This window comes from Rhodosalinus sp. K401 (assembly GCF_041365735.1).
In the GTDB taxonomy this organism is placed as follows: domain Bacteria; phylum Pseudomonadota; class Alphaproteobacteria; order Rhodobacterales; family Rhodobacteraceae; genus Rhodosalinus.
In genome coordinates this window covers 275899-329325 of the sequence record NZ_JBGFSI010000003.1, presented here as the reverse complement: position 1 = coordinate 329325, position 53427 = coordinate 275899, and the positions used below count along the sequence as shown (strand labels likewise).

At 66.9% G+C, this 53427-nt stretch carries 51 protein-coding genes, 1 tRNA gene and 1 pseudogene; 20 read left to right on the top strand and 33 right to left on the bottom strand.

All coding sequences use genetic code 11. The features are described from left to right. Positions 1-659: pseudogene (locus tag AB6A66_RS05880) on the top strand (hypothetical protein); the annotation flags it as partial. A 9-nt stretch (positions 660-668) separates the two neighbouring features. Here AB6A66_RS05880 and AB6A66_RS05875 read toward each other — a convergent pair. Next, positions 669-884 carry a SlyX family protein gene (locus AB6A66_RS05875; protein WP_371055152.1) on the bottom strand — a complete coding sequence of 72 codons (216 nt, stop codon included), beginning with the start codon at positions 882-884 and terminating at the stop codon, positions 669-671. A gap of 124 nt (positions 885-1008) precedes the next feature. Here AB6A66_RS05875 and hisS point away from each other — a divergent pair, with 124 nt between their 5' ends. From hisS to hisG, 3 genes are read left to right on the top strand one after another with little or no spacing between them, the layout of a single operon-like run. Further along, a complete protein-coding gene (hisS, locus tag AB6A66_RS05870) occupies positions 1009-2631 on the top strand; it encodes a histidine--tRNA ligase (protein ID WP_371055151.1) in 1623 nt (540 codons plus the stop codon). Continuing rightward, on the top strand, positions 2628-3716 hold the full coding sequence (locus tag AB6A66_RS05865) for an ATP phosphoribosyltransferase regulatory subunit (RefSeq protein ID WP_371037543.1): 1089 nt from the start codon (positions 2628-2630) through the stop codon (positions 3714-3716). The genes hisS and AB6A66_RS05865 overlap by 4 nt, the downstream gene beginning before the upstream one ends. Next, positions 3713-4411 (top strand): ATP phosphoribosyltransferase, encoded by a 699-nt coding sequence (gene hisG, locus AB6A66_RS05860; RefSeq protein WP_371055150.1) that lies wholly within the window; start codon positions 3713-3715, stop codon positions 4409-4411. Before AB6A66_RS05865 ends, hisG begins: the two co-directional genes overlap by 4 nt. Positions 4412-4420: 9 nt before the next feature. Here the strand turns inward: hisG and AB6A66_RS05855 are convergent, their stop codons facing one another. Continuing rightward, positions 4421-4849: a DUF1489 family protein gene (locus AB6A66_RS05855; protein ID WP_371037541.1), complete on the bottom strand. Its 429-nt coding sequence runs from the start codon at positions 4847-4849 to the stop codon at positions 4421-4423. 82 nt (positions 4850-4931) lie between these two features. Between AB6A66_RS05855 and AB6A66_RS05850 the strand changes: the two genes are divergently transcribed. Beyond that, a complete protein-coding gene (locus AB6A66_RS05850) occupies positions 4932-7223 on the top strand; it encodes an adenosylcobalamin-dependent ribonucleoside-diphosphate reductase (protein ID WP_371055149.1) in 2292 nt (763 codons plus the stop codon). Between the two features lie 10 nt (positions 7224-7233). Here AB6A66_RS05850 and AB6A66_RS05845 read toward each other — a convergent pair whose 3' ends face one another. The 6 genes from AB6A66_RS05845 to AB6A66_RS05820 all read right to left on the bottom strand — a co-directional run bounded on the left by AB6A66_RS05845 (position 7234) and on the right by AB6A66_RS05820 (position 13303). Then, positions 7234-7539 (bottom strand): ATP-dependent Clp protease adaptor ClpS, encoded by a 306-nt coding sequence (locus tag AB6A66_RS05845; protein ID WP_371055148.1) that lies wholly within the window; start codon positions 7537-7539, stop codon positions 7234-7236. A 100-nt stretch (positions 7540-7639) separates the two neighbouring features. Further along, positions 7640-9304, bottom strand: coding sequence for an amidohydrolase (locus AB6A66_RS05840; RefSeq protein WP_371055147.1), 1665 nt, complete (start codon positions 9302-9304; stop codon positions 7640-7642). A 59-nt stretch (positions 9305-9363) separates the two neighbouring features. Beyond that, positions 9364-10383, bottom strand: a complete 1020-nt coding sequence (locus AB6A66_RS05835) for an extracellular solute-binding protein (RefSeq protein WP_371037538.1) — start codon at positions 10381-10383, stop codon at positions 9364-9366. 17 nt (positions 10384-10400) lie between these two features. Beyond that, positions 10401-11318: an ABC transporter permease gene (locus tag AB6A66_RS05830; RefSeq protein ID WP_371055146.1), complete on the bottom strand. Its 918-nt coding sequence runs from the start codon at positions 11316-11318 to the stop codon at positions 10401-10403. After that, complete coding sequence (locus tag AB6A66_RS05825; protein ID WP_371055145.1) at positions 11311-12225, bottom strand: ABC transporter permease; 915 nt, start codon at positions 12223-12225, stop codon at positions 11311-11313. Before AB6A66_RS05825 ends, AB6A66_RS05830 begins: the two co-directional genes overlap by 8 nt. A 4-nt stretch (positions 12226-12229) precedes the next feature. Beyond that, positions 12230-13303, bottom strand: a complete 1074-nt coding sequence (locus tag AB6A66_RS05820) for an ABC transporter ATP-binding protein (protein ID WP_371055144.1) — start codon at positions 13301-13303, stop codon at positions 12230-12232. A gap of 241 nt (positions 13304-13544) precedes the next feature. Between AB6A66_RS05820 and AB6A66_RS05815 the strand changes: the two genes are divergently transcribed. Next, entirely contained in the window at positions 13545-14882 is a 1338-nt protein-coding gene (locus tag AB6A66_RS05815; RefSeq protein ID WP_371055143.1) for a mechanosensitive ion channel family protein, read from the top strand. 67 nt (positions 14883-14949) lie between these two features. Continuing rightward, positions 14950-15024: transfer RNA gene (locus AB6A66_RS05810), tRNA-Gln, on the top strand. Here the strand turns inward: AB6A66_RS05810 and AB6A66_RS05805 are convergent. The 8 genes from AB6A66_RS05805 to AB6A66_RS05770 are packed head-to-tail and all read right to left on the bottom strand — an operon-like array spanning position 15010 to position 23741. Next, on the bottom strand, positions 15010-16587 hold the full coding sequence (locus tag AB6A66_RS05805; RefSeq protein ID WP_371055142.1) for a recombinase family protein: 1578 nt from the start codon (positions 16585-16587) through the stop codon (positions 15010-15012). The genes AB6A66_RS05810 and AB6A66_RS05805 overlap by 15 nt on opposite strands. Before the next feature lie 45 nt (positions 16588-16632). After that, positions 16633-17103, bottom strand: coding sequence for a hypothetical protein (locus AB6A66_RS05800; RefSeq protein ID WP_371055141.1), 471 nt, complete (start codon positions 17101-17103; stop codon positions 16633-16635). Then, a complete protein-coding gene (locus AB6A66_RS05795; protein ID WP_371055140.1) occupies positions 17100-18809 on the bottom strand; it encodes a restriction endonuclease subunit S in 1710 nt (569 codons plus the stop codon). Before AB6A66_RS05795 ends, AB6A66_RS05800 begins: the two co-directional genes overlap by 4 nt. Beyond that, positions 18806-20254: an N-6 DNA methylase gene (locus AB6A66_RS05790; RefSeq protein ID WP_371055139.1), complete on the bottom strand. Its 1449-nt coding sequence runs from the start codon at positions 20252-20254 to the stop codon at positions 18806-18808. Before AB6A66_RS05790 ends, AB6A66_RS05795 begins: the two co-directional genes overlap by 4 nt. Positions 20255-20264: 10 nt before the next feature. Continuing rightward, positions 20265-20570 (bottom strand): hypothetical protein, encoded by a 306-nt coding sequence (locus AB6A66_RS05785; RefSeq protein WP_371055138.1) that lies wholly within the window; start codon positions 20568-20570, stop codon positions 20265-20267. 36 nt (positions 20571-20606) lie between these two features. Continuing rightward, positions 20607-23051, bottom strand: coding sequence for an EcoAI/FtnUII family type I restriction enzme subunit R (gene hsdR, locus AB6A66_RS05780; protein WP_371055137.1), 2445 nt, complete (start codon positions 23049-23051; stop codon positions 20607-20609). Between the two features lie 5 nt (positions 23052-23056). Beyond that, a complete protein-coding gene (locus AB6A66_RS05775; protein WP_371055136.1) occupies positions 23057-23488 on the bottom strand; it encodes a type II toxin-antitoxin system VapC family toxin in 432 nt (143 codons plus the stop codon). Positions 23489-23498: 10 nt separating this feature from the next. Next, complete coding sequence (locus AB6A66_RS05770; protein WP_371055135.1) at positions 23499-23741, bottom strand: plasmid stabilization protein; 243 nt, start codon at positions 23739-23741, stop codon at positions 23499-23501. 284 nt (positions 23742-24025) lie between these two features. Here AB6A66_RS05770 and AB6A66_RS05765 point away from each other — a divergent pair, with 284 nt between their 5' ends. Continuing rightward, positions 24026-24529: a hypothetical protein gene (locus tag AB6A66_RS05765; RefSeq protein ID WP_371055134.1), complete on the top strand. Its 504-nt coding sequence runs from the start codon at positions 24026-24028 to the stop codon at positions 24527-24529. A 35-nt stretch (positions 24530-24564) separates the two neighbouring features. On the opposite strand, the gene AB6A66_RS05760 is transcribed toward AB6A66_RS05765, so the two are convergent. The 9 genes from AB6A66_RS05760 to AB6A66_RS05720 form a co-directional block, all read right to left on the bottom strand. Continuing rightward, positions 24565-24798, bottom strand: coding sequence for an HGGxSTG domain-containing protein (locus tag AB6A66_RS05760; protein WP_371055133.1), 234 nt, complete (start codon positions 24796-24798; stop codon positions 24565-24567). 468 nt (positions 24799-25266) lie between these two features. Next, positions 25267-25851: a hypothetical protein gene (locus tag AB6A66_RS05755; RefSeq protein ID WP_371055132.1), complete on the bottom strand. Its 585-nt coding sequence runs from the start codon at positions 25849-25851 to the stop codon at positions 25267-25269. Between the two features lie 129 nt (positions 25852-25980). Further along, positions 25981-27342: a hypothetical protein gene (locus AB6A66_RS05750; protein ID WP_371055131.1), complete on the bottom strand. Its 1362-nt coding sequence runs from the start codon at positions 27340-27342 to the stop codon at positions 25981-25983. Between the two features lie 77 nt (positions 27343-27419). Beyond that, positions 27420-28181, bottom strand: a complete 762-nt coding sequence (locus tag AB6A66_RS05745; protein WP_371055130.1) for a hypothetical protein — start codon at positions 28179-28181, stop codon at positions 27420-27422. After that, the gene (locus AB6A66_RS05740) at positions 28178-28759 is read right to left on the bottom strand and encodes a hypothetical protein (protein WP_371055129.1); all 582 of its coding nucleotides are present in this window, start codon (positions 28757-28759) and stop codon (positions 28178-28180) included. Before AB6A66_RS05740 ends, AB6A66_RS05745 begins: the two co-directional genes overlap by 4 nt. A gap of 354 nt (positions 28760-29113) precedes the next feature. Beyond that, complete coding sequence (locus tag AB6A66_RS05735; protein ID WP_371055128.1) at positions 29114-29335, bottom strand: hypothetical protein; 222 nt, start codon at positions 29333-29335, stop codon at positions 29114-29116. Then, positions 29328-29594 (bottom strand): DUF5659 domain-containing protein, encoded by a 267-nt coding sequence (locus AB6A66_RS05730; RefSeq protein WP_371055127.1) that lies wholly within the window; start codon positions 29592-29594, stop codon positions 29328-29330. The genes AB6A66_RS05735 and AB6A66_RS05730 overlap by 8 nt, the downstream gene beginning before the upstream one ends. Positions 29595-29618: 24 nt before the next feature. Beyond that, a complete protein-coding gene (locus tag AB6A66_RS05725; protein WP_371055126.1) occupies positions 29619-30389 on the bottom strand; it encodes an ImmA/IrrE family metallo-endopeptidase in 771 nt (256 codons plus the stop codon). 43 nt (positions 30390-30432) lie between these two features. Then, complete coding sequence (locus tag AB6A66_RS05720) at positions 30433-30786, bottom strand: helix-turn-helix domain-containing protein (protein ID WP_371055125.1); 354 nt, start codon at positions 30784-30786, stop codon at positions 30433-30435. Positions 30787-30966: 180 nt separating this feature from the next. On the opposite strand from AB6A66_RS05720, the gene AB6A66_RS05715 reads away from it, so the two are divergent. Both AB6A66_RS05715 and AB6A66_RS05710 read left to right on the top strand, forming a co-directional pair. Beyond that, positions 30967-31572: a hypothetical protein gene (locus AB6A66_RS05715; protein WP_371055124.1), complete on the top strand. Its 606-nt coding sequence runs from the start codon at positions 30967-30969 to the stop codon at positions 31570-31572. A 337-nt stretch (positions 31573-31909) separates the two neighbouring features. Then, on the top strand, positions 31910-32383 hold the full coding sequence (locus tag AB6A66_RS05710; RefSeq protein WP_371055123.1) for a pyridoxamine 5'-phosphate oxidase family protein: 474 nt from the start codon (positions 31910-31912) through the stop codon (positions 32381-32383). 294 nt (positions 32384-32677) lie between these two features. Here AB6A66_RS05710 and AB6A66_RS05705 read toward each other — a convergent pair whose 3' ends face one another. Further along, a complete protein-coding gene (locus AB6A66_RS05705) occupies positions 32678-33487 on the bottom strand; it encodes a helix-turn-helix domain-containing protein (protein WP_371055122.1) in 810 nt (269 codons plus the stop codon). Between the two features lie 117 nt (positions 33488-33604). Between AB6A66_RS05705 and AB6A66_RS05700 the strand changes: the two genes are divergently transcribed. From AB6A66_RS05700 to AB6A66_RS05680, 5 genes are all read left to right on the top strand, one after another. Next, on the top strand, positions 33605-35626 hold the full coding sequence (locus AB6A66_RS05700; protein WP_371055121.1) for a CocE/NonD family hydrolase: 2022 nt from the start codon (positions 33605-33607) through the stop codon (positions 35624-35626). 112 nt (positions 35627-35738) lie between these two features. Continuing rightward, positions 35739-37283: an ABC transporter substrate-binding protein gene (locus AB6A66_RS05695; protein WP_371055120.1), complete on the top strand. Its 1545-nt coding sequence runs from the start codon at positions 35739-35741 to the stop codon at positions 37281-37283. Between the two features lie 58 nt (positions 37284-37341). After that, on the top strand, positions 37342-38283 hold the full coding sequence (locus AB6A66_RS05690; RefSeq protein ID WP_371037530.1) for an ABC transporter permease: 942 nt from the start codon (positions 37342-37344) through the stop codon (positions 38281-38283). Continuing rightward, positions 38270-39208: an ABC transporter permease gene (locus tag AB6A66_RS05685; RefSeq protein ID WP_371055119.1), complete on the top strand. Its 939-nt coding sequence runs from the start codon at positions 38270-38272 to the stop codon at positions 39206-39208. Before AB6A66_RS05690 ends, AB6A66_RS05685 begins: the two co-directional genes overlap by 14 nt. 1 nt (position 39209) lies before the next feature. Further along, positions 39210-41270: a dipeptide ABC transporter ATP-binding protein gene (locus AB6A66_RS05680; RefSeq protein WP_371055118.1), complete on the top strand. Its 2061-nt coding sequence runs from the start codon at positions 39210-39212 to the stop codon at positions 41268-41270. 62 nt (positions 41271-41332) lie between these two features. Here the strand turns inward: AB6A66_RS05680 and AB6A66_RS05675 are convergent, their stop codons facing one another. After that, positions 41333-42064, bottom strand: a complete 732-nt coding sequence (locus AB6A66_RS05675; protein WP_371055117.1) for a DUF1194 domain-containing protein — start codon at positions 42062-42064, stop codon at positions 41333-41335. 184 nt (positions 42065-42248) lie between these two features. Between AB6A66_RS05675 and AB6A66_RS05670 the strand changes: the two genes are divergently transcribed. Beyond that, entirely contained in the window at positions 42249-42566 is a 318-nt protein-coding gene (locus AB6A66_RS05670; protein ID WP_371037526.1) for a hypothetical protein, read from the top strand. A gap of 124 nt (positions 42567-42690) precedes the next feature. On the opposite strand, the gene hisD is transcribed toward AB6A66_RS05670, so the two are convergent. Next, positions 42691-43998 (bottom strand): histidinol dehydrogenase, encoded by a 1308-nt coding sequence (gene hisD / locus AB6A66_RS05665; protein WP_371055116.1) that lies wholly within the window; start codon positions 43996-43998, stop codon positions 42691-42693. 86 nt (positions 43999-44084) lie between these two features. On the opposite strand from hisD, the gene AB6A66_RS05660 reads away from it, so the two are divergent. Further along, positions 44085-45035 carry a LysR family transcriptional regulator gene (locus tag AB6A66_RS05660; RefSeq protein WP_371055115.1) on the top strand — a complete coding sequence of 317 codons (951 nt, stop codon included), beginning with the start codon at positions 44085-44087 and terminating at the stop codon, positions 45033-45035. A gap of 130 nt (positions 45036-45165) precedes the next feature. On the opposite strand, the gene AB6A66_RS05655 is transcribed toward AB6A66_RS05660, so the two are convergent. Further along, on the bottom strand, positions 45166-45927 hold the full coding sequence (locus AB6A66_RS05655) for an alpha/beta fold hydrolase (protein WP_371055114.1): 762 nt from the start codon (positions 45925-45927) through the stop codon (positions 45166-45168). A gap of 82 nt (positions 45928-46009) precedes the next feature. On the opposite strand from AB6A66_RS05655, the gene AB6A66_RS05650 reads away from it, so the two are divergent. Continuing rightward, entirely contained in the window at positions 46010-46378 is a 369-nt protein-coding gene (locus AB6A66_RS05650) for a hypothetical protein (protein ID WP_371037522.1), read from the top strand. Positions 46379-46429: 51 nt separating this feature from the next. Here the strand turns inward: AB6A66_RS05650 and glyA are convergent, their stop codons facing one another. Continuing rightward, a complete protein-coding gene (gene glyA / locus AB6A66_RS05645) occupies positions 46430-47725 on the bottom strand; it encodes a serine hydroxymethyltransferase (protein ID WP_371055113.1) in 1296 nt (431 codons plus the stop codon). A 164-nt stretch (positions 47726-47889) separates the two neighbouring features. On the opposite strand from glyA, the gene AB6A66_RS05640 reads away from it, so the two are divergent. Then, the gene (locus AB6A66_RS05640; RefSeq protein ID WP_371055112.1) at positions 47890-48651 is read left to right on the top strand and encodes an NAD kinase; all 762 of its coding nucleotides are present in this window, start codon (positions 47890-47892) and stop codon (positions 48649-48651) included. A gap of 85 nt (positions 48652-48736) precedes the next feature. On the opposite strand, the gene AB6A66_RS05635 is transcribed toward AB6A66_RS05640, so the two are convergent. Beyond that, positions 48737-50167, bottom strand: coding sequence for an amidase (locus AB6A66_RS05635; protein ID WP_371055111.1), 1431 nt, complete (start codon positions 50165-50167; stop codon positions 48737-48739). A gap of 109 nt (positions 50168-50276) precedes the next feature. On the opposite strand from AB6A66_RS05635, the gene AB6A66_RS05630 reads away from it, so the two are divergent. Further along, the gene (locus tag AB6A66_RS05630; protein WP_371055110.1) at positions 50277-50939 is read left to right on the top strand and encodes a DUF4396 domain-containing protein; all 663 of its coding nucleotides are present in this window, start codon (positions 50277-50279) and stop codon (positions 50937-50939) included. Here AB6A66_RS05630 and AB6A66_RS05625 read toward each other — a convergent pair. Beyond that, positions 50933-51466: a CIA30 family protein gene (locus AB6A66_RS05625; RefSeq protein ID WP_371055109.1), complete on the bottom strand. Its 534-nt coding sequence runs from the start codon at positions 51464-51466 to the stop codon at positions 50933-50935. The genes AB6A66_RS05630 and AB6A66_RS05625 overlap by 7 nt on opposite strands. A 43-nt stretch (positions 51467-51509) precedes the next feature. Continuing rightward, positions 51510-53402 carry a propionyl-CoA synthetase gene (locus tag AB6A66_RS05620; protein WP_371037516.1) on the bottom strand — a complete coding sequence of 631 codons (1893 nt, stop codon included), beginning with the start codon at positions 53400-53402 and terminating at the stop codon, positions 51510-51512. Between the last annotated feature and the right edge of the window lie 25 nt (positions 53403-53427).

Genomic DNA, 53427 nt, shown 5'->3' with positions numbered 1-53427 from the left:
GGGAGGCACCGGCCATCGGCGGGCCCGGACCAGGCGGCGCCGAAAGCGATCCGTCCGCCGCAGCGGAAAGCCGGGCGGCGGCGCCCGGCGGCGGCCTTTTCGCGCGTCTCTTCGGGGGCGGGGAGGCGGTCCGCCCCATGCCGGAGGGGGCCGCGTTGCCCCCGGCCTCCGACGGGCCCGACGGGCGCGACGTGGCCTTCGGTACGCGCCTGCCCTACGGCGAGCTCGCCCGGGTCTGCGACGCGCCGCGCCGGTCCCTCGGCGCCGAGATCGAGCGGGCGGCGGGCTGGCGGCTTCACGACAGCGATCCCGGCAACACCGGGGCCCACACATTTTACCTGACCGGTTTCGACGATGGCTGCCCGCGCCAGTTCACCGCCGCGCTCGCGCTTTTCGGCGCGCCCTCGATGCACGAGCAGATTCGCTACGGCCTGACCGCCGAGGCGCAGCCCTATTCGAAGACCGACAGCGCCTATGAGCGTCTCAAGTCGCGCATCTGCGGCGTCGCGCGGAACGAACCCTGCGGGCGGCGCATCTCGCGGATGGAGCGCGACACCGTGTTCGTCAGCATCTATGAACGCTTCGGCGAGAACCCGGTCTGGAAGAACCTGCTGCTGCACGACGGCGAGGCGCTGGCGCTCGACATCAAGGGGCGCTGACGCGCCGCCTCACCAGTGCGGCGGCCGCTGGTCGCCAAGCACCACGGACCCGGCCTCCGCCTCGCGCTCGGCCTCCCGCTCCATCAGGAGCGCGATCCGCCGCGAGAGCCCGTCGATCTCCTCGCGCTGGCGCGTCACGACCTCCGACAGCGTCTCCTGCGCGCGCTCCAGCTCGGCCACGTGCCGCTCCAGCCTGTCGATGCGGGTTTCCTCGTCGCTCGTCATGTCGCGCTCCGTGCTCCTGTCCACATTTGCACCGGTAGGCCCGGCGGGCAAGCCGGGCCCGCCTTGCCCCGCCGCCCCCCTTCGGCTAGACCCCGCCGCGACCCGACCCGGAGTGATCGTTCCCATGGCCAAGGAGAAGAAGCAGCCGCGCCCGAAGGCGGAGAACCCCAAGGGGTTCCGCGACTATTTCGGCGCCGAGGTGAGCGAGCGCGCGGCCATGCTCGAGACCATCGCGCGGGTCTATCATCTCTACGGCTTCGACGCCCTCGAAAGCCCCGCGGTGGAGACGCTGGAGGCGCTCGGGAAATACCTTCCCGACGTGGACCGCCCGCATGCCGGGGTCTTCGCCTGGGCCGAGGACGAGGAGGGCGGCAAGGGCGACTGGCTGGCGCTTCGCTACGACCTGACGGCGCCGCTCGCCCGCGTCTACGCCCAGCACCGCCAGGAGCTGCCCACGCCCTACCGCCGCTACGCGATGGGCCCGGTCTGGCGCAACGAGAAGCCGGGGCCGGGCCGCTACCGCCAGTTCTACCAGTGCGACGCCGACACCGTGGGCGCGGCCAGCGTGGCCGCCGACGCCGAGATCTGCGCCATGCTCGCCGACACGCTGGAGGCGGTGGGCATCCCGCGCGGGGACTACGTGGTGCGGGTGAACAACCGCAAGGTGCTGAACGGCGTGCTGGAGGTCGCTGGTCTCTCCGGAGATGACAAGGAAGCCCAGAGGGGCATCGTGCTTCGTGCCATCGACAAGCTGGACCGGCTGGGGATCGACGGTGTTTTGGCGTTGCTCGGCAAGGGAAGGAAGGACGAGAGCGGCGACTTCACCGAAGGCGCCCAGCTTTCCGTGGAGCAAAGGCAGAGGATTCTCTCGTTCCTGCAGGCAAAGAACCAAGCGCACAAAAGAGCGTTTCTTACAGCGCCTCAGGGCAGAACCATGAGTGGAGCGCAAGTCGAAAACGAAATCCGCTCAGTTGCGCTCTACGCATCCAGTCCCGCTCAGTTTCCGGACGGGGGGCGGGCATACAATAAGCACTTGTTCGACCACTTGAGGGTACTTACTGACGGTTCATCTGTGGGCAAGGAAGGCGTCGACGAACTCGACGAGATCTCCGATATGCTCGCCGCCCAAGGCTACGGTCCCGACCGCATCGTGATCGATCCCTCGGTGGTCCGCGGCCTCGGCTACTACACGGGCCCGGTCTTCGAGGCCGAGCTCACCTTCGAGATCCTCGACGAGAAGGGGCGGCCGCGGCAGTTCGGCTCGGTGGCGGGCGGCGGGCGCTACGACGACCTGGTGAAGCGCTTCACCGGGCAGGCGGTGCCGGCCACGGGCGTCTCCATCGGGGTGGACCGCCTGCTCGCCGCGCTGCGCGAGAAGGGGCGGGTGCACAGCAAGACGCACGCGCCGGTCGTCGTCACGGTGATGGATCGCGACCGCATGGCCGACTACCAGGCGATGGTGGCCGAGCTGCGCCAGGCCGGCATCCGCGCGGAGGTCTATCTCGGCAACCCGAAGAACTTCGGCAACCAGATGAAGTACGCCGACCGCCGCGGCGCGCCCGTCGCCGTGATCGAGGGCGAGGACGAGAAGGCGCGCGGCGTCGTCCAGCTCAAGGACCTGATCCTCGGCGCGCAGATCGCGGAAAGCGCGACGCTCGAGGAATGGAAGGAGCGCCCGAGCCAGGTCGAGGTGCCGCGCGTCGAGCTCGCCCACCGCGTGCGCGAGATCCTGGACGCCCACGGATGAGCCCCCGCACCGCCGAGACGCGCGCGCTGGCCGCGCGGCTCGTGGCGCGCTTCGAGGCGGCGGGCGCGCAGCCGGTGGACTGCGCGATCCTCCAGCCCGCCGACACGCTGCTCGACCTCTACGGCGAGGACATCCGGGCGCGCGCCTACACCACGCAGGATCCGCTCCGGGGCGAGCAGATGCTGCGCCCGGATTTCACCGTGCCCGTGGTGCAGATGCACATGGCTCACGGCGCCGAGCCCGCGCGCTACACCTATGCGGGCGAGGTCTTCCGGCGCCAGGAGGACGACCCCTCCCGCGCGAGCGAGTATCTCCAGGTGGGCTACGAGGTCTTCGACCGGACGGATCCCGCCGCCGCCGACGCCGAGGTGTTCGCGCTCTTCTCCCGGACGCTCGCGCCTCTCGGCCTGCGCGCGGCCACGGGCGACATCGGCCTTCTCGCCGCCGCCGTGCGCGGGCTCGAGACGACGGAGCGGCGCAAGGCCGCGCTGATGCGCCACATCTGGCGGCCGCGGCGGTTCCGCGCGCTTCTGGAGCACTTCGCGGGACGGAGCGCGCCGCCGCCCGCGCGCGCCGCGCTGCTCGCCGATTCCGACCCGATGGCGCGGGCCGCGCCGCTTCTGGGCAAGCGCGGGCCGGAGGAGATCGCGGACCGGATCGCGGCCCTGCGCGAGGACGCCGCCGCGCCGCCGCTGCCCGCGGCGCAGCTCGATCTGGTGGACGCGCTTCTGGGCGTGCGCGAGACCTGCGTCTTCGCGCTGGAACACCTGCGCGACATCGCCGTGGACCTCCCCTCCATCGGGGTTGCGGTGGACCGGCTGGCGCGCCGGCTAGACGCGTTGTCGTCGCGCGGCGTCGACGTGGCGGCGCTGGATTTCGAGGCGAGCTACGGGCGCACCTCTATGGAGTATTACGACGGCTTCGTCTTCGGCTTCTACGCCGAGGCGCGGCCGGACCTCGCGCCGGTGGCCACCGGCGGGCGCTATGATGCGCTCACCCGCCAGCTTGGCGGCGGCGCGGAGATCCCGGCGGTGGGTGGCGTGATCCGCCCCGGCATGGTGCTGGACCTCGGAGGGCTGCCATGACCGTGAAGCTGGGCGTGCCGTCCAAGGGGCGGTTGATGGAAAAGACCTTCGAGTGGTTCGCCGCACGCGGCGTCGAGCTGTCGCGCACGGGATCCGAGCGGGAGTATTCGGGCGCCGTGAGCGGCGTGGAGGGCGTGTCGCTGGTGCTGCTTTCGGCGGGCGAGATCCCGCGCGAGCTGGAGGCCGGGCGACTTCAACTCGGCGTCACCGGCACCGATCTCGTGCGCGAGAAGCTGAGCCGCTGGGACCAGAAGGTGGAACCCCTGGCGGAGCTGGGCTTCGGCCATGCCGACCTCGTGATCGCGGTGCCGCGGGCCTGGGTGGACGTGGACACGCTCGACGATCTCGACATGGTGGCGGCAGAGTTCCGCGCGCGCCACGGCCACCGGCTGCGCATCGCCACGAAATATCACCGCCTGGTGCGGGACTTCCTGCGGGCGCACGGCGTCGCGGATTACCGGCTGGTGGACAGCCAGGGCGCGACGGAGGGCACGGTGCGCAACCTCACCGCCGAGGCCATCGCCGACATCACCTCGAGCGGAGAGACGCTCAGGGCCAATCACCTGAAGGTGCTCTCGGACGGGCTCGTGCTGAAAAGCGAGGCGACGCTCTTTCGCGCTCGGCGCTCGCCCCTCTCCGATGCCGACCGCCTGGCGCTTGCCGCGCTGCTGTCGCGCCTCGGGCTTGACGAGTAGCCGGCGCGCTCAGACCACCCCGATCTCGGACAGCGCGGCGCTGAGTTCGGGCGGCAGCGCGTCCTCGGCCTGCCGGCTTTCGGGCAGGTCCGCAGGGCTGTCCTCCGGCGCGAGGTAACGCCAGCCCTGGAACGGGCGGCGCTGCGCCGGGCGCGTGCGGATCAGGCCCTCTTCCAGCACGATGGCGCAGCGCGTGATCCCGTCCGCCCCTTCCACCGGGTCGAGCCGCAGGATGCGCTGGCGGCACTGGATGAGCCCCTTGACGACCCAGTAGATCGAGCCACCCGACAGGATCTCGTCGGCGCGTTTCGGCCACATCCGCGTGACGTGGCGCGGCTTGCCGTCGGCGGTTTGCGCCCGCCGTGTCCGCTGCCAGCGCGCCAGTTCGTCGACGTTTTCGGTGCCCGCGCTGAGCTTCACAAGGTTTATGTGCGCCAAGAGATGACTCCCCCAAGTCTTGCGACTATATTAGGGCTTCCCCGGCACCCCGCAACCCGCCACGCCCTGCCAGGAGGCCCCGATGACCCGCTTCGCCGCGCCGATCGCCGAGACGATCTGGGACATGAAATACCGCTTCAAGCAGGCGGACGGAACGCCGATAGACCGCACGGTCGAGGACAGCTGGCGCCGCGTGGCGCGTGCGCTCGCGGCAGTCGAGGCCGACCCGGAGGCATGGGAAGAGCGGTTCAACGCCGCGCTCGAGAATTTCCGCTTCCTGCCCGCGGGCCGCATCCTCGCGGGCGCGGGCACGGGCCGGAAGGTGACGCTCTTCAACTGCTTCGTGATGGGCACGATCCCGGACAGCATGGCCGGCATCTTCGAACACCTGAAGGAGGCCGCCCTCACCATGCAGCAGGGGGGCGGGATCGGCTACGATTTCTCCACCATCCGGCCGCGCGGCGCGGACGTCACCGGCGTGGCCGCCGACGCCTCTGGGCCGCTCTCCTTCATGGATGTCTGGGACGCGATGTGCCGCACCATCATGTCGGCGGGCTCGCGCCGGGGCGCGATGATGGCCACCATGCGCTGCGACCATCCCGACATCGAGGAGTTCATCGCCGCGAAATCCGACCCCGCCCGGCTCAGGAACTTCAACGTCTCGGTGCTGGTGACCGACGCCTTCATGGAGGCGGTGAAGGCCGACGGGCCGTGGGAGCTCACCTTCGCCGGCAAGGTCTATCACACCGTTCCGGCGCGCGATCTGTGGAACCGGATCATGCGTGCCACCTACGACTATGCCGAGCCGGGGGTGATCTTCATCGATCGCATCAACGCGATGAACAACCTTGCCTATGCCGAGGAGATCGCGGCGACGAACCCCTGCGGCGAGCAGCCGCTGCCGCCCTATGGCGCGTGCCTTCTGGGCTCTATCAACCTCTCCCGCCTCGTGCGCGACGCGTTCGAGCCCGAGGCGGCGATCGACCTCGCCGCGCTCGACGATCTCGTCGCCACCGCGGTGCGGATGATGGACAACGTTGTGGACGCCTCCAATTTCCCGCTTCCCGAGCAGCGCGCCGAGGCGCAGGCCAAGCGGCGGATCGGCCTTGGCGTCACGGGCCTCGCCGACGCGCTGCTGATGCTGGGCCTGCGCTACGGCTCCGACGCGGCGGCGGCGCAGACCGAGGCGATCCTGCACCGGATCGCGCGCGCGGCCTATCTCGCCTCGGTCGATATCGCGAAGGAAAAGGGGCCCTTCCCGCTTTTCGAGGCGGAGGCCTTCCTCGCCTCGGGCGCCATGGCGCAGATGGACGCGGACGTGCGCGAGGCGGTCCGCACCCACGGCATCCGCAACGCGTTGCTGACCTCCATCGCGCCCACCGGCACGATCAGCCTCTATGCCGGCAACGTGAGTTCGGGCATCGAGCCCGTCTTCGCCTATTCCTACACCCGCAAGGTGCTTCAGAAGGACGGCTCGCGCACCGAGGAGGAGGTGGCGGATTACGCCGTTCAGCTCTGGCGCGAGAAGTTCGGCGACCGCGACTTGCCAGCGCATTTCGTGAACGCCCAGATGCTCGCGCCGGAAGATCACGTGAAGATGCAGGCGGCCGCGCAGCGCTGGGTGGATTCGTCGATCTCCAAGACGATCAACGTGCCCGCCGACATCGCCTTCGAGGACTTCAAGGACGTCTACATGCAGGCCTACGAGTCGGGCTGCAAGGGCTGCACGACCTACCGGCCGAACGAGGTGACGGGAAGCGTGCTGAGCGTGGGGGAGCAGGAGGACGTGGCCCCCGGCGAGGCACCGGAACAGGCGACGGACCTTTCCGGGGAAGGCGCCGACGTCATCTACATGTCCGAGCCGCTCGACCGCCCGCAATCGCTGGAGGGCGCGACCTACAAGCTGAAATGGCCCGACAGCGAGCACGCCATCTACCTGACCATCAACGATGTCGTCATCGGCGGTCGGCGGCGGCCCTTCGAGGTCTTCATCAATTCCAAGAACATGGAGCATTTCGCCTGGACCGTGGCGCTCACCCGGATGATCTCGGCGGTGTTCCGGCGCGGCGGGGACGTCTCCTTCGTGGTGGAGGAGCTGAAGGCCGTCTTCGATCCGCGCGGCGGGGCCTGGCAGAACGGCAAATACATCCCCTCGATCCTCGCGGCCATCGGCGGCGCGATCGAGCGGCACATGATCGCCATCGGCTTTCTCGAGGGCGAGGGAAAGGGGCTGAAGTCCGATCCCACCGCCAGGGTGGTGGGGCTGGAGAACGCCCCCCGCGGCGCCGCCTGCCCGTCCTGCGGGCAATACGAGATGCGCATGATGGAAGGGTGCCTGACCTGCGCGAGCTGCGGCTACTCCAAGTGCAGCTGAGGCGCGGGGGTCAATCCTCGCGCTCGGTCGTGAAGGTCAGCGGATAGCCCTTGGAAAGCCCGGCCTCGTTCGCCTGGGCGGTCTTCGTCTCGGCCACCTCCCGCGTGAAGACGGCGACGACGCGGGCGCCCTGCCGGTGGGCGGCGAGCATGACGAGGGCGGCTTCGTCCTCGCTCATCCGGAAGACGCGTTTCAGCACCGACACGACGAACTCGCGCGGTGTGTAGTCGTCGTTGAGAAGGATCACCTTCCATAGCTTCGGGCGCTCCGTCCGGGTCGCGCTCCGCGTCTTCCGGAGCGTCACGATATTGGCCATTCCCCGGCACCTCCCCGATCTCGAATCGCGCCCGAAGGATAGCGCATCGCGATGGCGGGGCAGCGTCCGATGCTGCGGCGCGGTCCGCGGAGGATCGCGCTCAGGCCTCCCAGGTGATCCGCCCGCCCGCCACGGTGAGAGCGGCGCGCGCGGTGTCGAGCGCCTCGGGGTCCATCGCCTCGAGGTCGTGGTCCATCACGGCGATATCGGCGAGGAAACCGTCACGGAGCCGGCCCTTGCGGTCCTCGGCGAACTCCACCCAGGCGTTGTCGCAGGTGTAGGAGCGCAGGGTGTCCATGAGGTCCTGGCGCTGGTCGGTCCAAGGCGCGGGTAGCTCGAGCGGCGCCGCGGCCGCCTTCACGCTGTCCATCACGTCCACCTGGATCACCGGCCAGTCGGTGGAAAAGCAGACGCGCGCCCCGGTCTGACGGATCGACTGCCAGGCGAAGGCCATCGGGATCTGCTCGGGGTGGAGCACCTCGTCGAGCCCGTGCGCGGGGAAGATGCGGCCGCGCGGCGCGTGGCCGGGCTGGATCGAGGCGACGACGCCGAGCGCGGCGAAGCGGGGCAGGTCGTCGGGATGGAGCACCTCGATATGCTCGACCCGGTGGCGGCTGTCGCGCACGCCGTTCGCGCGCCGCGCGGCCTCATAGCCGTCGAGCGTGCGCCGGATGGCGAGATCGCCGATCGCGTGCGTGGCGATCTGCAGCCCCATCGCGTCGATGCGCACGCAGGCTTCGGTGAAGTGATCGGCCCCGAAGACGGGATCGCCGACATGGGTCGTGCCGGGGTAGGGGCGCAGCATCAGCGCCGTGCGGCTTTCCACCACCCCGTCCATGAACATCTTCACGCGGTTGGTCCAGATCCAGTCCCCGGAGAAGCGGCGGCGCATCTCTTCGGCCTCTTCCAGCCGGTCGAGCGGATCGAAGCTTTTCAGGTGGAAGGGCACCTCGGTGCGGCAGAGCAGTTTTCCTTCCGCCTCGAGCTCGGTCAGCAGCTCCGCGGTGTAGAAATTTCCGTCCATGTTGTGGAGCCCGGTGATGCCGTGGCTCGCGCAGTGGGCCAGCCCGCGGGCGATGGCGGCCTTGTCGCGCGCACGGTCGGCGGGGCCCGGCGCGGGCACCGGGTCGGTGCCGGTGACGAGCCCCTCCATGTCGCGCCCGCCGTGGCGGGTGTGGCGCAGGACGGGCTTGTAGGCGCCGGGCTCGCGCAGTTCCCCCGTCGCCGTGCCGTCTGGCGCGATCACGATCTCCGAGCCCGCATCCGTCTCGCCGCCATGCAGGATACCGCCGAGTTCCAGTGCCTTCGTGTTGGCCCAGATCGTGTGATGGTCGGGGGCGAACATGGCGAAGGGCCGGTCGGGCAGCACGCGGTCGAGATCCTGGCGCGTGGTCTGACGGCCGGGTCCGAGGATGTCGTAGGCGGCCATCACGGCGAAGACCACGCGGTCGTCGCTCCGCGCGGCTTCGGCGCGTACCGCCTCGGTCAGCGCGTCGTGGCCCTCGACCCCGTAGAGGTTCAGGTAGTCGAGCTCCACCGACCCGCCGAAGAGGTGGACATGGCTGTCGATGAAGCCCGGCAGCACGGTGGCGCCCTGTGCGTCGAAGACGCGCGTGGCAGAACCGGCGAGGCCGCGGATCTCCCCGGTCGCGCCGACGGCGGTGATCGTGCCGTGCTTCACCGCCAGCGCCTCTGCGCGCGGCCGGGCCGGGTCGAAGGTGACAAGCTTGCCGTTGAGGATGACGAGGTCGGGCGCGGCGGCCATGCGGGCACTCCGTGGGTCGGGAAGGGTCCGGGGGCGCGCGGGCGCGCCCCCGGCAGGGATCATTTCAGAAGCTCGGTCCAGATCGCGCGGTAGATCTGCTGCGCCTCGGGCGGGCAGATCTTCGAATCGACCCCGGCGGAGGCGAACTCCTCAGGCACGACGACCTCGGGCGCGGTGGCCATGACCTCGTCCATGTATTCCTCGGAGCCCGCGATGCCGTTGGCGTAGCGCGCGAAGTTCGAGATCATCGCCGCGTTCTCGGGATCCATGATGAAGTTCATGAAGGTCTTCGCCTCCTCGACGTTCTGCGCGTCCGCGAGGATCGCGAGGTTGTCCGACCAGACCGGAAAGCCCGTCACCGGATAGCCGAAGGCGATGTCGTCGTTCTGAAGCCGGGCGCGCAACGCGGCCCCGTTCCAGGTGATGCTGGCCGCGATGTCCTCGGCGGCGAGCCGTTCCACGGTGCTGTAGTCGATCGACAGCCAGTGCGGTTTCGCCGCCACCAGAAGATCGCGCACCTCGCTCAGCGTCTCGCGGTCTTGGCTGCACTGCTCGCCGCCGACGTAGTAGATGGCGATGGACATCACGTCCATCATCTCGGGGATGACGTTGATCTTGCCGCGAAGCGCCTCGGGCGGCTCCAGGAAGATCGCGGCGGTGTTGATGTCGCCGTCATAGTCGGAGGTGTTGACCGCCATGCCGACGGTGCCCCACTGCCACGGCACGGTGTAACGCCGTCCCGGGTCGAAATCGGGATCGCGCCAGCGCTCCGCCATGTGCTCGAAATTCTCCATCTGGTCGGGGCGCGCCTCCAGTAGCAGGCCCTCCTGCAGGTAGATCGGCACATAGGTCGCCGATGGCACGACGATGTCGAAGCCGTGCCCGCCGGCCTGGATCTTGGCGAGCGCGGTATCGTTGCTGTCGTAGTCGGTGATCGTGACGTCGATGCCGGTCTCGGCCTCGAACTTCTCGATCATCTCGGGGCTGGTGTAGTTGCCCCAGTTGTAGATGTTGAGCTCCTGCGCGAGCGCCGGCCCGGCGAAGGCGAGCGCCGCCGTGGTCATCAGCAGTCTGTTCATCTTTCGTACCTCCTTGGTCACTTCCTGCTTCGGTTGAGGAAGAAGAACGCCATCACCAGCACGACCGAAACGGCGAGAAGCGCGGTCGAGATCGCGTTGATCTCGGGCGTCACCGCGCGGCGGAGCTGGCCCAGCATGTAGGTGGGCAGGGTATCCTGCCCGGCGGATTTCACGAACTCGGTGATCACGACGTCGTCGAGCGAAATCACGAAGGCCAGCATCGCGCCGGCGAGGATGCCCGGCCAGAGCTGCGGCAGCGTCACCCGCCGGAACACCTGCCACGGCGTCGCGTAAAGGTCGGCCGCCGCCTGTTCCAGCGTGAGGTCCATGCCCTGCAGCCGCGCCCGGACCGGCAGGAACGCGAAGGGAATGCAGAAGGCGGTATGCGCGATGATGAGATACCAGAGCCCGGTGTAGCCGGTGGCGACCTTGATCATCGCGAAGAAGATCAGCAGCGCCACGGCGGTCACGATCTCGGGCACCATCAGCGGCTGGTTCACGAGCGCGAAGACGACGGTCTGCCCGCGCCACGGACGCGTGCGGGTGGTGGCCAGCGCCGCGCCCACGGCGGCCGAGNTCACGATCTCGGGCACCATCAGCGGCTGGTTCACGAGCGCGAAGACGACGGTCTGCCCGCGCCACGGACGCGTGCGGGTGGTGGCCAGCGCCGCGCCCACGGCGGCCGAGGTGGCGATGGCCGAGGCGGCGGTGGCGATCACCACAGACCGGACCGTCGCGGCCTGAACCTGCTCGTTCTCGAGCGCCGAGGCGTACCAGCGCAGCGAGAAACCCTCCCAGAGGGCGACCGAGGTGCCCGCGTTGAACGAGAAGATCACGAGAAGGAAGATCGGCAGGTAGAGCAGCACGAAGCAGAGCGTCGCCACCGTGGTGAAGCCCGGTTGCCGGGTCACGTCGAACCCCTGCCGCCTAGCCATGCCCGCGCACCTCCTCGCGCCCGGCGGCGCGGATGTAGAACATCAGCGCCACCATGACGATGGCCAGAAGCGTGAGCGACAGGGCCGCGCCGAGCGGCCAGTTGCGCCCCTGTCCGAACTGAAGCTCGATGAAGTTGCCGAGCATCATGTTCTTGCCGCCCCCCAGCACCCGCGGCGTGACGTAGGCGCCGAGGCAGGGCACGAAGACGAGGATCGAGCCCGCCACGACGCCCGGCTTCACCAGCGGAAGTATGATCCGCCGCAACACCTGCAGCCGCGTGGCGTAGAGGTCGTAGCCCGCCTCCACGAGCGAGAAGTCGAACCGCTCCATCGAGGCGTAGATCGGCAGCACCATGAGCGGCAGGTAGACGTAGACCATGCCGACGAGCACCGCGAATTCGGTGAAGAGCATCTGGATCGGGGCATCGATGACGCCGGCCCAGAGCAGGATCGTGTTCACCGTGCCCTCGTTGCGGATGAGTTCCATGATGGCGAAGGTGCGGATCAGCAGGTTCGTCCAGAAAGGGATGATGATGAGCAGCATCCAGAAGTCGCGCGTGCCGCGTGGACGGGTAGCGATGAAGTAGGCCGTCGGGAAACCGAAGAGGAGCGCCAGCAGCGTCGTCATCAGCGACAGCTTGATCGAGCGCCAGAAGATCGACAGGTGCGCATCGGCCAGCCCGACCTCGCCGGTGAAGAAGTCACGCTCCATCAGGACGCTGACCCACGCATCGGTGGAGAAGTCCCACACGACCCCGCCGTAATCCCCCGGGGTCAGGAAGGAATAGATCAGGACGATCAGAAGCGGGCCGGACGCCGCGAAGAGCAGGATGACGAGCGCGGGCGCCAGCAGCAGGGCGCGGGCGCGGCGCCTGTCGGTGTCCTGTCGATGGGCGGGCAGGGCCATCCGTTCAGTCCCTCAGGACTTGGCCGACACCGGCGGCGAAGGTGATGCCCACCGGGTCGCCGGCCTGCCGCGGCTGGGCCGCGTCGGGCTGGTTCTGCTGGCGCACGACGAAGCATCCGCCGGCATCGAGATCGACGTGGAAGTGCGTGTCGGTGCCGAAATAGACCACCTCGGCCAGCCGGCCGGGCAGAAGCGCCCCGTCGGGCGGGGAAAGCTGGGCGTGCTCGGGCCGCACCGCGAGCGTGACGTGTCCCGACGCGGCGCCGCCCTCCGCTGTCCGGGCCTCGGTCTCGGTGCCGGATGGCAGCCGGATCCGCGCCCGCCCGTCCGAAACGTCCAGCAGCTCGGCCTCGAGGAAGTTGGTGTCGCCGATGAAGTCGGCCACGAACCTTTCCGCCGGGTGATCGTAGATGTCGCGCGGGCCGCCGATCTGGCGGATCGAGCCCTCGTTCATCACCGCGATCCGGTCGGACATGGTCAGCGCCTCGGCCTGGTCGTGGGTGACGAAGACGAAGGTGATCCCCGTCTCCGACTGAAGCCGCTTGAGCTCGAGCTGCATGTCCTTGCGCAGCTTGAAATCGAGCGCCGAAAGCGGTTCGTCCAGCAACAGCACCTTGGGGCGCGGCGCGAGCGCGCGGGCCAGCGCCACGCGCTGCTGCTGCCCGCCCGAGATCTGGCTCGTGCGCCGCCCGGCCATCTCCGTCATGCGCACGAGCTCGAGCATCTCGTCCACCGTGCGCCGCACCTCCTGCCGCGGCTTGCCCAGCATCTCCAGCCCGAAGCCGATATTCTCGGCCACCGTCATGTGCGGGAACAGCGCGTAGGACTGGAAGACGGTGTTCACCGGGCGCCGGTGCGGCGGGTTGTCGAGCAGGTCGCCGCCGTCGAGGGTGATGCGCCCCTCGGTCGGGTATTCGAAGCCCGCGATCAGCCGCAGAAGCGTGGTCTTGCCGCAGCCCGACGGGCCGAGAAGCGTGAAGAATTCGTTTTCGCGGATCGTGACGGAGACCTCGTCGAGCGCGCGGAAGGCGGTGCTTCCAGTGCCGAAAATCTTCGTGACTCCATCGATTTCGATCATCGTCGCCCGATCCGCCGCCTCGCCCGCACCGTTCGAGAAGATCATCCGCGCGACAGCATGGCAAGGGCAACGTGCCGGCGGCCCGCGCCACGACGCGGTCTTGCTCCAGCTTCCGCATGGGCCGCGGACGGGCGGCGGCTTTCCCAGCCCCCGGGGCGGTCCTCGTGGCGGCGCGCCACGGCTTGCCCGGGCGACGTGGCGCTGTAGTGTGAGCGGAGACCGCCGCCGACGGAGCCGCCGCATGTCGCGCCTCGCGCCCCTCTTCCTCGCGCTCGTTCTGGGCGCAACCGCACCTGCCGCGGCCTTCGCGCAGCAGACGCCCGCGCCCGCGACCGGCCCCGCGATCCAGCTCGAGAACGACGCCGCGACGGACGCCGCCATCGCCACGCGCCTTCGCGGCATCCTGTCCGAGCTCGACGGGTACGACGACGTCACGGTGACGGTGAGAGAGGGCATCGTCACTTTCCGGGGAACTGCCGTCGACGGCGCGGCGATTGCGCAGCTCGACGAGATCGCCAACCGCCTTTCCGAGGTGATCACCGTGCGCAATCAGGTCGCCGAGACCACCGCGGTCGCCGAACGCCTCGATCCCGCGATGGAGCGCCTGCGCGCGCGTTGGCGGCAGGTGGTCGCCACCTTGCCGCTTCTGTCGGTCGCGGCGGCCGTTTTCGTCGCCGTCGCCGCCATCGGCTGGCTGATCACGCGCTGGCGCGGACCGTGGCGACGCCTCGCGCCGAACGGTTTCATCGCGGATATCTACCGCCAGCTCGTGCGGCTGGGATTCGTGCTCGCCGGGCTCGTCGCCGGGCTCGACATCCTGGGCGCCACGGCGCTTCTCGGCACGATCCTCGGGGCGGCCGGCCTCATCGGCCTTGCCGTCGGCTTCGCGGTCCGGGACACGGTGGAAAACTTCATCGCGTCGATCATGCTCTCGATCCGTCAGCCCTTCGACCCCGACGACACGGTCGAGATCGAGGGCGATGTCGGCAAGGTTGTCCGCCTGACGAGCCGCGCCACGATCCTTCTGTCCCATGACGGCAATCACGTCCGAATTCCGAACGCGACCGTCTTCAAGAGCAGGCTCGTGAACTACACGCGCAACGACGCCACCCGGATCGTGTTCGATCTCGGTGTCGCGCCGGACACCGACCTGGCCGAAGCGCAGCGAATCGCCGCCGGGACGCTGCAAGCGTTGCCCTTCGTTCTGGATCGGCCGGCGGCGAGCGTATGGGTCCACGAGGCGGGCGACAGTTCCGTGGCCCTGCGGCTCACGGCGTGGATCTCGCAGCGGGAGAGCAGCTTCTATCCCGCGCGCGGGGAGGCGATCCGCCTCGTCATGGCAGCGTTCGCGGAGGCGGGCATCGAAATGCCGGAACCCACATACCGCGTCATGCGCGTCGCCCCGCCCGACGCGAACGCGACCGCGCCGCGCGGCGCGGTCCCCGCCGCCGGTCACAGCTTGCGGGAGCCGCAGGACGTGGCCGCCTACGACGAACAGGCGCTCGACCAGATCGTCCGGGAAGAGCGGTCCGACGCCGGGGCGCAAAACCTTTTGAGCGGCGATGCCGCCCTCGAATGAGGAGGCCATTTTCCCGCAGCGAGGGCTTGCGTCGCGCCGGCGCCGGGAGTAACTAGCGCCCCACCGCTGGGGTGTAGCCAAGTGGTAAGGCAGCGGTTTTTGGTACCGTGTACCGTAGGTTCGAATCCTACCACCCCAGCCAAATATCATTCTTTGCGGATTTCGCCTGATCTGCCGCCGCTTCTCTGGTCGCGATGGCCGCTGTTTCAGCCAAAAGATCAAAGGGTTGTCGGAAGGTGGCGACAACCTCCCCGTCCTCCCAGGTGCAGTTCGATAGCACGAAATTCAGAAGCCGCCGCTTCTCGCGGGCCGGCTGGCGTTCGAACAGGGCCTGCGCGTTCCGGGCCAGTTCGAGAATCCGCAAACCCTCTTCCATGTAGGACTGTTCGGCTTCCTCGTGGCGCTCGATGTCCCGTTGCAGGCGGCGCTGATCTTCGCGCCACTTGCCCGACATCTCCTCGAAAAACTCGCCGGTGATCTTCCCGTCGAGCGTGTCGACATACATCGCGCTGATCCGCTCGCCGAGGCGGGCGTGCTCGGCCTGCAGCCGGGCGATCGCCTCTTCATGCTCGCGGCGCTCGTCGGCGTGGCTGGCGTGCAGTGCCTCGCGCACCCACTCAAGCACCTCGTCGTCGAAGCGAAGCCGGCCGAGCATGGCGGTGAACTGCTGCTCCAGCAACTCCTCGCGCACATACTTCCGACGACACGAGGCAGGCTCGCCCCGACATTTGTCCGCGTAGCCGGTGCAGTGATAGTAGATGTATTTCTGCTTCTTGATCTCGCCGACCACCGAGCAGCCGCATCGCGCACAGGCGATCAGGCCCGAGAAGGCGAAGTCGTGCGTCATACGGCGGTGCTTGCTCGCGTTCCGGCCGTCCATGACACCCTGCACCCGCTCCCACAACTCGACCGGCACCAGCGCCTCGTGCTTTCCCTGATAGAGCTTGCCGTTCCACTCGAACCAGCCGGTGTAGAGACGGTTGCGCAGGATCGAGTGCACGGTGCTGGTCGGCACCGGCGCACCGCTTTTCTTGTAAACGAGCCCAGCGGCGCGGGCCTTCTTGGCAACCTCTTTCAGCGCGTATTCGCCGGTCGCATACCACTCGAAGAGCTTGGCAATGATCGGCGCGACCTCCGGATCGACGGCGATTACCTTGCGCCCGTCCGGGCCGGTGACGTTCAGGTAGCCGAGCGGTGTCTTGGTCGGCCAGATGCCTTGCTCGGCCTTTTCCTGCATGCCCTTGCGGGCTTCCTCCGACAGGTTGTCGATGTAGTTCTTCGCCATCAGCACCTTGATGCCGTGCATGAACTTCTCGGACGAGCGCGAGTCGCGCGACAGGACCACCCCTTCCTTGGGGAAGTGGATCTCGGCATCCAGGTCGTCGACCGTCACCCAGTCCTTGAGGTTCCGATAGAGCCGGTCGGTCTTCTCGACCAGGATCACACGCACGTCCGGATGCGCCCGCAGCCAAGTCACCATCTCGCCGAAGGCACCGCGGCCGGTCTGCTTGGCGGTCTCGACGTCCACATACTCCTTCGCCACGGTGAAGCCCTCTGCGGCGGCGTAATCCTTGAGCAGCTTCAACTGCGCAGGGATCGAGTAGCCCTCCTTCTCCTGCTCCTTGGAGGAGACACGGGCATAGATCACCGCACGCGTGCTGGGCGGCGGGGCGGAGGACTTGGGGGCGAGCGTTCTGGCTGGCATGGTGTTTAGTTAACAGTAAACAACAGGTAATTCAAGCATCCGAGGTCATACCGGCGGTCTCCGCACTTCGGGAATCCTATCGCCAGCCGGAACGTCCGCCGCGAGAAGGCGGAGGCGCGATAGAGAGATCGGACGCTGGCCGTTCTTCTGCATCTTCCCGGCCGCGGCCCAGGCAAGGGCGCCTGGACCGTTGAACACGATCCGCATCGGCCCGCCTTTCGGACGATGCAGCACGATCAGGTGTTCGGGTTCGTGCCGGATCGCCACGCCGCTCCCCTGCGTGAGTTTGATCTCGACGTTTCTGCCGTCAGGTGTCGTCGCATCGTGGCCAAGGGTCGACGCCGGGTTCAGGTCAAGATCGAAGATGTAGGCGGCGACCACCTCCCCGATGCTTCCGACGAGATGGCCGTCGAGCGTGAACTTGCGGCCAGGGAACAGCCGTTCAAGGCCATCCGACGCCGTGTAGAGGTCGTCGAGGTAGCGGGCGACTTCGGTCCAGTCGACGTCTTCACTCATTCCGCGGCCTCCGTGACAGCTTCTGCGCCGGGCTCCAGCGCCTCGTGGAGGAGGGCTTCGAGGAGGCGGGCGCGGGTGGTGTCGGTGGTGGTGAGGGCGGCCTCCAGCCGGTCGCAGAGGGCCATGAGGGCATCGACCTTCGCCACGATGCGGTGTTGTTCGGCGAGGGGTGGGAGGGGGATGAGGATATTCGACAGTGCCGCTTGATTGATTTTCGGCATCGCAACGCGGTTATCTTCGGATACCGATTGATCCACGAAGGCTTCCGTGATCATGAACTTGATGAGGAAATCTCTGAAGATGTGGGCGCGGACTGGATACATATCTGCGCTGCACAGTCCGTCGAAATCAGCGACGGTGACCTTCGCGAGATTGGGGCGGATCTTAGAGTAAAGAATTGAACCCGCTGCAAATAGGTGTTTTCCGCTGAACACCCCCGCGTCTCTTACAGATACATAAGGCAGAAGCCTAGCGGTCCAGCCCTCAATGTTGTCCGGAGCGATGTGTGGCATGTCGGGGTAGCCCTTGGGGTCAACCAAGTTCGATTGGATCGCGGCTATCTCGTTAAACCGCGCCCACCGCCAGCTTCGCGGCACATCATAAGGGGCTTCGCTTTCATCAACTGGCAGGATCGGCTTCTGCTTCTTGATCTCTTTGGCGCGCAACAGGCGATCACGCTCCTCTGCGATCCGCTTCAACAACTCCGACGCCGGTTCGTCGGTCGGGTCCTGTTCCACCAGTTTGCCGCGGACGGCGAGGTTGAGGATGGTCTGGCGGAGGGGTTTGATCTGGTCGGGGCGGGTGGTGAGGGCGGGGAGCGTGGCGAGAGCGAAGCGGGCGTTGGTCGGGAAATCCGCTGCATCCGTGTCGGGCGCGGTCAGGCGTGCGAGGCTGGCGGCGGTCAGCCGGTCGCGGGTGGCCTCGCGCTGCCCGCGCGCCGCCTCCAGCCGGTCCAGCAGCGCCATCAGCTCCTCCACCTTCGCCACGATCCGCCGCTGCTCGGCGAGGGGTGGGAGGGGGAATGGCGAGCTTGTGAAATACTCGGTCGGAACACGCTTCTGTCCCGCGGTCCCGGTCATCCTCGGGATACCGGTCTCGATGAATTGTGGGCTCTTGAGGAACAGGAGGATGTAATCGGCGTCCACAAAGAGCGGCCGAACGACATGCAGTTCCGTCGTGCCCGCGCCGATGCCACCGGTCAGGTTCCTGAATACAGTGGACTTGCCGTTCTCGAAACACGGAGTGATCTTGGCGAGCCCGACATCGCCCTCCGCGAAGTGCGTGTAGCCCTTCTTGATCTCGCCCCACGGTCGCGGCTCGTGTCCGTTCGCGACGCCATATTCTGCGGCTATCAAGGGCATCGGGACAAACGATGCTTCGAGGGTGTCGTCGGCTTCGTTGCGCGGGCTGATGACCCCGAGTTCCGCGATTTGCGTCCACGCCCATCCACGAGGCAAAGGGAACGGAAGATCATCGGGTTCGAGCGGTGAAACCGCTCTGGGCTTGCGGATCGTCTTGGCATTCACCAGCCGCGCCTTCTCCGCCGCGATCCGCTTCAGCAGGACCGACGCCGGTTCGTCGTCCGCCTCCTGCGGCACCAGCTTCCCCCGCACGGCGAGGTCCAGCACGAAGCGGCGCAGGCGGGGCACGGCGTCGGGCGCCTCGGCGACCTTTTCATAGAGAGCCAGCAGCCGTTCGGCGTTCATCGGGCGAGCGCCTCCGACAGGATCGCCTTCAACTGGTCGCGGAGCGCGGCTACCTCAGCCTCCGCGTTGGTCAGATCCTCCAGCAGCGTCTCGGGGTCGCCGTGATCCTCGACCACCGTGTGAGGGTTCTTGATGTCGAGGTTGTAGCCGCGGGCCTTCACCTCCTCCGCGCTGACCTTCCAAGCGCGCTCGGACTCCACCCGCCCCTCGCGGCGCGGCCCGCCCCACCACGCGGCGCAATCGGCCAGATGCTCCAGGCGGATGGGTTTGGTCATGGAATAGGCCTTCTGCCCCTCGGGCACCTGGTGCTCCCAGAACCAGATGTCCTGCGTGGGCGCGCCCTTCTCGAAGAACAGCAGGTTGGTGCCGATCGAGGCGTAGGGGCGGAAGACCGAGTTCGGCAGGCGCACGATGGTGTGGAGGTTGCACTCCTCCATCAGGTGCTCCTTGAGCCGGGTCTTGACGCCCTCACCGAAGAGCGAGCCGTCGGGCAGCACCACGGCCGCGCGGCCGCCGGGTTTCAGGAGGCGGATGATCAGGGCGAGGAAGAGGTCGGCGGTCTCGCGGGTGCGGAAGTGCTGGGGGAAGTTGGCCTCGATCCCGTCTTCCTCGCGCCCGCCGAAGGGCGGGTTGGTGAGGACGACGTCCACCCGCTCGTCCTTGCCCCAGGAGATGTAGGGGCGGGCGAGCGTGTTGTCGTGGCGCAGGAAGGAGGGGTCCTCGATCCCGTGCAAGAGCATGTTGGTGACGGCGAGCATGTGGGGGAGCTGCTTCTTCTCCACCGCGCGGAGGCTGGCCTGCATCGTGGCCTCGTCCTCGGGGCGTTTGACGTAGTGCTCGCGCATGTGGCGGATGGCGCAGGTGAGAAAGCCGCCGGTGCCGCAGGCGGGGTCGAAGAGCGTTTCGCCGGGCTTCGGGTCGGTCATCTGGACCATGAAGGCGGTCACGGCGCGGGGCGTGTAGTATTCGCCCGCGTTGCCGGCGGATTGCAGGTCGTTCAGGATCTGCTCGTAGATGTCGCCGAAGTGCTGGCGCTCGGTCAGGTTGTTGAAATCGATGCCGTTGATGCGGTTGACCACCTGCCGCATCAGCTGGCCGGATTTCATGTAGTTGTAGGCGTCCTCGAAGACGTCGCGGACGGTGCGGGCGCGGGGGCTGGCGGCGGGGAGGTTCTTGAGCGTCGGGAAGAGGTCAATGTTTACAAATGCTAATAAGTCCTCGCCGGTGATGCCCTCGGGGTCGGCCGCCCAGGCGCGCCATTGCAGGCGGGCGGGAATGGGCGAGCGGTAATCGTCCTTCAGGAGTTCGAGTTCCTGGTCCTGGTCGTCGATGATCTTGAGGAAGAACATCCAGCAGAGCTGGCTGATGCGCTGCGCGTCGCCATCAACGCCGGTATCCTGGCGCATGATGTCCTGGATAGATTTGACGAGGGTGCGGACGGACATGCTTTCCCTGCTATTTTGACTGGTTGTTGGCCAAGGCTTCAATCATTGAGGCCGCCTTTAGTAATGCGTCGGCGTTATAGATCTCTTCGATTGATCCCTTCATGTCCAGAAAGGCTTCTCCTGTTCTTCTTTCTCCCTGTTCCAACCGGACGACCCGAGGAGCTTCGCTGTAGTCGTGAAGGATTCTCACAACTCTCACATTAGTTCCTGGAATGTCGCGCTCATCTGCTTCGTAGCCATTCAACTCCGATACAAATTCTCCGCCGGCTGCAAAATCGAGTAATATCGAAATTGCCTTTTCGGTCTTAGAATTCATTATGTGATCTCCTTTAATGAAAACAAAGCAGTCGATTCATGCCGATACGCGATAGAGTTCGGATTGCAAGTCGTGGACGGCGGCGACATAAGCCGCCTTTCCACCGAAAGAGTTGATGAGCTCCATCGGCATTCCGATCGAACTGAATGGCGCAATCTTGAGAACGCTGGCGTCGTCGAGGTTTAGCACGCCTTCGTCGGCGTATTTGGCGAGCAGCGCGTCGAGGACCGCGCGGGCCTTGTCGCCATACTTCGTGAAGGCGTCGCGCTTCTTGACGTTCTCGGCGCGCTCGCGGCGGGTCAGCGGCTTGGCGTCGAAGGCGACGTGGCAGATCAGGTCGAAGGGATCGAGGTCGCGGCCCAGTTCTTCGACGATGGGATCGAGCGGCAGGCCCTCGGCCTCCAGCTCTTCCAGGATGGCGTGCTTGCGCTCGGCGGCGTTCCAGCGTCTCAGGAAGTCGTCGAGGCTGGCGAAGCGTTTGCGCAGGGCGCGTTTGGTGAAGTCGCGCAGGGACTCCGTGACGAGGTTTCCGTTCTCGTCGAGGTATTCCACGCGCTCTGCCACGATGGTCGCGCCAACGCCATCGACATAGACCTTCTTCTGCGGCCCGCCGGTTGGCGGCAGCGGCAGGCCCGGCTGATCGACGATGGTCTCGTCCTCGCCGGGATCTTCGGGGAGCGGCGCGCCGTCCTCGTCCGTAGGCGGCGCGTCGGGCGGGTCTATGGGCTGCCCCTCCTTCGGCTCGTAGATCTGCACCGGCTCGCCGTCGAAGTCCGGGTCGGCGAAATGGCTGGTCGCGCCACGGAAATCTATGAGGGTGAAATAATATTTGTGCGTGTCCTCGTGCACGCGAGTCCCGCGGCCGACGATCTGCTTGAACTCCGTCATCGAGCCGACCTCGCGATCAAGCACGATCAGCCGACAGGTCTGTGCGTCCACACCGGTCGAGAGCAGCCGCGAGGTGGTGACGATCACCGGCCACTTGGATTCCGGGTCGATGAAGTTGCCGAGCTGCGCCTGGCCCTCTGCGTCGCTGCCGGTGATGCGCATGACATAGCGCGGGTTTTCGTCGACTAGATCGGCGTTCTCGTTGATCAGCGCCTGCCGCATGCGCGCCGCGTGCTCCTGGTCGACACAGAACACGATGGTCTTCTGGTAGCGGTCGCCGCCTTCTTTCAGGAATTGCGTGACCTTCTGCGCGACAAGCTTTGTCCGGTCGTCGATGACCAGCGTCCGGTCGAAATCCTTGGTGTTGTAGATGCGATCCTCGACCTCCTCGCCGTCGCGGTCGATCTGGCCCTTCTCGGGGCGGTATCCCTCCACGTCCCGGTCGATATGGACCTTCACAACCTTGTAGGGCGCGAGGAAGCCGTCGCGGATGCCTTGCTTCAGTGAGTAGGAGAACACGGGATCGCCGAAATAGGCGATGTTGGAGACGTATTTCGTCTCCTTCGGCGTCGCGGTCAGACCGATCTGGGTGGCCGACGAGAAGTATTCGAGGATCTCGCGCCATGCCGAGTCCTCGGCGGCGCTGCCCCGGTGGCATTCGTCGATCACGATGAGGTCGAAGAAGCCGGGCGAGAACTCGCGGAACAGCTTCTGCCGTTCCTCCGGCCCTGTGATGGCCTGATAGAGACCGAGATAGACCTCGTAGGCGGTGTCGATGCGGCGCTTCTTGTCCAGCGCGAGCGTCAGATCCTCCGTGCTGCCGTCCTGCCGCTCGATGGTCTTGGCGTTGGTCGAGAGCTTGGCCATCGTTCCACCGAAGGGACGGAAATCGTTGACCATGGTCTGGTCGATCAGGACGTTGCGGTCGGCGAGGAACAGGATGCGCTTCTTACGGCCGGCCTTCCAGAGACGCCAGATGATCTGGAAGGCTGTATAGGTCTTTCCGGTGCCCGTCGCCATGACGAGCAGCACGCGATCCTGTCCTTTCGCGATAGCCTCGATCGCGGCATTGACCGCGTTGACCTGATAGTAGCGAGGCGACTTACCGCTGCCGTCGTCGTAGTAATCCTGAAGGACGATCCGCTCCGCTTCGCCGTCGAGATCCTTCCAGGCGCGAAACCGCGTCCAGAGATCAGTCGGCGCAGGAAAGGCATCGAGCGACAACGTCGTTTCGCGTGGCGTGCTGGCGCCGGTTCGATCGTGGAACACAAAGCCGTCGCCGTTCGAGGAAAAGACGAACGGGATGTTCAGCGTCTCCGCGTAGTCGAGCGCCTGCTGGATTCCGTCGCCGACGCTGTGGGTGTTGTCCTTCGCCTCGATTAGCGCGATGGGGATGTTCGGCTTGTAGTAGAGGATGTAGTCGGCGCGCTTCCCTTGCCCGCGCGTGACCAGCTTGCCGCGGACGATGATCCGGCCCTTGGTGAAGCTCACCTCCTCCCGAATCTGCAACATCTCGTCCCAGCCAGCCTTGCGAAGGGCCGGTGTGATGAACTTGGTGCAGATGTCGCGTTCCGAGAGGCTGCGTTTGTCCATTGCGATCAGGCGCCTCCTGCGTTCGCCCAGGGGTCGATCACATCCACCCCACAGCCTTCGAAATCGACGACGTTCCGGGTCGCCATCGCGGCACCGTGGGCGCGAGCCGTGGCGGCGATCTGGCAGTCCGGGAAGCTGATGGGTCGGCCCGCGTTTTGGCGGTCCAAATAGATGGCCGCGAAGGCTACCGCCGCGGCGCTGTCGAAGGGCAGAACGCGGCCCGCGAAATCCTCCGCGATCATCGCATCGATCTCGGCGATCAGGCGGTCGCGGCGTTCACCATCGGGCAGGATCGCCGCGCCGCGCCGCAACTCGGCCTCGCCCACGGCACTCAGATGCAGCGCCATGGCATTCTGGCCGCCGAACCATGCCAGCACCTCAGGGGCGGGGTTCGGACGCATCAATTCCGAGATCACATTGGTGTCGATCAGGATCATGGCTGCCGCCTCAGTCGAACCGCGGTGGTTCGGGCATCGGCTCGCGCGGCGGCAGGTCCAGGTCCACCCCGCCCAGCGCGGCGAACCTGCGATGGATAGCCTCGCCGAGGTTCGCAGGCCCCGCCGGCTTCCCGATGGCTTGGCGCAGGATTTCCCGCGCCTCCTCCTCCATCGACCGGCCATGCTCGGCCGCGCGGATGCGGAGGCGGCGTTTCAGTCCGTCGTCGAGGTTGCGAATCGTGATGCTGGCCATGGGGTCCTCCATAGGGATGAGTCAAGATTAGGCATTGATTGCAACGCCATCAAGCTGCCTCGCAGGTGGATTCCGGATTCCGGTGGACTCCCAAAAATGGAATCCGGTCGCTGGCGAGGTCGCGCGCTTCGCCCGCCAGCATAGGCAAATCGCCCGGAAGGAACCGTGTGGGGTCCACCACTCGTATGAGGCTACTAGCCGCGGCAGTGTGCAGAGACTTGCAAGAAGTGAATTCGTAGATGACCATGTCGGCTGGGAGTGCACGCGTCCGACGGTCTAGCCGCATGAAGAAGCTACTGGAAAGATCACTGGCCATCGCTGGCCGTCATTTGCCAGACGTTCTCGCGCTGTTCATTTCAATCCTCTTTTTTCTCATCGTCTCCGGATATTTCATCACTGAAAAAGGTCTGTTCCAAAAGCTATTTGCTACTGGCGCTGGCTTCTTGGGTGGACTCGTAGGTGGCGGAATAATCGGTTGGATTGTAGGTGGCATAGGTGTCGCAGCAATGGGGACTGCTGTCGGTATTGGCGCAATTGGGGCCTTAGTGATCGGTGGCATTACAGGTGCCGTCTTTGGAATGCTGATGGGCGCATCCTTATCTTTCGTTCAAATGCTCCGGAACCCGTCAGATTTTGATGTCAATTGGCTTGCGCTTGCGTTCGTCTTGCTTGGCGCTGCCATAGTCTTTCTCGCGGTTCGGTGGGTTACAAATTGGATAATTCACAAAATGCCAGGATTGGCGCGCCGTTTCCTTACTCGGCAAGGGAACACCCGGCCCGACGCGTGATGCAATTTGGCGCCCTGGCGCCGGCGCGATCTCCGTCATGAGTCCAGTTCTTCGACGATCCCGCGCATCGAGCGGATCAGCGTCGCCAGTTCTCTGCGCTCCGCGATAGCGTCAGCAGTATAATGACCGTGCTTGCGGGCATGGTCATTCCCGATCGGCGCACCCGGAGACTTGCCCCCGTGCATCCGGCACCGGCCGTTCGCCATCGCGGGCGACCGGCACGGGGTCCCGCTGCGTGTCTGCGCGCTGCAGCGCGGGCTCAGGTGCATGGGTAATCTGCTTTGCATGGCGTTGTTCCTCCATTTTGCTCCGATCCCCTCCCCCCGGTCTTTCGACCGTGCCGACCACGGCCTGACCGCCGGCATGGACATGGACATGCTCGACAGTCACCTTCTGCTGACCCTTCCCGCGATGCTTGTTCAACGCGTCCAGCAGCATCGCCCATGTTCGGGAAAGCTTGTTCGCCTGGTTGAGGTTCTCGCGCCGGCCTTCGAAGGTCTGCTCGCCGATCATGGCGCGGCGGTAGCATTCCATCGCGGCATTGTGGGCGGCGATCAACTGGGCCGCCATCATGCCCTCCAACTCGTCCCTCGGCGAAATGCCTGCCAACGCTGCCACGGTCGCGCTTAGTTGCCGGTCCTGTTCGCCTGCATTGGAGTTCTTTACCCACAGGGCTTGGACCGCTTGGTTCGCGAGCGTGTTGTTCCAATGGTCCGACTGTGAGCCGCCGATGGATTTCAGCGCGCCCTTTTGATCTTCTGGATCGTTCGCGACCACGGTCTTGGCTTCCTGCTCGCCCTTCGCCCTGCGCTTCGCCATGTCGTGTTGCTCCTGTCTTTGATCCCCATCGCCGCGAGGGCATCCGTTGCCTCGGTTTTCCTGCGTTCATGCCAGTCCTCCCAACATCGGTGATGCAACCAGGCATGGCCTACCGCCTCGGTTCCAAAAGGCACGAGAGGCCCGTGGGAACCCTCTGCCTGACCGCACCAGAGGCACTGGTCCGGTGACGAGCGGACGGGATGGCGGTTCAGCCATTCCGTCACGCAACAGGCATGGGCGAGCGCCTCGGCGGCCTGCCGGGACAAGCCGCCGTCGAACTCGGCGATGGCTGCGCGTTCGTCGTAGACGGCGCGCCATTCATCCGCAGGCCAGTCTTCATCCTGAGCGAGGAGGATCGCGATCACACCAGCCTTGTGCTGTGCGAGGAGATCCAGAATGTTTTTCGCCGGCTGCGCCGGTGCAGTCAGCACCAGGTCCTGTCCATCGACGCGCAGATCCAGACCTGCCGTGCGGGCCGCTGCAAGTGCATCAGCCGCGCTCATAGCCGTGCCCCCCAACCGCCTGTGGCCCTTTCGTCTGGACCAGATTGAGGAGCGCCGTTTGCGTCCGCACCGTCCGCTGCGGCCGTTTCCTTTGGTTTCAGAGGCTTGGCTAGGACGCTCGGTTCATTTTCACCGTGCTGATCGTCCGCACTGCTCGCCAGCGTCCGCGCACTGCTGTCGGCGAAACCATTGGTGGTCTCTCGGCTTGTGCTCGCTTGCGGACGCAGCGGACGTTGCGGACGGTCGGGTCCGCGCATCATTCTGGTTCGCTTGCGTCGCGGTCGAGGTGATCCGTATGATCCGGGTCCGCGCCCGGCCCTCCCTCTCGAAGGACAGCTCGATGCCGACCTTCCGCAGGAAGGTTGCGGCACGGCGAAGCCGCCCGGACAATGCACGTGGACTGTCGGGCCAGGTCTTGGATTTGGCGATGCGCTCCCCCGCTGCCTCTGCGATGGCGCCCAGAAGATCCGAAGCTGTTCCCGTCCACTCCGTCCGCTCAAGCATCACTGCGCGCACGGCAGCGGCGACGGGATCGGCGTCGATCACGCCTTCCACCGCCTCGTTTCGGTTGCCGCAATACGCTGACCAGAACGTGCCCGTGGGCCAGAGCGCCGTCTCGCAGGCCGAGGCCCATAGCGCGAAATCGGCCATGCGCGGCAGCTTCGGCAGCTTGGTATCCGGCAGGCGCCGCAAACCTTCGGCCACAGCATCCAGAAGCACACCGAGAATGCGGGGACGTTCCGCCTCGAAGGCCGCCCAGAGTTCCGCCTCCGGGCGGCGGCGGTCTTCGGGGATCGCTTCGAGCGTCAGGAACACTGCGCGATCCGCGAGATCGGGCCGGGTCACGATGTCCTCGATCCCGTTCAGGATCACCGGCCGCGCCGCATCGAAGAGAACCTCGTCCTGATCGGTGTAAAGCTGGCGCACCGCGAACCCACCGCCGGTGGCGAGGCGGCAAAGCGTGTCCGAGATCCATGCCGGCAGGCCCGAGACGTTGTCGAAGGCCAGAACGTGACCGTTGCTGGCGGCGATGAACAGGTCGCGGTCTTCGCGCGGCAGGGCGCGCAGCGGCGCCGTATTCGGGTCCAGGAGCGCCCTCAGCACCGCGGAGAATGTGGATTTGGCTGAACCTTGTTCACCCGAGAGGACGAGCGCGGGATAGGGTCCCCGGTCGCGAAGGACTGCGATTGCCCATGCCACCACCAGGACGAAATCCTCGTTGGATTTGACGTTCAGGAAGTTCCGCAAAGTCTCGACCGAACCGCCGCGGGTCGGAATGGGCAGCGGCTGCACACCAGAGGCACGGCGGAACCTGACCGGCGGCGTTCCGACCACCCGCCATCCCGCGGCGTCGATCTCGACCGCCCGCCAGGCATCGTCGCCAAGGTCCAGATAGAGTCGGCCCTCGTGGCCACCGACACGGATGAAGACCTGCCGTTCCGGTCCGTCGAAATGTGCCTTGGCCTCGATCACGTTGAGCGCAGCCTGCAACGCCTCCGAACTCGGCGCGCCACCGGTCTGCTCGAAGAATTGCCGGGCCAGCCAGCGGCAGCAATGAGAGCCTCGGACTAAATGGGGTATTTCAGGACAACGTTCTCGACGAGGTCTTCGACGAAGTCGATAACCTTGGTCCGAGTTATCGTGATGCCAGATGGATGAGCCGACGAATTCCGGGTCCCCAATTTCTGCTCAAGGATCTTTCGAACATCGTTTGAAACTATACCTGCACTCCTACAGAATTCGATGAACTTCCCCTCAGGTATCTCGCTAAAGTCGTCACGTTGGGCGATCGCGCTGACCTTCACGCGCTTGTCGGTGTTCTTCGCTAATGCTGCGTTGAACTCGGTCAGCTTGTGTTTGAGGATAAAGTCAAAAAGGTGATTGATTGCAAGAATCCAGCCCATCACAATCGTGGCGCGGTTAGCCCCCGTTTCAAAACAGTCAATTGTTTCCTTGAGGAATTCCTTTGCAGAACCTGCAGGAACCTTGTGCTCCAATGAGCGGAGCGTTACACTCGTCTGCACGGTCGTCGTTTCGGCACCAAGTTTCTTCGACAGTGCTTCGCGCATGTGACGCTGCAGCTTGTAGCCGCCATTGGCCTTCACATACTTCTGCGGTTTGGTCTTCAAACCCTCGGAAAGCCGGGCGGCTGTTCCTTTCGGCGCGGTCAGGTCGCAGTCGATGAAGCACTGCTCGACCTGCTTCGGCGTTGCGCTCTCCTGTCCGAGCTCAACCGTCAGGAAATAAACGAACAACTCGATGAGCGCCCCTTGAGACTGTAAACCTGCGTCCTCTATGGAACCGTAGAAGCGATTGACAGCATCTATCATTCATCGCCCTTCTTCTTCAGGTCGAACTCAAAGTGATTGTTGCCCTTCGTGGTGATCGTGATGTCTTCGGCTGATTCGAAGTTAATAAACCCCTTCTTGCTAGAAGTGTCGCGGAACGCCTGCGCGAATGCCCCGGGGGGCTTCTCTTTCACATCCAAGAAGCAAGTGTAGACTTGGTCGGTGTTCGGACTTTGGATTTGGAGTTCCTCGGTCAGGAACTTGAGAAAAATCAAAATTCGCTCAGGTGCGTTAGCGGGCGAGTACTGCCCGTAGAAGGCTGCAAGCTTTGATGTATCGAGTTCCTTGTCGCGCTTCGGCGCATCCGCGCTTATAGAGACCGTGGAATTGTCCGTTCCGGCCGGTTTCTTGCGTGTTGCCGTCCGCCGTTTCGGCTTGCCCGCGCCAGGGCCAACATCCCTCGACTGAGGTGAATTGACCTCCGCCAGCGGCGTGGATGGGGGCGTACCGGCACCTGACAAACGATCCTTGAAGTCATCATAGACTGCTTTCACAAAATCCACATCGCCTTCGACATCAACGATACCCTGCGTCAGGTTGATATGCAGTTTGGTTTGCATTGTGCGCCCTCTAAATAGTGCCTGCTACCTTGCACCGCACAACATATGCGCGCCGCAGCTTTCTTGCAAGCTCCGCTTGCAACCTTGCGGCGCAAGCAAGCACGCCTTGCGGTTTACCTTGCCTCATCGGGCGTGAGGTCGCGCCCGAGGCGCGGTTGCCAGACCGCGCGGGTCCGGTCGATCAGGTTTTCAGCCTGCCTGCTCTGTGCTGTCTTCACCGAAGATCTCACGGGTGGTTCCTCGCCGTCCCGTGCCCCTGATCTCCGGCCTCGGATTCACACCGATAACGCAGGATCGTATCGTCATTTGCATCTTGGGCGTCCCCATCTCAGGGATCACCGTTATCGCGCAGCCTCAGCGCGGGAGTTCGTCTTCAGGGATCGTGAACTTGTGGGACTTGCCCGCCTCGATCACGAGTTCGCGCCGGTTTCCCTTGCCGACCGCGCTCGACACGGTGGCGCGGAAGTGACCGTGGCTCAGGCCGTCGAGAACGATCTTGCCAATCTGGTCGAGCGCCTCGCGAAGCTGAGGGCCGCAGGAGGCTTGGGAGGAGGTGTGGCTGGATTTTTCAAGCATTGTGCAGCAGCGCCTTCATGTCCTTGATGGTGGTGGAAAACGCGAGGGGCGTCACCGTCGCCCCGTCGCCGTAGAACGAAAGCACGTCCTCGCGCCGGGACGGGCGGTCCCGGAAGACGAACACCTTGCGGCGTCCCTCGGCGCGCAGGTCGAGGAGTTCGTATCCAGTGCAGCGCAGGAAACAGGCGAGGTAGAAGTCGCGGGTCTCAAACCCGTCGCCCCGCGCCACTACGCTAGATTTCGCCTGTTCACTTGACACTTTACAGTCTCCTCAAAAGGGGGGTCAGTTACCCGCGAGAAGCCGCTGCAGCGGCACGGTGCGATGCAGAAGCCCCAGTTTCTCCAGTCGGATGCGCATCGCGATGGGCGATACCAAGAACCGCTCGGCGAGCGGCTTGCAGAAGCGTTCCAATGCCTCGTCGTCCGTCTCGCATTCCAGCATCTGTCCGCTCAACTGAAAGCCGGATTTTGGGATCTCGACGAAGGAATGTTCGATCGACGTCTTCGGCTGGAGCACGCGTGGCTTGCGGTCGGGGAAGAACTCGTCCCATACGGCGAATACCATCTTGCGCGGCATCAGCAGGCAGGAAGCGTAGAAGTCGGCCTGCCACTCCACCCGCTCCTTTGCCTGGCTCGAACGGCAGATGAATTTCGGGGCACTGTCGCCGTCAAAGAGCGACGCCTGCGCCGTATCCTCCACGATCAGGTGTTGATGCAGACGCCAGTGCCCGCCACCCTCGTGCGCCACAGTGAAGCGATAGCGGCCTTCGCGTGACGGGTTCTCATCGGGATCGAGAGTCTCGTCGATGAAGATGCTGCCGTCACCGTAGATCGCGCCAAGGATGTCGGTCTGCCCGCTTTCAGGCCGCGGGATATTGTGGCGGGCGTGAAGGTCGTCGAACTCGATGCGGAGCTTGAGGTGCTTCTCGACGATGTCCTCGACCGGGATCGGCGGTTCAAGAACCATTCCCCGTGCATGCTCAAATTCCGCAAGCAGCGCGGCGGCGTCGCGCTCGATGGCCTCCTCGGCGAGATAGGGAACATGTCTGCTCATCTTTCATCCTTCATCTGCATCGATAGGGTGCCGGGCCGGTTGTTCAGTCGCCTCTGGTCTTTCTTGCCTCTGCCGCGAGCCGCGCAATCTCGTCTCGAGTCATGCCGCTGGTCGTCCGGAGAAGCGCCGACACCTCGACCGGCGCCCGCTTGATGATGTCGGCGAGGTCCGAGGGCATGCGACCCGCCAAGGCCAGCAACTCGTCGGGATCGCACTCGATGATCTGCGCGATGGCCCTGACCTTGTCCTCGGTCGGCGGCGTGAACTCGTCCCGCTCGACCTTCGACAGGTAGGTCGGGCTCACCCCGATCTTTTTGGCCATTTCGCGCAAGCCGATCTCCCTTGCCTCGCGTTCCCGGCGAACGAATGCGCCGAACTTCAGACCTTCAGCGGTCATGGGTGCCTCCCCTGTTTAGTGGATAGGTAACACTTTGCTGGGCGCTTGTCAATATGTAGTGGTGTTCGCTTCCATGACAGCTGTATGCGGCATCTCCGCGGCCAGACTAACCCGACGCCCGCACCCTGATTGTTCTGAGTCGTCTATCTCTTAGACTTCACTCAGAAAGCCTCAGATTCGATGGACGAGACACGGGCCAACGGGAAGCGAGCGAAAAACATGGATAGCGTAGCAATTGCGTTTGAATTGATGCGAATGGAACTCCAAGCCGAGGTCGAGAATCTGAATTCCGAAGGCGCAAAGTTCTTTCGTGCATCGGAATATGCTGAGGCCGAGGACCTGATCAAGAAGGGAAAGGCGCTGCAGGCATTCGTCGAAAAGGTTCGGGCGCTTGAGTTAGAATGGGAGAATTCGTTTGCCGCAGATGTGGATGCGGAACCAGAAGATGCAGTCGTCGAAGAGGCAGCACGAAAAATTCTTTCGGGTTCCAAGTCACCGAAGACGGGACTTCTTGTCCGCTTCCCGAACAGGGAAGTGTTTGCAAAGGAGAAGGCGGCTGACACACTTGTTGCGGTTATTCAGCGCGCTGGGATGGAAGCGGTCGAAGCAATCGGAATCATGGTCAACGGCGAGAACATCGTGTCCCGAACGCCCTCAAAAAAATACTATGAAGCTCGCGTCCCACCATACTTTATCAAGACACACAGCAACACGATGCAAAAGAAGCGAAACATCGAGCAAATATCAGAGGCACTCAACCTCGGCCTCCAGGTCGAAATTATCTGACGGCCTGTTTATGCCCCCCAGTTGAGATCGTGGCTCTTCTGTAGGAGTTGTCGAAACTCCGGCTCCGGCGCCGCGCACATGGTTCTATACGTGTTCAGGAACGGCAGCCATGACATCCGGATATCTTCGGATCGCTGACGCAAACATGCGCCCGGCACCGGAATAGCGCCCGTCGAGGCGTTTCGGCGTGGCGTGGGGCGCCTCCGGCCGCTGCCCCTTGACCCTTGCCCGAGAAGCCGACACCCTCACACGCCGCAAGCAAAGGGCGGGCGCGCGCCGCTGCACCGACAGCGTGCCGCGCCATTCGATTTCTCACCACAGGGCAAGGAAAATCCTGATGGCAGATACGGAACTCAAGCAGGAATTCTGGAGCCGTCTCGACGACGTGCGCGCCGGTCTTCTGGCGGCGGATGGCGAAAGGCCGGTGCCGATGTCGCCGATGCCCGAAAAGGACGCGAACGCGATCTGGTTCATCACCGCCGCCGGTTCGGCGGCCGACCGGGCGGCGAAATCCGGCGGCGAGGCGTCGTTCCACGTGGCCGACCCCAGGGCGAATTTCTACGCCAACGTCTTCGGCAAGCTCGAGGAAACCAACGACGCCGCCAAGCTCGATGAACTCTGGTCCGCGATGGCCGCGGCCTGGTTCCCCGATGGCCGTGACGACGACGCCGTGCGGCTGGTCAAGTTCACGCCCCACGAGGGCGAGATCTGGGCCACGGAAGGCGGCGCCGCGTATCTCTACGAGATCGCCAAGGCCAACGTGACCGACAAGATGCCCGATGTGGGCGTGCATGGACGGGTCGTCTTCTGAACCGGCTGCCGGCAGCGCCGCTGCCGGCATCGCGCGACATTTGAAAGCGGCCTCCGCCGCGCTGGCAGGGGCCGCTGCCCGGCTTGCAGCGGGTCTCGGGGATCTTCTTCGGCAGAGGTTTTCGTGGGGCGCGCCGTCCTTGGCTCGATCCAGAGCGCCGGCCCCGGGAGCAGTTATCCAGATACCGGACCGCCTCCCGGCAACCGCGGATGTGTTTCGAGGAAGGGCGCCGCGGGGAGCGACCGTGACTCCGGTCGAGACGCGGGACCTCTCTCGCGCCGCGCTGCGTGCGGTTCAGGGTTCCTCGACTTCCAGCACGTGGCCGCCTTCGGGGATCCTGTTGCGGATCATCTCGGGCACGCCTTCGGGGATCTCGAGCGCGTCGGGCGCGAAAAGCCCGCAGCCGTAAAGCGCCCGCTTCACGTCGACCTGCTGGCCGAGATGCTCGAGCATCGCGATCGACGCGCCGGGCTTGCGGCCCCGGCGGGTCGGCCCGCCGGTCTGGATACCCGTCAGCCGGCCGATCCGGCTGTGATAGCTGGGATAGAGCGTCATCTGCGTGATCGAGTTGGATTGCATCGCCTCGTATTCGACGATGTAGATCCGGTTGGTCAGGAAGAAGACCGCGCCTTCGTACTTGCTGATGGCATCGGCCGGGCCGCGCCCGTCCTCGCGGATGAGTTCGAGGTTCTTCCAGTAGCAACGCCCGTCGACGTGATAGATGCGCGCAAGGGATTTCGTGATCCGCCCGGGCTTCCCGAAAGAGTAGAAATAGCGGAAATAAAATCCGTCATAGCGGCGCAGGCTTCCGCTCGCGCGCATCAGGCGTTCGAGATGGGCCATGGGGCCGTCGAGCGCCGGGGACGCGAAGGGCTGTGTGCGCACCGAGGCGAGGCTGCGCAGCTGCGACGCCTCCGAGACGATCTCTCCCTCGGTCACGCCGAAGAAATCGCATATCCGGCGCATGTTGGCCCGCGACGGGCGCGACTGCCCTGAGAGATACTTGTTGAATTGCTGGCGGTTGATGCCGAGGCGGCGGCACACCTCCGCGATCGATGGATAGTGCGAGCACAGGAAGGACAGGTTGTCGGCGAAATCATCCATGACCGCGCATTTAGCGCATGGATGCGCAAAAAGTGTCAATCCGCGAAAGGGCGCGAAATTGCGTCGCACCCCCGCGCATGCTTGTGTGAATTGAAGGCAGTTAGCGGAGCGTCACGCATGAAGATCGTCAGATCCTTCCCGCACGCGGTGCGGGAGATCGAGCATACCGAAATCCCGATGCCGGACGGCTGCCGCCTCGCGGCGCGGATCTGGATGCCCGAGGGGGCGGAGGACGCCCCGGTGCCCGCGATCCTCGAATATCTTCCCTACCGCAAGAACGACTTCACCGCCGAGCGTGACGCCACAATGCAGCCCTATCTTGCCGGTCACGGCTATGCGGTGGTGCGCCTCGACCTGCGTGGCGCGGGCGACTCGGAAGGGGTGATGCCGGATGAATACCTGCCGCAGGAGTTGCAGGACGGCGTCGATGCCATCTCCTGGATCGCCGACCAGCCCTGGTGCGACGGCAATCTCGGCATGATCGGCATCTCGTGGGGCGGGTTCAACGGGCTTCAGGTCGCCGCGCTTCAGCCGCCGGCGCTGAAGGCGATCGTCACGCTGTGCTCGACCGACGACCGTTACGCCGACGACGTGCACTACATGGGCGGCTGCCTTCTGGGCGAGCAGCTCTCCTGGGCGTCGATCATGTTCGGCCGCAACACGCTGCCGCCGGATCCGCGCCATGTGGGCGAGCGCTGGCGCGAGATGTGGAAAGAGCGGCTGAAGGGGAGCGGCCTCTGGCTGAAGAACTGGCTCGAACACCAGACCCGCGACGAGTTCTGGAAGCATGGCTCCGTCTGCGAGGACTGGTCGAAGATCCAGATCCCCGTCTACGCGGTCTCGGGCTGGCCCGACGGCTACTGCCGCGCGGTGTTCCGTCTGATGGAGAACCTCCAGGGTCCGAGGAAGGGCCTCGTCGGTCCCTGGGCGCACCGCTATCCGCATATCGGTGAGCCCGGCCCGGCCATCGGCTTCCTGCAGGAAGAGCTGCGCTGGTGGGACCATTGGCTGAAGGACAAGGACACCGGCATCATGGACGAGCCGATGCTGCGCCTTTACCGGATGAACAGCGCCGAGCCCGCGGGCCATTACGAGGTCCGCCAGGGCGCCTGGATCGCGGAGCCGTCCTGGCCCTCCCCTAACGTGGAGCGCGCGGAATTCCGGCTGGGCGCCGACCACAGCCTGTCACGCGAGGCCACGGCGCCCGACGGGGTGCTGGAACATTCCACCCCGCTCGATGTCGGGATGGCCTCGGGCAAGTGGTGCGGCTATTCGAAGCCGGGCGACGCGCCCCTCGACAAGCGCCGGGACGATGCCGGGAGCCTGACCTTCGAGACCGCACCGCTCGAGGACCCGCTCGACATCGCGGGGGACGCGCAGGTCGTGCTCGAGCTTTCGGTGGACCGGCCCGTGGCGCAACTCGCCGTGCGGATCGGCGACGTTCATCCCGACGGTCGGTCCACCCGCGTCACCTTCGGCGTGCTGAACCTGACCCACCGCGACAGCCACGAGCATCCCGAGCCGCTGGAGCCGGGCAAACGCTACAGGGTCACCGTGCCGATGAAGCATGTCGCGCAGCGGTTCCGGCCCGGGCACCGCCTCCGCCTCGCGATCTCGACGAATTATTTCCCGATGATCTGGCCCGCGCCCGAGAAGGTGACGATCTCGGTCCACACCGAGGGCTCGCGCCTCGTCCTGCCGCTGCGCCCGCCGGTTCCCGAGGACGACGCGCTCCCCGCCTTCGAGGCGCCGGAGGCCGCGCCGCCTCTCGAGAAGGAGGTCCTGGAGGCGCCGGAAGAGTACTGGCAGATCGTCGAGGATGCGCGCACCGGGGAGATGGAAATGCGCCTTGCCGAGGGTGGCGGACGGGTGCGGATCGCCGGCAACGAGCTGACGACCTATTCGCAGGGTTACGAATCCTACCGGGTGCGGCCGGGCGACATCACGTCGGCCGTCGGGGACGTGCGCTGGCATTACGCGCTGGAGCGCGGCGACTGGAAGATGCGCAGCGAGACCGAGACGACGCTCACCGCGGACGCGACGCATTTCATCGTCAAGGCACGGGCGCGCGCCTGGGAGAACGACGACCTCGTGCACGACGAAAGCTGGGACGAGCGCATTCCGCGGCAGTTGGTGTGATGGCGCGAAAGCGCGCAGGCACGACGCATGACCGCCTCGCGGCGGGCCACGGATCGCGTGGCGGATCCATTTTTGCCTGTTGAACCTGAAAACAAATACGGGAGGACTTCCAATGACACGTTTCACCCAGACAAGACGCGGGTTCCTCGCCTCGACGGCGGCCGCGGGTGCCGCGGCGGTGCTGCCGTTCAAGGCGGCGGCGCAATCCTCGGGCACGCTGCGGCTGCGGATCGACGGCGATCTCGACGTGCTCGACCCGGGCTTCATGACCGGCGGCATCGAGATCGAGGCGCAGAAGCAGTGTCTGCCCTTCCTCGCCCAGTACAAACGCGAGGGCGACACCGTCACCTGGGAGCCGACCTATTTCGTCGACACGCTGGAACAGCGCGACGCCACCCACATCGACTTCACCGTGCGCGACGGGCTGGTCTGGTCCGGCGGCTACGGGCCGGTGACGGCGGCGGACGTGAAGTATTCCTATGAGCGGATGACCTCGAGCGACTGGTCGGGCTATTTCGAGGCGCTCGACCGCGTCGACGTCACTGACGAGCGGTCGGGCACCATCGTGCTGAAGGAGCCCTTCGCGCCCTTCATCATGGTCACGCTCTGCCACGGCCCCGGGGCGGTGCTGTCGGAAAAGGCCATGAAGGATGTGGGCGAACGCTTCACGACGGAGTTCCCGGCGATCTGCGGGCCCTACAAGCTGGACCTCACGCCCGGGCAGCGCGCGCTCTATACGCCGAACCCGGACTGGACCGGGCCCAAGCCGGCCTTCGAGCGGGTCGAATGCCCGATCATCGGCCAGGTGAAGGCGGCGGAACTGGCCTTCGAGGCCGGGGAGCTGCATTGCACGGAGGTCGCGGCCGACACGCTCGCGCGCTACAGCGCGAACATGCCCGACGGCGCCGAGATCACCGTGGGGGGCGAGCTGCAATACATGTGGCTCGGCATGAACACCCAGAACCCCAAGCTCGCGGACCTGACCGTGCGGCGCGCGATCCAGCACGCGGTGGACGTGGACTCGATCCTGCAAGGCGCCTATTCCGGCACCACCGAGAAATCCTACGGCATCGTCTGCCCCGGCCTGCTCGGCAAGCGCGACGCGACCAAATACTACCAGTACGATCCCCAGAAGGCGCGCGACCTTCTGGCCGAGGCCGGGATCGCCGGGCTGGAACTGACGCTGCGTACGCTCAACACGCAGGAGCGGATGCTGGCCGCCCAGATCATCCAGGCCAACCTCGCCGGCATCGGCATCACGGTGAAGGTGCTGCCGCTCGACTCCGGCCCGTTCTGGGAGATGGGCCAGGAAAGCAAGGGCGACACCTGGCAGGACCTGGAACTTTGGCTGATGCGGTTCGGCACGACGCCCGACCCCTACGAGGCGACCCAGTGGTTCACCTCCGACCAGGTCGGTGTCTGGAACTGGGAGCGCTGGACCTCCGAGGAATATGACCGCCTCTATGCCGAGGGCACGCGCGAGACCGATCCGGCCCGGCGCGAGGAGATCTACCTGCGGATGCAGGACATCATGGAGGAAACAGGTGCCTATGTCTGGATCAACCACGAGCCCGAGGCCTTCGTGCATTCCAGCGACGTCGTGGTAAGCGCGGCGCCCACGGGGGAACTGGACTACCGCCGCTTCGTGCGGGCGTGACACACCGCGCCGCCCCGGGACGCGATGCCGGGGCGGCGCCCGAAGCCCTGGGCGCAAGATGATCTACCTGACGAAACGGCTGGGCCTGTCCGCCGCGGTGATCCTTCTCGTGGTCGCGGTGCTGTTCTCGCTTCTGCATCTCATACCCGGCGATCCGGCGACGATCGCGCTGGGCCCGCGCGCGACGCCCGAGGCGATCGCCCGCTACGCCGCGAAGATGCACCTGGACGAGCCGGTCTGGACGCAATTCCTGATCTATGTCGGCAACGCGCTGACGGGGGATCTGGGCGTGGATGTCTTTTCCGACCGCCCGGTGGCCACGATCATCGGCGAGCGCCTGGGCTTCACGCTCGCGCTGGTGTGCGCCGGTCTCGGCTGGGCCGTGCTGCTGGGCGTTCCGCTGGGCTGCCTGGCGGCGGTGCGGCCCAACACGGCGCTCGACCGGGTCACGGGGCTTCTCTCCGTCGGGACCATCGCGGTGCCCTCTTTCCTGGTGTCGATCTGGGCGCTTCTGATCTTCGCGGTGGGGCTGGGCTGGCTGCCCGCGATCGGCGCGGGCGAACCCGGCGATCTGGGCGACCAGCTCCGCCATCTCGTCCTGCCCGCCTTCGCCATCGGGCTCAGCTGGGTCGGCTATCTCGCGCGGATGGTGCGCGCCTCGATGCTCGAGGTCATGGGCGAGACCTACATCCGGTCCGCCCGCGCCTTCGGCCTGCGCCCGCGCCGGGTGGTGTTCGGCTACGCGCTGCGCGTGGCGATCCTGCCCACGGTGACGCTGATCGGCATGGGCTTCGGCGGGCTGATCTCGTCGACCGTCTTCGCCGAGATCATCTTCGCGCGCCCGGGCCTCGGCAAGCTCATCTTCGACGCCGTCATGGCGCGGAACTTCCCCATCGTGCAGGGCGGCGTGCTGGTCGCGACCGCGCTTTACATCGTCGTCGTCCTGCTGTCCGACCTCATCGTTGCCTGGCTGGATCCCCGTGTCCGTGAAACGCTCTGAAATGGAAACCGGGCTGCCGCCCGTGGACGCCAGCCGCCTTCCCGAGGACGCGCTGGAAGATACCATGCGCGAATCCGCCGCCCGCGAGCGGCGCGAGAAGCTGCGCATGTTCCTGACCAGCTGGCAGGGCATGACGGGCCTCGTACTGGTGCTGGTCTTCTTCGCCTCGGCGATCTTCGCGCCGTGGCTCGCGCCCTACGATCCGAACGCGCTGAACATTCCGGCCCGCCTTTCCAGCCCCACGGCCGAGCACTGGGCAGGCACCGACCAGCTTGGCCGCGATACCTTCTCGCGCATCCTTTACGGCGGGCGCGTCGCGCTGAAGATCGCCGCGATCGGCGTGTCGGTCTCGCTGGTCGTGGGGCTGATCCTGGGCATGATGGCGGGTTTCGGCCCGCGCTGGCTGGACAATCTTCTGCTTCTGCTCTTCGACACCGTCCGGGCCTTCCCGACGATCATCCTCGCGCTCGCCACGGTCGCGCTGACCGGCCCGAGCCTGGAACTGGTGCTGGCCATCGTCATCATCACCTCCATCCCGCAATACGCCCGCGTCGCGCGCACCGCCACGCTGTCGTTGAAATCCGCCGATTTCATTATCGCCGAACGCTCCCTGGGCGCCTCGACGCCGCGCATCCTGTTCCAGCACGTCATGCCCAACGTCGTCGGCCCGCTTCTGATCCTCGCGGCGATGGAGGTGCCCGTGGTCGTCACCGTCGAGGCGGGGCTGTCGTTCCTGGGGCTCGGCGTGCTGCCGCCGACGGCGAGCTGGGGCACGATCCTGAACGAGGGCTACCTGGTGATCCGCGACACGCCCTGGATGGTGATCGCGGGGGGCGTCCCGCTGATCCTGACGACGCTCGGCTTCACCTTCCTGGGCGAGGCGCTGCGCGACATCTTCGATCCGCGCATGGGCAAGGGGCGCTGACATGGCGAAAGACACGACCGGCGACGAGGCCACGCTGCTCGACATCCGCAACCTCTCGGTGGATTTCCGCACGCCGCGCGGGCGGGTGAAGGCGCTGCGCGACGTCAGTTTCGCGGTGCCGCGCGGGAAATTCGTGGGCGTCGTCGGGGAAAGCGGATCGGGCAAGAGCACGGTGCTCTGGTCGATCCTCGGGCTTCTGGCCGGCAACGCGGAGGTGACGTCGGGGCAGATCCTCTTCGGCGAGCGCGACATGCTGCGCCTTTCCGAAGAGGCGATGCGGGCCGCCCGCGGCGAGGAGATCTCCGTCGTCTTCCAGGATCCGATGACGAGCCAGATCCCGGTGCTGAGCTATGCCCGGCAGATGCGCGACATCCTCTATCGCCGGCGGGGCATGTCGGCCGCGGAAAAGCGCCGACGCGGCATCGCGATGCTGGAAAAGGTCGGCATCCCCGACCCGGGCGAGCGCGTCGATCAGTATCCGCACCAGTTCTCCGGCGGGATGCGGCAGCGGGCAGGCATCGCGATGGCGCTGCTGACCGAACCGAACCTGCTGCTCGCGGACGAGCCCACCACCGCGCTCGACGTGACGATGGAGGCGCAGATCATCCATCTGCTCCAGGAGCTTCAGACCGAATTCGATGCGACGGTCGTGGTCGTTTCGCACAACCTCGGGTTGATCGCCGAGCTCTGCGACCAGGTGGTCGTCATGTATGCCGGCGAGGTGGTGGAAACCGGCGATGTGCGCAGCATCTTCCATGCCCCGCAGCACCCATACACCCGTGCGCTGCTGGAGTGCGATCCGGCGCGCATCGCCGAGCGCAGCCGCCGGCTGCCGGTGATTCCCGGCGACATTCCGGACCTGACGCGCCCGCTTGGCGGCTGCATCTTCGCCGACCGCTGCCCCCGCGCGATGGAGGTCTGCCGGGCCGAGACGCCGCCCGATCACGCCACGCCCGCGGGGGGCATCGCCCGCTGTCACCTCGTCGCCGGACCGCACGCCGATGCCGCGTGGCCGCCGCCCGCCGACGTCGCCACCGTCCGCGCGGGCGAGGGGGGCGGCGCGCGCCGCGCCTCGCCCGACGCGGGCACCGCGCCGGTGCTCGAGGTCGAGGACCTCAACGTGCGCTTTCCCACCATGGGATCGCTGAGCGCGCGTCTGAAGGGCGTGAAGGATCCCTTCGTCGATGCCGTGCTCGACGTCTCGCTTTCGGTGCGCGAGGGCGAGACCGTGGGCCTCGTCGGCGAAAGCGGTTCGGGCAAGACGACGCTGGGCAGGGCGGTGCTCCATCTCGTCGCCTCGCAGGGCGGCAGCGTCCGCTTCGGCGGCGAGGAGATCCGCACCATGCGCGAGGGCCGGTTCAAGCCGTTGCGCCGCGACATGGCGATGATGTTCCAGGACCCGGTGGGCTCGCTCTCGCCGCGGAAATCGGTGCGTGCGCTCATCACCGAGCCGTTGCAGATCCACGGCATCGACACCGATCTCGACGCAGAGGCCGAGCGCCTCGCGGGGCTCGTGCGCCTGCCCAAGGCGTTCCTGTCGCGCTACCCGCACGAGTTGTCGGGCGGGCAGGCCCGGCGCGTCGGCGTGGCCCGCGCGCTTGCGCTCAACCCGCGGCTGATCATCGCCGACGAGCCGACCGCGGGGCTCGACGTCTCGGTGCAGGGCGAGATCCTGAACCTCATGGCCGAGCTTCAGGCCGAGCACGGGCTGGGTTACCTCGTGATCACACACAACCTGCCCGTGGTGCGCCACATCTCGGACCGGCTGGCGATCATGTATCTGGGACGCATCGTGGAGCAGGGCGACGCCGAGGCGATCTTCGCCGAGCCCGCCCACCCCTATACCGAGGCGCTGGTGCGCGGCGTGCCCCAGCCCGATCCGGACCGGCGGCGTACGCATGTCTCGATCTCGGGCGAGGTGCCGAGCCTCGTGAACCGACCCACGGGATGCGATTTCGTGGGCCGCTGTCCCTACGCGCAGGAGCGCTGCCGCATTGAAAAGCCCCGGCACCGCGTCCAAGAAGACGGCCGCGTTCACGCCTGCCATTTCCCCCTGAGATAGCAGCGACGGCCCCGGATGGACGGTCGCGCCCCGGCTGTGCCGGGGGCGCGGTCCCGCGCTGCTCAGCGCGCGGCGATGGCGGGGCCGTGGCGGCCCGAGGGGCCGGAAATCTCGAGGATCAGCTTGCGGCGCACCGCGTCGGCGAAGCTGTCCATGCCCTCCGCCGTCACCACGAACGCGCCGGGCCCGCCGATGATCCTGTCCTCGTAGAGCCGTTCGAGGTCGGCGCCGCCCCCCGCTCTCCCCGAGCAGAAGCGGCAGCGGATCGCGAGCGCATTGATGGTCATGCCCGCGGCCAGCACCTCCTCCCGCGCGGCGGAGATGGGCGGACCGGAGTAGTTGTTGGCGCTGTCGCCGGAAAAGTCGATCACCTTGCGCCAGCCGTCGATATCGTTCTCCTCGATCAGCCGCTTGCCGGCTAGCAGCGCCGAGCCGATCGCGTTGCGGCCGTAGGCCATGCGCGGCGGCTCCATCAGCGCCTCGGCGAAGCGCGCGGCGCTCTCTGCGCCGGCGATCACCGTCCAGGGCACCACGACGCCCTGGCTGTCCGCGGCGGCCCACTCCACATAGGTGACCGCGATGCTGCCATAGGCGGTCTCTGCGATGGCGCGCAGCACGGCGGGATCGACGATCGCCTCGGCGTAGCCCCGGCGTTGAAACAGGATTTCATCGCGGTCGATGGACCCCGAGGCATCGGCCAGCAGCACGAGCTCAAGGTCCACCTCCTGCGCGGCGGCGGGCGCGGCGACAGCGAGGGCGGCGGCGGCGAGCCAGCCGGAAAGGAAGTGGCGCATGGGGGCCTCCGCTTCGGGTTGCCCTCTGAAAGGTGCTGCAGCTTGCCCCTGCGTCAAGACATCGCTGCCGCGCACGGGCCGGCGGCGTGATCCCGCGTTGAAATTCCGGACGCGCCTGCGCATTATGTCGCCACAAAAAAGAGGGCGCTTCCGGCGCCCCGTTCAGCATGAGGCGAAGAGGCAGATGAAAAAAATCGGTGTCGCCGCTTGCGCGGCGTTACTCATGGTTTCGGGCGTGACCTCCACCGCTGCGGGTCCGCTTCAGCGCGGTTGCCTGCAATCGGACCGTCCCGGCGCGACGCGCTCCATGTGCGGGTGCATCCAGGCCGTGGCGGACGGGATGCTGAAGCGCGGCGACCAGCGCAAGGCGGCGCGCTTCTTTCGCGACCCGCACAGCGCGCAGGAAATCCGGACCTCGCGAAGCCAGCGAGACAAACGTTTCTGGCAGGAGTACAGGGCCTTCGGCGACCGGGTGGAGCAGGTCTGCTCGGCCTACCGCTGAGGATCCGCATCGCGGGGCGAGGCGTTGGCAGCCCGCCGCGCGGGCGCCCCGCCACGGCCGGCGCGCAGGGCGGCCCGGGCGCCCGTGCATGATAGCATGGCCGCGACCGCAAGGCGGCGGCGCCTCAGGTCACCTGCCCTTCCCGCGCGAGGTCGATCGCGCGAGCGCCCGTGTCCAGCCGGATTTCGGCGGCGCGGGCGTGGGCCTCCATGCCCTCGCCCCGCGAAACCGCGGTTGTGGCGCGGACGAGCTCGGGCAACGCTTCGCTGGTGGCGCGCTGCCACGTCACCACCTTGAGGAACTTGTGGGCTGAAAGGCCGCCGGTGTGGCGGGCGGCGCGCCCGGTAGGCAGCACGTGGTTGGGGCCCGCCGCCTTGTCGCCGAAGGCCACGGTGGTATCGGCGCCGAGGAAAAGCGAGCCGTAGGCCGAAAGACGCGCGCGCCACCAGAGCAGGTCCACGGCCTGGACATGCAGGTGTTCGGGCGCGTGGGCATCGGCGGTCGCGGCCATGTCCTCGCGGGTGTCGCACAGGATCACCTCGCCCATCGCGTCCCATGCCGCGGCCGCGGCGGCCCGGTTCAGCTCGGGCAACGTGGCGACGCAGTCGGGCAACAGCCGCATCACCGCCTCCGCCAGCGGGCGGTGATCGGTGACAAGCCAGACGGGCGATGTCGCGCCGTGCTCGGCCTGGCTTATGAGGTCCCAGGCGACCGTGTGCGGATCGGCGGTGGCGTCGGCGATGACCATCGAATCGGTCGGTCCGGCGACCATGTCGATCCCGACAGGTCCGAAGAGCTGCCGCTTCGCCTCGGCCACGAAGGCGTTCCCCGGACCCACGAGGATGTCCGCCGGACGCGCGCCGAAAAGCCCTTCGGCCATCGCCGCCACGGCCTGCACGCCGCCGAGCGCAAGGATCCGGTCCGCGCCGGCCAGGTGCATGGCGTGAAGCACCGCGTCGGGGATCCCGTCGCCGCGCGGCGGCGAGGCGGCCGTGACATGGGTCACGCCCGCGGCCTTGGCCGTGGTGATCGTCATCAGCGCCGAGGCGATGTGCGCATAACGGCCGCCCGGCACATAGGCGCCCGCCGCGGCAAGCGGGATCAGCCGTTGCCCGGCGACGAGGCCGGGCCGCAGTTCGGTCTCGAATTCCCTGATCGAGGCGCGTTGCGCCTCGGCGAAGGCGCGGATGTTCGCGTGCGCATAGGCGATCGCGTCCCGCAGGTCGGGGTGCAGCCGCGCGCCCGCTTCCGCCGCCGCCTCGGGCGGCACCACGATCTCGTTTTCCCAGCCGTCGAGCCTGCGCGCGTAGTCGCGGACCACCTCCTCGCCGCCCGCGCGGATACGGGCGAGCATGGTCCGCACCGTGTCGGCGACGTCTGCGGCGGCATCGGGCGCAAGGCCCGGGGCGGGTTTCAGGGCGACAGGTGGCATCGGGCGACGCTCCTCCGGGGTTGACGGCCGAAAGGCCGAGTTTCACTAAAGGCGAATGTGGCGCGGCGCGCGCCCGGAGGCGGACCATGGTGACGAAGGGGGTGACCCTGCGGGGTCTGGAGGTGTTCGAGGCGCTGGCCGCGTCGGGCTCGGTCGCCCGGGCATCGGCGCTGACCGGCCTCAGCCAGCCCGCCGTTTCGCAGCAGATGAAGAACCTCGAGGCGGCGCTGGGCGTGGAACTTCTGGATCATGCCCGCAGGCCGATGCAGCTGACCCCGGCGGGGCGAAGCTTTCTTGCGCGGACCCGCGAGGTGCTCAGCCAGCTTCGCCTGGCGCAGTCCGAGCTGACGGTGATGGACCTCGCGCATCTTTCCACGCTGACGCTGGGCATGATCGACGATTTCGACAACGACATCACGCCGCGCCTCGTGACGCTTCTGGCCGAAAGCATGACGCGCTGCCGCTTTCGCCTGATCACGGCGCCGAGCCACGAGATAAGCGCCGACCTGAAGGCGCGGCGGCTCAACCTCGCCGTCGCGGCGAGCGCGGGCGACTCGATCGAGGGCGTTCTGGAATACCCGCTGGCGCGCGACCCCTTCATCCTCGTCACGCCGCGCGGCCCGAACGAGGGTGCGGCCGCGCTCGATCGGCTGCCGCTTCTGCGCTACGACCGCGACCAGTTGATCGGGCGCATGATCGAAACGCATCTGAAGCGCCACAAGGCCGAGTTTCCGGAGCGCTTCGAGCTCGGCGCGCACCAGGCGCTGATGGTGCTGGTGGCACGCGGGGTGGGCTGGGCGCTGACGACGCCGCTGGGCTACATGCGCGCGGCGCGCTACCACGACCGGATCGCGGCACACCCGCTGCCCTTCGCGCCGTTTGCGCGGACCATCTCCCTTTTCGCGAGCGCGGACTGGGCCGACCGGGTCCCGCGCGACATCGCGCGGACGGTGCGCGAGCTTCTTCAGGCGCAGATGATCGACCCTGCGCTGGCGCAGTTGCCCTGGCTGGAGGGCGAGTTGCGGGTGCTCGACTGACGGACGCATGGCTTTCCTTCGGGATAGTCGCCTGTAGAGTCCCGTGTGCGCGGCCGCTGGCAAGCCTTCGTCGCCAAGCTTCATGAACAAAGATGGCGAGTTTTCGGAAAACCGAAACTATGCAGGTGGATCAGGCGTCGAGAAAAGCGCGGATCGCGGCCTCGAACTCCCGCGGCTTCTCGGCGTGAAGCCAGTGTCCGGCGCCGGGAATCCTCGCGAAACGCGCGGCGGGGAAGAGCGCCTTGATCCTGTCGCGGTGCTCGGGGCGGACATAGTCGCTCTCCCCGCCCGAGAGGAAGAGCGCCGGCCCCTCGAAGCGCCCGGTCACATCCTCGGGAAAGCCAAGGATCAGATCCATGTCGCGGTCCAGCACGTCGAGATTGAGGCGCCAGCGCCTGCCAGCCACGTCGAGCGCCTGCGTGAAGAAGGACACGAGCCGCGGGTCGTCCAGACGCGGGGCAAGCTGTTCGGCCGCGTCGGTGCGCCTGTCGACCCGCGACATGTCCACCGCGCGCATCGCGGCGATGTTGTGGGCCTGGCTGTGGTGGTAGGGCACCGGCGCGATGTCGGCCACGACGAGCCTGCGGACGAGGGCGGGCCGGGTGAGCGCGAGAACCATCGCCGCCTTCCCGCCCATGGAGTGGCCCACGACATCGGCGGGAGCGCCCCGGGCCTCGATCACCTCGGCAAGGTCGAGGGCCATGCCGGGGTAGTCATGGCGCTCGGTCCAGGGGCTTTGCCCGTGATTGCGCATGTCCACCGTGATCACCTGCCCGCGGTCGGACAGGCGCTTGGCGATCGCGCCCCAGTTCCGCCCCGAGCCAAAGAGGCCGTGGGCGATCAGAACCGGCGGGGCATCGCCGGCTGTGCCATGAAGCTGGGTGGCGAGCATGGCACCTTGGTAGCCGTGTGCGCGGGGCTTGGCCAGAGGCCGGCGGATGGCTAGGGTCGGCGGCCGGAACCGGGGGGGCGGGATGGCGGACCACGCGGACATCGCGGCGAAGACGGCGCGGCTCGAGGCGCTGCTGGGCGAGAAGCTCGGGCTGACCGATGGCCCGCTCTCGCGGCGTGTCGCGCGGGCCCGGCGGCGGCTGCCCGCGGGCGTCCACGCGCAGCTTGCGCGCGTCGCGCGCGCCGCCGAGGCGGCCGGCCATCCCCGGCTGGTCCGCCAGATCGACGACGCCGCGCTGGAGCGCGCCTACGCCGAGGCCGTCGCTCACCTGGAGCGGGTGAACCCGAATGATCGGCGTATCGGCATGTTGCTGGACGTCGCCGCGACGCTGATCTTCAACTTGGCGCTCTTCGCGCTGCTTCTCGCACTGGCGCTGCGCTGGCTGCGATGAGGCGGGCCGCGCCGTGGCGGCACCCCGGGCAGGGCGCCGCCGCGCGATGTCTCAAATCCCGGGATAGATCGGGAAACGCGCGCAGACTTCCGCGACTTCGGCCTTGACCTTGGCCTCGACCTCGCCGTTCGCGTCCTCGCCATTGGCGGCGAGCCCGTCCACGACCTCGATGATCCAGTCCGCGATCTGCCGGAACTCGGACTCGCCGAAGCCGCGGGTGGTGCCGGCGGGCGTGCCGAGGCGGATGCCGCTCGTCACCGCGGGCTTTTCGGGATCGAACGGCACGCCGTTCTTGTTGCAGGTGATGTGCGCGCGTCCCAGGGCCTTCTCCGTGGCGTTGCCCTTCACGCCTTTCGGGCGCAGGTCGACGAGCACGACATGGGTGTCCGTGCCATGCGTCACGGTGTCGAGCCCGCCCTTGATGAGCTGATCGGAGAGCGCCTGCGCGTTCTTCACCACGTTTCTGGTGTAGGTCTTGAACTCGGGGCGCAGCGCCTCGCCGAAGGCCACGGCCTTTGCGGCGATGACATGCATCAGCGGGCCTCCCTGAAGGCCGGGGAAGACGGCCGAGTTGAACTTCTTCGCGAGCGCCTCGTCGTCGGTGAGGATCATGCCGCCCCGCGGTCCGCGCAGCGTCTTGTGGGTGGTCGTCGTCGCGACATGGGCGTGCGGGAAGGGCGAGGGATGCTCGCCCGCGGCCACGAGACCGGCGAAATGCGCCATGTCGACGTGAAGATACGCGCCCACCGCATCGGCGATCGCGCGGAACCGGGCGAAGTCGATCTGGCGCGGGATCGCCGAGCCGCCGGCGATGATGAGCTTCGGCTTGTGCTCGTGCGCGAGACGCTCGACCTGCTCGTAGTCGATCAGGTTGTCCTCGCGCCGCACGCCGTATTGCACCGCGTTGAACCATTTGCCCGACTGGTTGGGCGCGGCGCCATGGGTCAGATGCCCGCCGGCGTCGAGGCTCATGCCGAGGATGGTGTCGCCCGGCTGGAGCAGGGCAAGGTTGACCGCCTGGTTGGCCTGGCTGCCCGAGTTCGGCTGGACATTCGCGAAGCCGCACCCGAACAGCTTGCAGGCGCGTTCGATCGCGAGGTTTTCGGCCACGTCGACCCACTGGCACCCACCGTAGTAGCGCCGGCCGGGATAGCCTTCCGCATACTTGTTGGTGAGTACGGACCCCTGCGCTTCCATCACCGCCGCCGAGACGATGTTCTCGGACGCGATGAGCTCGATCTCGTCGCGCTGGCGGGAAAGCTCGCCGGTCACGGCGGCGAAAAGCTCGGGGTCGCGGGACGCGAGGCTTTCGTCGAAGAAGCCGGAGTCGCGGTGCGGGGCGTTCATGGCGGTCCCTCCTCAGTGGCGTATGGCTTGCTTTCCTATCGGAAACGGAGTGTCGCCGAAAGCCCCGGAAGCGACCATGTGTCGGATCGGCGCGGCACTGCTGGCGCTTTGGGGAAAGCTGTGTTCTGTCTCGGAAACATACGCCCATCATCGGGAATCCGCGAATGGCCCTGAAGCTCGCCTTCACCGCGTCGGACATCGAGGTCGCCCAGGAGGCGCGGGCGCGACTTGCGGCACGCTATGGGGATGCGCCCGAGGACGAGGCGGAGGTGATCGTCGCGCTGGGGGGCGACGGTTTCATGCTGGGCACGCTGCATCGCACGCAGCATCTCGCCGCGCCGGTCTACGGAATGAACCGCGGCACGATCGGGTTTCTCATGAACGAGTACGGCGAAGAGAGGCTCGCCGATCGCATCGCCGCGGCGGAGGAAACGGTGATCAATCCGCTCTCGATGCGCGCGCGCTGCGCCGACGGGACGGTGCAGGAAGCGCTCGCGATCAACGAGGTGTCGCTTCTGCGCGCGGGACCGCAGGCCGCGAAGCTGCGAATCACCGTGGACGGGCGGCTCAGGATGGCCGAGCTGGTTTGCGACGGGGCGCTCGTGGCGACGCCGGCGGGGTCGACCGCCTACAACTACTCCGCTCACGGCCCGATCCTGCCCATCGGATGCGACGTGCTGGCGCTGACCGCGATCGCGCCCTTCCGTCCGCGCCGCTGGCGCGGCGCGTTGCTGCCGAAACGCGCCGAGGTGCGGTTCGACGTTCTGGAGCACGACAAGCGCCCGGTGATGGCCGATGCCGACTCGCGCGCGGCCTACGACGTGGTGCAGGTGGACATCCGCTCCGAGCCCGGGATCAACCACAGGCTGCTCTTCGACCCGGGCCACGGCCTCGAGGAACGCCTGATCCAGGAACAGTTCGTCTGACGGCGCGAGGATCCTTCGATCGAAGGATCCTCGCGCGACGGCTGCCGGTGGGGACGATTTTTCGATCGAAAAATCGTCTTCGGACTCAGCCCATGCGCGCCCAGAGATGGGGCGCCATCGGGCCCACCTGCGCTTCCACCGCGGCCATCGCCTCCACCACGAGGTCCTCGCGCCAGCGCCGTCCTATGATCTGCACGCCGATGGGCTGCGGGCCTGCCGGCAGGGCGGCAAGGCGGGCGGGCACGTTGCCCGCCGGCAGCCCGGTGAAGTTCATCGCGAAGGACCAGAAGGCCGATCCCAGCGCCTCCTCCACGCCCTCGGCGCCCTCCGCGTCCCGGCCGGGCGCGAAGAACGGATGGGCCAGGAAGGGCGTCAGGACCAGCGGGTAGTCCTCGAGGAAAAGCGACCAGGCGCGGGCAAAGCGCGTGCGCTCGGCCATGGCGCGAAGCTGTTCGGCGCCCTCGTAGGGCGGATATTGGCGGAAGTATTCGGCGAAGATCGCGTTCAGCGTCTCCGATCCCTTCTCGGCGATGTCCGCGCCCATGAGCGCCTTCACCTCGCCCATGAGCGCGCGGTAGCCCACCTCGGCCGTCTCGGGCATGAGGGGCGGCGCGGCCTCTTCCACCGCGTAGCCGGCCGCCGAAAGCGCCTCGGCCGCGGTGTCGAGGGCGGCCGCCACTTCCGGGTGCAGCGGGTAGCCGCAGGTTTCCCGGGTGAACGCCACGCGGATCGGCCGGTCGAGCCGTGCGCCGCGGTAGGCCAGCGGCACGTGGAAGGGATCGCGCGGGTCCGGGGCGACGAGCGCGTCCATGGCCAGATCGAGGTCGGCGGCGTTTCGGGCGAGGACGCCCTGCACCGACATGGCTTGCGCCAGCATGCCGCGCTCCGCCGTTTGCGAGGGGTTCCACGCCGGCACGCGGCCGAGCCCCGGTTTCACGGTCACCGCGCCGCAGGCCGAGGCGGGGAAGCGCAGCGAGCCGCCGATATCGTTGCCATGGCCGAGCGCGCCGATCCCCGCCATCACCGCCGCGCCCGCCCCGCCAGACGACCCGCCGGGCGAGACGTGATCGCCCCAGGGATTGATCGTGCGGCCGTGAAGCGGCCCGTCGGTGTGGGCGCGGAAGGAGAACTCGGGCGTGTTCGTGCGGCCGATCGGAACCGCGCCGGCGGCGAGGAGGTTGCGCACCACCGGCGCGTCGTCCGGAGCGACGAGCCCCGCGAAGGCGGGCACGCCGTTCGTGGTGGCTTTGCCTGCCTGGTCCACGTTCACCTTGATCGTGACGGGAACGCCGTGGAGCGGGCCGAGGGGTCCGCCCTCGGCCCGCTGCTCGTCGAGCGCGCGGGCGCGGGCGCGCGCCTCGTCCTCGAGCCCCTCGACCACCGCGTTGAGGCGCGGATTGACCGCGTCCATGCGGGCCAGTGCAGCCTCGGTCGCCTCGGCCGCGCTCAGCTGCCCCTCGCGGATCGCGGCGGCCATCTCTGCGGCGCCAAGGCGCCAGGGATCGGTCTGGGACATGCCGGAACTCTCCTTTGGGTCCGGGAAGGCTAGGACGCCCCGGCGCGCCCTGGCAAGCGGCCGCGTGTTCGGGCTTGCATCCGGGGTGGGCAGGCGCGACGCTCGGGCCATGGATATAGTCGTCGCGATACTCTCCTCTCCATGGTTCCTGGTGGCCTGGGCGTCGGTCGCGGTGCCGAGCCTTTACGTGGTGATCCGCGACCTGCGCACGGAAAACGCCCATCTGATGAGCCTGATGAAGCTCGTCTGGGTGCTGACGGTGGTCTATTCCGGGCCGCTCGGCCTCTGGATCTACTGGACGACCGGCCGGCGGCAGATTCCGCGGGACGGTCTTTACCGCCGCGCGTTCCGGTCGGTGGCGCATTGTTACTCGGGATGCGGCATGGGCGAGGTCGCGGGGATGTTCATCGCCGTGGGCCTTCTGCAACTCGGGACGCTCTGGGTCGCGGCGGTCACGTTCACGCTGGCCTATGTCGCGGGCTACGCCCTGACGGTGGGCCCGCTCCTGCAGGAGGGCGTGGGGCTGCGCCGCGCGCTCTGGGATGCCTTCCTGTCCGAGACGCCCTCGATCACGGTGATGGAGGTGGTCGCGATCGGCGTGGATCTCTCCCTTGCGGGGGATGCGGGTCCCCGCGAGCCGCTGTTCTGGTCCGCGCTCGTCGTCTCCTTGAGCTGCGGGCTTCTCGCCGCCTATCCCGTCAACGTGCTGCTGATCCGGTTCGGCGTGAAGTCGGGCATGATGGACCCGCGCGAGGGCGCGGCGTCTCAGTAGGCCTCGATCCGGGCGACGCTGACCTCGGCCTCGTGGTCGCGCCCATAGGCCACCACCGCGATCGAGCGCACGCCCTCGGGTCGCGGCGTGGCGCGCAGCAGAGCGCCGGAGGGGTCGAACGCCTCTAGGGGGATATCCACCTCGGTCCAGTCCGCGCCGGTCTGGAACGGCGCCTGGTAATACTGCCAGGGCAGAACCGTCCCGCCGGTGCGCAGGTGCACGTAATAGCGCTCGCCATTGCCGCGCACGCGCAGGCGAATGCCCTCGGTCCCCGCGGGCAGGCCGTCCGGCAGATCCTTGCGCGCCTGGATGAAGCCGCCGCGATTCTCGGTGGAGACGTCGCCGGTGAGACGAAGCGCGCGCCGGCCCTCGATCACGGCGATTTCCGCCCCGCCGGTGGAGACGCCGCCCATCACCTGGTCGGTGAAGAAGGTCCAGTCTCCGGGCGGGTCGAAATCCTCGAGCACGGTATCGGCCATCAACGGACTCGCGAGCAGCACGATGCAAACGACAAGAAGGCGGCGCATGCCCTGCATCATGCGCCGCGCCGCGCCGCGGGACAACCCCACCTCACGCCTTCGCATAGCCGAGCGCGCGCATCGCGTCGCGGATCTCGTCGAGGATCGCCGGGTCGTCGATGGTGGCCGGCATCTTGAACTCTTCGCCATCGGCGATCTTGACCATGATGGCGCGCAGCACCTTGCCGGACCGCGTCTTCGGAAGACGATCCACCACCACCGCCAGCTTGAAGGCGGCCACGGGGCCGATCTGCTCGCGCACGAGCGTGACGCATTCGCGCACGATGTCCTCGTGCGGGCGGTTCACGCCCTTGGTCAGGCAGACCAGCCCGAGCGGAAGCTGACCCTTGAGTTCGTCCCTGACCCCGATGACCGCGCATTCGGCGACATCCGGGTGCGCGGCGAGCACTTCCTCCATCCCGCCGGTGGACAGGCGGTGCCCCGCGACGTTGATCACGTCGTCGGTGCGCGCCATGATGTAAAGATAGCCCTCGTCGTCGATGAGCCCTGCGTCGCCCGTTTCGTAATAGCCGGGGAAATGCGCCAGATAGCTCTTGTGGAACCGCCCTTCCGCGTTCCAGAGCGTCGGAAGCGTGCCGGGCGGCAGCGGCAGCTTCACGGCGACCGCGCCAAGCGTGTTCGCCCCGACCGGCTGCCCGCCTTCGTCCAAGATCTGGACGTCGTAGCCCGGCATCGGCACGCCGGAGGAGCCGAGTTTCGGCTCGACCCCGCCAAGGCCCAGCGGCACCCCCGTGATCGTCCAGCCCGTCTCTGTCTGCCACCAGTGGTCGATCACCGGCACGCCGAGCTGCGCCCTGGCCCATTCGATGGTGTCGGGGTCGGCCCGCTCGCCCGCGAGAAAGAGCGCGCGCAGGCAGGAGAGGTCGTATCTCGTCACGCACTCGCCCTTGGGATCCTCGCGCTTGATCGCGCGAAAGGCGGTCGGGGCGGTGAAGAAGCTCGCCACCTTGTGCTCGGAGATCACCCGCCAGAACGTGCCCGCGTCGGGCGTGCCAACCGGCTTGCCCTCGAAGACGATCGTGGTGTTGCCGTGGATGAGGGGCGCGTAGGCGATGTAGGAGTGGCCCACCACCCAGCCAACGTCCGAGGCCGCCCAGAACACCTCTCCCGGCTCGACGCCGTAGATGTTCTTCATCGTCCAGTTGAGCGCCACGAGATGACCCGCGGTGTGGCGCACCACGCCCTTGGGCTGGCCGGTCGTGCCCGACGTGTAAAGGATGTAGGCGGGATGGTTGCCCTCCACCGGCACGCAGTCGACGGGCGCCACCCCGTACTGGAAGGCGTGCCAGTCCACGTCGCGGCCCGCCTCCAGATGCGCCACCTCCTGTTCGCGCTGGAAGATCACGCAGAAGTCGGGGTGATGCGTCGCCTGCGCCAGCGCGCCGTCCAGCAGCGGCTTGTAGTGGACGACGCGCCCGGGCTCGATCCCGCAGGAGGCGGCGATCACGCATTTGGGCCTGGCGTCGTCGATCCTGACGGCGAGTTCGTGCGCCGCGAAGCCGCCGAACACCACCGAGTGGATCGCGCCGAGGCGGGCGCAGGCAAGCATGGCCTCGAGCGCCTCGGGCACCATGGGCATGTAGATGATGACCCGGTCGCCCTTCTCGACGCCCTTGGCGCGAAGCGCACCGGCCAGGCTGGCGACCCGGTCCCGAAGCTCGGCGAAGGTGATCTCGTGCTTCGAGTGGGTGACGGGGCTGTCGTGGATGATCGCCACACGATCGCCGTGGCCGGCCTCGACATGGCGGTCCACCGCGTTCCAGCAGCCGTTCACCATACCGTCCGAGAACCATTCGTAAAACGGCGCCTCGTCGTCCCAGAGCGCCTTCGTCGGGAACCGCTCCCAGTCGATGGCGCGCGCGGCCTCCATCCAGAAGCCTTCCGGATCCTCCTTCCAGCGCGCGTAGGTCTCGGCGTAGCCCATGGTCGTCCCTCCTCCAGCGTTCGTG

Coding starts and splice junctions, on each gene's coding strand:
- AB6A66_RS05875 (WP_371055152.1), bottom strand. CDS start 884: ATGACGAGCGACGAGGAAACCCGCATCGACAGGCTGGAGCGGCACGTG.
- hisS (WP_371055151.1), top strand. CDS start 1,009: ATGGCCAAGGAGAAGAAGCAGCCGCGCCCGAAGGCGGAGAACCCCAAG.
- AB6A66_RS05865 (WP_371037543.1), top strand. CDS start 2,628: ATGAGCCCCCGCACCGCCGAGACGCGCGCGCTGGCCGCGCGGCTCGTG.
- hisG (WP_371055150.1), top strand. CDS start 3,713: ATGACCGTGAAGCTGGGCGTGCCGTCCAAGGGGCGGTTGATGGAAAAG.
- AB6A66_RS05850 (WP_371055149.1), top strand. CDS start 4,932: ATGACCCGCTTCGCCGCGCCGATCGCCGAGACGATCTGGGACATGAAA.
- AB6A66_RS05845 (WP_371055148.1), bottom strand. CDS start 7,539: ATGGCCAATATCGTGACGCTCCGGAAGACGCGGAGCGCGACCCGGACG.
- AB6A66_RS05840 (WP_371055147.1), bottom strand. CDS start 9,304: ATGGCCGCCGCGCCCGACCTCGTCATCCTCAACGGCAAGCTTGTCACC.
- AB6A66_RS05835 (WP_371037538.1), bottom strand. CDS start 10,383: ATGAACAGACTGCTGATGACCACGGCGGCGCTCGCCTTCGCCGGGCCG.
- AB6A66_RS05825 (WP_371055145.1), bottom strand. CDS start 12,225: ATGGCCCTGCCCGCCCATCGACAGGACACCGACAGGCGCCGCGCCCGC.
- AB6A66_RS05820 (WP_371055144.1), bottom strand. CDS start 13,303: ATGATCGAAATCGATGGAGTCACGAAGATTTTCGGCACTGGAAGCACC.
- AB6A66_RS05815 (WP_371055143.1), top strand. CDS start 13,545: ATGTCGCGCCTCGCGCCCCTCTTCCTCGCGCTCGTTCTGGGCGCAACC.
- AB6A66_RS05805 (WP_371055142.1), bottom strand. CDS start 16,587: ATGCCAGCCAGAACGCTCGCCCCCAAGTCCTCCGCCCCGCCGCCCAGC.
- AB6A66_RS05800 (WP_371055141.1), bottom strand. CDS start 17,103: ATGAGTGAAGACGTCGACTGGACCGAAGTCGCCCGCTACCTCGACGAC.
- AB6A66_RS05795 (WP_371055140.1), bottom strand. CDS start 18,809: ATGAACGCCGAACGGCTGCTGGCTCTCTATGAAAAGGTCGCCGAGGCG.
- AB6A66_RS05790 (WP_371055139.1), bottom strand. CDS start 20,254: ATGTCCGTCCGCACCCTCGTCAAATCTATCCAGGACATCATGCGCCAG.
- AB6A66_RS05785 (WP_371055138.1), bottom strand. CDS start 20,570: ATGAATTCTAAGACCGAAAAGGCAATTTCGATATTACTCGATTTTGCA.
- hsdR (WP_371055137.1), bottom strand. CDS start 23,051: ATGGACAAACGCAGCCTCTCGGAACGCGACATCTGCACCAAGTTCATC.
- AB6A66_RS05775 (WP_371055136.1), bottom strand. CDS start 23,488: ATGATCCTGATCGACACCAATGTGATCTCGGAATTGATGCGTCCGAAC.
- AB6A66_RS05770 (WP_371055135.1), bottom strand. CDS start 23,741: ATGGCCAGCATCACGATTCGCAACCTCGACGACGGACTGAAACGCCGC.
- AB6A66_RS05765 (WP_371055134.1), top strand. CDS start 24,026: ATGAAGAAGCTACTGGAAAGATCACTGGCCATCGCTGGCCGTCATTTG.
- AB6A66_RS05760 (WP_371055133.1), bottom strand. CDS start 24,798: ATGCACCTGAGCCCGCGCTGCAGCGCGCAGACACGCAGCGGGACCCCG.
- AB6A66_RS05755 (WP_371055132.1), bottom strand. CDS start 25,851: ATGAGCGCGGCTGATGCACTTGCAGCGGCCCGCACGGCAGGTCTGGAT.
- AB6A66_RS05745 (WP_371055130.1), bottom strand. CDS start 28,181: ATGATAGATGCTGTCAATCGCTTCTACGGTTCCATAGAGGACGCAGGT.
- AB6A66_RS05740 (WP_371055129.1), bottom strand. CDS start 28,759: ATGCAAACCAAACTGCATATCAACCTGACGCAGGGTATCGTTGATGTC.
- AB6A66_RS05735 (WP_371055128.1), bottom strand. CDS start 29,335: ATGCTTGAAAAATCCAGCCACACCTCCTCCCAAGCCTCCTGCGGCCCT.
- AB6A66_RS05725 (WP_371055126.1), bottom strand. CDS start 30,389: ATGAGCAGACATGTTCCCTATCTCGCCGAGGAGGCCATCGAGCGCGAC.
- AB6A66_RS05720 (WP_371055125.1), bottom strand. CDS start 30,786: ATGACCGCTGAAGGTCTGAAGTTCGGCGCATTCGTTCGCCGGGAACGC.
- AB6A66_RS05715 (WP_371055124.1), top strand. CDS start 30,967: ATGGACGAGACACGGGCCAACGGGAAGCGAGCGAAAAACATGGATAGC.
- AB6A66_RS05710 (WP_371055123.1), top strand. CDS start 31,910: ATGGCAGATACGGAACTCAAGCAGGAATTCTGGAGCCGTCTCGACGAC.
- AB6A66_RS05705 (WP_371055122.1), bottom strand. CDS start 33,487: ATGGATGATTTCGCCGACAACCTGTCCTTCCTGTGCTCGCACTATCCA.
- AB6A66_RS05700 (WP_371055121.1), top strand. CDS start 33,605: ATGAAGATCGTCAGATCCTTCCCGCACGCGGTGCGGGAGATCGAGCAT.
- AB6A66_RS05695 (WP_371055120.1), top strand. CDS start 35,739: ATGACACGTTTCACCCAGACAAGACGCGGGTTCCTCGCCTCGACGGCG.
- AB6A66_RS05690 (WP_371037530.1), top strand. CDS start 37,342: ATGATCTACCTGACGAAACGGCTGGGCCTGTCCGCCGCGGTGATCCTT.
- AB6A66_RS05680 (WP_371055118.1), top strand. CDS start 39,210: ATGGCGAAAGACACGACCGGCGACGAGGCCACGCTGCTCGACATCCGC.
- AB6A66_RS05675 (WP_371055117.1), bottom strand. CDS start 42,064: ATGCGCCACTTCCTTTCCGGCTGGCTCGCCGCCGCCGCCCTCGCTGTC.
- AB6A66_RS05670 (WP_371037526.1), top strand. CDS start 42,249: ATGAAAAAAATCGGTGTCGCCGCTTGCGCGGCGTTACTCATGGTTTCG.
- hisD (WP_371055116.1), bottom strand. CDS start 43,998: ATGCCACCTGTCGCCCTGAAACCCGCCCCGGGCCTTGCGCCCGATGCC.
- AB6A66_RS05660 (WP_371055115.1), top strand. CDS start 44,085: ATGGTGACGAAGGGGGTGACCCTGCGGGGTCTGGAGGTGTTCGAGGCG.
- AB6A66_RS05655 (WP_371055114.1), bottom strand. CDS start 45,927: ATGCTCGCCACCCAGCTTCATGGCACAGCCGGCGATGCCCCGCCGGTT.
- AB6A66_RS05650 (WP_371037522.1), top strand. CDS start 46,010: ATGGCGGACCACGCGGACATCGCGGCGAAGACGGCGCGGCTCGAGGCG.
- glyA (WP_371055113.1), bottom strand. CDS start 47,725: ATGAACGCCCCGCACCGCGACTCCGGCTTCTTCGACGAAAGCCTCGCG.
- AB6A66_RS05640 (WP_371055112.1), top strand. CDS start 47,890: ATGGCCCTGAAGCTCGCCTTCACCGCGTCGGACATCGAGGTCGCCCAG.
- AB6A66_RS05635 (WP_371055111.1), bottom strand. CDS start 50,167: ATGTCCCAGACCGATCCCTGGCGCCTTGGCGCCGCAGAGATGGCCGCC.
- AB6A66_RS05630 (WP_371055110.1), top strand. CDS start 50,277: ATGGATATAGTCGTCGCGATACTCTCCTCTCCATGGTTCCTGGTGGCC.
- AB6A66_RS05625 (WP_371055109.1), bottom strand. CDS start 51,466: ATGCGCCGCCTTCTTGTCGTTTGCATCGTGCTGCTCGCGAGTCCGTTG.
- AB6A66_RS05620 (WP_371037516.1), bottom strand. CDS start 53,402: ATGGGCTACGCCGAGACCTACGCGCGCTGGAAGGAGGATCCGGAAGGC.